The sequence below is a fragment of the Streptomyces sp. NPDC025833 genome, assembly GCF_055558055.1.
Map to the genome: position 1 here is coordinate 8,471 of NZ_JBVHNF010000022.1, position 55,021 is coordinate 63,491.

56 protein-coding genes (1 of these 56 only partly in view) are annotated in these 55,021 nt (G+C 71.3%); 27 read left to right on the forward strand and 29 right to left on the reverse strand.

The annotated features are described in order from the left end of the window. Positions 1-138: 138 nt before the first annotated feature. The 3 genes from ACZ4K2_RS31845 (at position 139) to ACZ4K2_RS31855 (ending at position 2,513) form a co-directional block, all read left to right on the forward strand. Entirely contained in the window at positions 139-459 is a 321-nt protein-coding gene (locus tag ACZ4K2_RS31845; protein ID WP_467478834.1) for a hypothetical protein, read from the forward strand. Between the two features lie 185 nt (positions 460-644). Next, positions 645-1,751 (forward strand): amidohydrolase family protein, encoded by a 1,107-nt coding sequence (locus ACZ4K2_RS31850; RefSeq protein WP_467478836.1) that lies wholly within the window; start codon positions 645-647, stop codon positions 1,749-1,751. A gap of 18 nt (positions 1,752-1,769) precedes the next feature. Further along, complete coding sequence (locus ACZ4K2_RS31855; RefSeq protein WP_467478838.1) at positions 1,770-2,513, forward strand: nucleotidyltransferase; 744 nt, start codon at positions 1,770-1,772, stop codon at positions 2,511-2,513. Positions 2,514-2,561: 48 nt separating this feature from the next. Here the strand turns inward: ACZ4K2_RS31855 and ACZ4K2_RS31860 are convergent, their stop codons facing one another. The 4 genes from ACZ4K2_RS31860 to ACZ4K2_RS31875 all read right to left on the reverse strand — a co-directional run bounded on the left by ACZ4K2_RS31860 (position 2,562) and on the right by ACZ4K2_RS31875 (position 6,195). Further along, entirely contained in the window at positions 2,562-3,578 is a 1,017-nt protein-coding gene (locus tag ACZ4K2_RS31860) for a COX15/CtaA family protein (RefSeq protein WP_467478840.1), read from the reverse strand. Positions 3,579-3,657: 79 nt separating this feature from the next. Continuing rightward, complete coding sequence (locus ACZ4K2_RS31865; RefSeq protein ID WP_467478842.1) at positions 3,658-4,428, reverse strand: ABC transporter permease; 771 nt, start codon at positions 4,426-4,428, stop codon at positions 3,658-3,660. Next, complete coding sequence (locus tag ACZ4K2_RS31870) at positions 4,425-5,348, reverse strand: ABC transporter ATP-binding protein (RefSeq protein WP_467478844.1); 924 nt, start codon at positions 5,346-5,348, stop codon at positions 4,425-4,427. The genes ACZ4K2_RS31865 and ACZ4K2_RS31870 overlap by 4 nt, the downstream gene beginning before the upstream one ends. 31 nt (positions 5,349-5,379) lie before the next feature. After that, positions 5,380-6,195 (reverse strand): AAC(3) family N-acetyltransferase, encoded by an 816-nt coding sequence (locus ACZ4K2_RS31875; protein ID WP_467478846.1) that lies wholly within the window; start codon positions 6,193-6,195, stop codon positions 5,380-5,382. Between the two features lie 183 nt (positions 6,196-6,378). Between ACZ4K2_RS31875 and ACZ4K2_RS31880 the strand changes: the two genes are divergently transcribed. The 11 genes from ACZ4K2_RS31880 (at position 6,379) to dapD (ending at position 15,034) form a co-directional block, all read left to right on the forward strand. Beyond that, positions 6,379-7,119, forward strand: a complete 741-nt coding sequence (locus ACZ4K2_RS31880; RefSeq protein ID WP_467478848.1) for a helix-turn-helix transcriptional regulator — start codon at positions 6,379-6,381, stop codon at positions 7,117-7,119. Then, on the forward strand, positions 7,116-8,537 hold the full coding sequence (gene sufB / locus ACZ4K2_RS31885) for a Fe-S cluster assembly protein SufB (RefSeq protein WP_467478850.1): 1,422 nt from the start codon (positions 7,116-7,118) through the stop codon (positions 8,535-8,537). Before ACZ4K2_RS31880 ends, sufB begins: the two co-directional genes overlap by 4 nt. Positions 8,538-8,592: 55 nt before the next feature. Next, a complete protein-coding gene (gene sufD, locus ACZ4K2_RS31890) occupies positions 8,593-9,813 on the forward strand; it encodes a Fe-S cluster assembly protein SufD (protein ID WP_467478852.1) in 1,221 nt (406 codons plus the stop codon). Next, entirely contained in the window at positions 9,810-10,133 is a 324-nt protein-coding gene (locus ACZ4K2_RS31895; protein ID WP_467478854.1) for a bifunctional 3-phenylpropionate/cinnamic acid dioxygenase ferredoxin subunit, read from the forward strand. The genes sufD and ACZ4K2_RS31895 overlap by 4 nt, the downstream gene beginning before the upstream one ends. A gap of 7 nt (positions 10,134-10,140) precedes the next feature. Next, positions 10,141-10,905 (forward strand): Fe-S cluster assembly ATPase SufC, encoded by a 765-nt coding sequence (sufC, locus tag ACZ4K2_RS31900; protein WP_467478856.1) that lies wholly within the window; start codon positions 10,141-10,143, stop codon positions 10,903-10,905. Next, on the forward strand, positions 10,902-12,158 hold the full coding sequence (locus ACZ4K2_RS31905; protein WP_467478858.1) for a cysteine desulfurase: 1,257 nt from the start codon (positions 10,902-10,904) through the stop codon (positions 12,156-12,158). Before sufC ends, ACZ4K2_RS31905 begins: the two co-directional genes overlap by 4 nt. An 18-nt stretch (positions 12,159-12,176) precedes the next feature. Continuing rightward, complete coding sequence (sufU, locus tag ACZ4K2_RS31910) at positions 12,177-12,644, forward strand: Fe-S cluster assembly sulfur transfer protein SufU (RefSeq protein ID WP_467478860.1); 468 nt, start codon at positions 12,177-12,179, stop codon at positions 12,642-12,644. Further along, positions 12,641-12,973 carry a metal-sulfur cluster assembly factor gene (locus ACZ4K2_RS31915; RefSeq protein ID WP_467478862.1) on the forward strand — a complete coding sequence of 111 codons (333 nt, stop codon included), beginning with the start codon at positions 12,641-12,643 and terminating at the stop codon, positions 12,971-12,973. Before sufU ends, ACZ4K2_RS31915 begins: the two co-directional genes overlap by 4 nt. Before the next feature lie 156 nt (positions 12,974-13,129). Further along, positions 13,130-13,453 (forward strand): DMT family transporter, encoded by a 324-nt coding sequence (locus ACZ4K2_RS31920; RefSeq protein ID WP_467478864.1) that lies wholly within the window; start codon positions 13,130-13,132, stop codon positions 13,451-13,453. Beyond that, positions 13,453-13,983 (forward strand): TetR/AcrR family transcriptional regulator, encoded by a 531-nt coding sequence (locus tag ACZ4K2_RS31925; RefSeq protein WP_467478866.1) that lies wholly within the window; start codon positions 13,453-13,455, stop codon positions 13,981-13,983. Before ACZ4K2_RS31920 ends, ACZ4K2_RS31925 begins: the two co-directional genes overlap by 1 nt. A 64-nt stretch (positions 13,984-14,047) precedes the next feature. Next, entirely contained in the window at positions 14,048-15,034 is a 987-nt protein-coding gene (dapD, locus tag ACZ4K2_RS31930) for a 2,3,4,5-tetrahydropyridine-2,6-dicarboxylate N-succinyltransferase (RefSeq protein WP_467478868.1), read from the forward strand. Positions 15,035-15,087: 53 nt separating this feature from the next. On the opposite strand, the gene dapA is transcribed toward dapD, so the two are convergent. Beyond that, positions 15,088-15,987, reverse strand: a complete 900-nt coding sequence (gene dapA / locus ACZ4K2_RS31935; RefSeq protein ID WP_467478870.1) for a 4-hydroxy-tetrahydrodipicolinate synthase — start codon at positions 15,985-15,987, stop codon at positions 15,088-15,090. Positions 15,988-16,191: 204 nt separating this feature from the next. On the opposite strand from dapA, the gene ACZ4K2_RS31940 reads away from it, so the two are divergent. The 3 genes from ACZ4K2_RS31940 to ACZ4K2_RS31950 all read left to right on the forward strand — a co-directional run bounded on the left by ACZ4K2_RS31940 (position 16,192) and on the right by ACZ4K2_RS31950 (position 17,979). Next, entirely contained in the window at positions 16,192-16,332 is a 141-nt protein-coding gene (locus ACZ4K2_RS31940; protein WP_467478872.1) for a hypothetical protein, read from the forward strand. Beyond that, on the forward strand, positions 16,329-17,021 hold the full coding sequence (locus tag ACZ4K2_RS31945) for a hypothetical protein (RefSeq protein WP_467478874.1): 693 nt from the start codon (positions 16,329-16,331) through the stop codon (positions 17,019-17,021). The genes ACZ4K2_RS31940 and ACZ4K2_RS31945 overlap by 4 nt, the downstream gene beginning before the upstream one ends. A gap of 379 nt (positions 17,022-17,400) precedes the next feature. After that, entirely contained in the window at positions 17,401-17,979 is a 579-nt protein-coding gene (locus tag ACZ4K2_RS31950) for a DUF3618 domain-containing protein (RefSeq protein WP_467478876.1), read from the forward strand. A 60-nt stretch (positions 17,980-18,039) separates the two neighbouring features. Here the strand turns inward: ACZ4K2_RS31950 and ACZ4K2_RS31955 are convergent, their stop codons facing one another. After that, positions 18,040-19,866 (reverse strand): endonuclease/exonuclease/phosphatase family protein, encoded by a 1,827-nt coding sequence (locus ACZ4K2_RS31955; RefSeq protein ID WP_467478878.1) that lies wholly within the window; start codon positions 19,864-19,866, stop codon positions 18,040-18,042. Positions 19,867-20,133: 267 nt separating this feature from the next. Here ACZ4K2_RS31955 and ACZ4K2_RS31960 point away from each other — a divergent pair, with 267 nt between their 5' ends. The 3 genes from ACZ4K2_RS31960 to ACZ4K2_RS31970 all read left to right on the forward strand — a co-directional run bounded on the left by ACZ4K2_RS31960 (position 20,134) and on the right by ACZ4K2_RS31970 (position 23,879). Continuing rightward, positions 20,134-21,561 carry a hypothetical protein gene (locus tag ACZ4K2_RS31960; protein ID WP_467478880.1) on the forward strand — a complete coding sequence of 476 codons (1,428 nt, stop codon included), beginning with the start codon at positions 20,134-20,136 and terminating at the stop codon, positions 21,559-21,561. 181 nt (positions 21,562-21,742) lie between these two features. Continuing rightward, positions 21,743-23,206, forward strand: coding sequence for an alkaline phosphatase PhoX (locus tag ACZ4K2_RS31965; protein ID WP_467478882.1), 1,464 nt, complete (start codon positions 21,743-21,745; stop codon positions 23,204-23,206). A 103-nt stretch (positions 23,207-23,309) separates the two neighbouring features. Next, on the forward strand, positions 23,310-23,879 hold the full coding sequence (locus ACZ4K2_RS31970) for a TetR/AcrR family transcriptional regulator (RefSeq protein ID WP_467478884.1): 570 nt from the start codon (positions 23,310-23,312) through the stop codon (positions 23,877-23,879). Positions 23,880-23,956: 77 nt separating this feature from the next. Here ACZ4K2_RS31970 and ACZ4K2_RS31975 read toward each other — a convergent pair whose 3' ends face one another. The 7 genes from ACZ4K2_RS31975 to ACZ4K2_RS32005 all read right to left on the reverse strand — a co-directional run bounded on the left by ACZ4K2_RS31975 (position 23,957) and on the right by ACZ4K2_RS32005 (position 31,253). Beyond that, positions 23,957-25,129 carry a TerD family protein gene (locus ACZ4K2_RS31975; RefSeq protein ID WP_467479048.1) on the reverse strand — a complete coding sequence of 391 codons (1,173 nt, stop codon included), beginning with the start codon at positions 25,127-25,129 and terminating at the stop codon, positions 23,957-23,959. Between the two features lie 60 nt (positions 25,130-25,189). Beyond that, entirely contained in the window at positions 25,190-26,179 is a 990-nt protein-coding gene (locus tag ACZ4K2_RS31980; protein ID WP_467478886.1) for a zinc-dependent alcohol dehydrogenase family protein, read from the reverse strand. Next, positions 26,176-27,021, reverse strand: coding sequence for a carbohydrate ABC transporter permease (locus ACZ4K2_RS31985; RefSeq protein ID WP_467478887.1), 846 nt, complete (start codon positions 27,019-27,021; stop codon positions 26,176-26,178). Before ACZ4K2_RS31985 ends, ACZ4K2_RS31980 begins: the two co-directional genes overlap by 4 nt. Beyond that, positions 27,018-27,953 carry a carbohydrate ABC transporter permease gene (locus ACZ4K2_RS31990; RefSeq protein ID WP_467478889.1) on the reverse strand — a complete coding sequence of 312 codons (936 nt, stop codon included), beginning with the start codon at positions 27,951-27,953 and terminating at the stop codon, positions 27,018-27,020. The genes ACZ4K2_RS31985 and ACZ4K2_RS31990 overlap by 4 nt, the downstream gene beginning before the upstream one ends. After that, positions 27,950-29,320 (reverse strand): ABC transporter substrate-binding protein, encoded by a 1,371-nt coding sequence (locus tag ACZ4K2_RS31995; RefSeq protein WP_467478891.1) that lies wholly within the window; start codon positions 29,318-29,320, stop codon positions 27,950-27,952. The genes ACZ4K2_RS31990 and ACZ4K2_RS31995 overlap by 4 nt, the downstream gene beginning before the upstream one ends. A 95-nt stretch (positions 29,321-29,415) precedes the next feature. Next, complete coding sequence (locus ACZ4K2_RS32000) at positions 29,416-30,186, reverse strand: DeoR/GlpR family DNA-binding transcription regulator (RefSeq protein ID WP_467478893.1); 771 nt, start codon at positions 30,184-30,186, stop codon at positions 29,416-29,418. Between the two features lie 257 nt (positions 30,187-30,443). Further along, a complete protein-coding gene (locus ACZ4K2_RS32005; protein ID WP_467478895.1) occupies positions 30,444-31,253 on the reverse strand; it encodes an NAD-dependent epimerase/dehydratase family protein in 810 nt (269 codons plus the stop codon). 282 nt (positions 31,254-31,535) lie between these two features. On the opposite strand from ACZ4K2_RS32005, the gene ACZ4K2_RS32010 reads away from it, so the two are divergent. From ACZ4K2_RS32010 to ACZ4K2_RS32020, 3 genes are all read left to right on the forward strand, one after another. Then, positions 31,536-32,117 (forward strand): TIGR03086 family metal-binding protein, encoded by a 582-nt coding sequence (locus ACZ4K2_RS32010; RefSeq protein WP_467478897.1) that lies wholly within the window; start codon positions 31,536-31,538, stop codon positions 32,115-32,117. Positions 32,118-33,289: 1,172 nt separating this feature from the next. Next, positions 33,290-33,544, forward strand: coding sequence for a hypothetical protein (locus ACZ4K2_RS32015; RefSeq protein ID WP_467478898.1), 255 nt, complete (start codon positions 33,290-33,292; stop codon positions 33,542-33,544). Between the two features lie 474 nt (positions 33,545-34,018). Beyond that, positions 34,019-34,162: a hypothetical protein gene (locus tag ACZ4K2_RS32020; protein ID WP_467478900.1), complete on the forward strand. Its 144-nt coding sequence runs from the start codon at positions 34,019-34,021 to the stop codon at positions 34,160-34,162. A gap of 79 nt (positions 34,163-34,241) precedes the next feature. On the opposite strand, the gene ACZ4K2_RS32025 is transcribed toward ACZ4K2_RS32020, so the two are convergent. The 3 genes from ACZ4K2_RS32025 to ACZ4K2_RS32035 form a co-directional block, all read right to left on the reverse strand. Further along, on the reverse strand, positions 34,242-35,699 hold the full coding sequence (locus ACZ4K2_RS32025; RefSeq protein ID WP_467478901.1) for a peptidoglycan D,D-transpeptidase FtsI family protein: 1,458 nt from the start codon (positions 35,697-35,699) through the stop codon (positions 34,242-34,244). Between the two features lie 64 nt (positions 35,700-35,763). Continuing rightward, a complete protein-coding gene (locus ACZ4K2_RS32030) occupies positions 35,764-36,267 on the reverse strand; it encodes a GNAT family N-acetyltransferase (RefSeq protein WP_467478903.1) in 504 nt (167 codons plus the stop codon). A gap of 26 nt (positions 36,268-36,293) precedes the next feature. Continuing rightward, entirely contained in the window at positions 36,294-37,067 is a 774-nt protein-coding gene (locus ACZ4K2_RS32035) for an IclR family transcriptional regulator (protein WP_467478905.1), read from the reverse strand. A gap of 254 nt (positions 37,068-37,321) precedes the next feature. On the opposite strand from ACZ4K2_RS32035, the gene ACZ4K2_RS32040 reads away from it, so the two are divergent. Beyond that, positions 37,322-37,831 carry a GNAT family N-acetyltransferase gene (locus tag ACZ4K2_RS32040; protein ID WP_467478907.1) on the forward strand — a complete coding sequence of 170 codons (510 nt, stop codon included), beginning with the start codon at positions 37,322-37,324 and terminating at the stop codon, positions 37,829-37,831. A 233-nt stretch (positions 37,832-38,064) separates the two neighbouring features. Here ACZ4K2_RS32040 and ACZ4K2_RS32045 read toward each other — a convergent pair whose 3' ends face one another. The 3 genes from ACZ4K2_RS32045 to ACZ4K2_RS32055 all read right to left on the reverse strand — a co-directional run bounded on the left by ACZ4K2_RS32045 (position 38,065) and on the right by ACZ4K2_RS32055 (position 39,944). Then, positions 38,065-39,246, reverse strand: a complete 1,182-nt coding sequence (locus ACZ4K2_RS32045; protein WP_467478909.1) for a methyltransferase domain-containing protein — start codon at positions 39,244-39,246, stop codon at positions 38,065-38,067. Between the two features lie 3 nt (positions 39,247-39,249). Continuing rightward, positions 39,250-39,387 (reverse strand): hypothetical protein, encoded by a 138-nt coding sequence (locus ACZ4K2_RS32050; protein WP_173869028.1) that lies wholly within the window; start codon positions 39,385-39,387, stop codon positions 39,250-39,252. Between the two features lie 350 nt (positions 39,388-39,737). Beyond that, on the reverse strand, positions 39,738-39,944 hold the full coding sequence (locus tag ACZ4K2_RS32055) for a hypothetical protein (RefSeq protein ID WP_358415906.1): 207 nt from the start codon (positions 39,942-39,944) through the stop codon (positions 39,738-39,740). Between the two features lie 104 nt (positions 39,945-40,048). Between ACZ4K2_RS32055 and ACZ4K2_RS32060 the strand changes: the two genes are divergently transcribed. Continuing rightward, positions 40,049-41,260, forward strand: a complete 1,212-nt coding sequence (locus ACZ4K2_RS32060) for a helix-turn-helix transcriptional regulator (RefSeq protein WP_467478912.1) — start codon at positions 40,049-40,051, stop codon at positions 41,258-41,260. 1,095 nt (positions 41,261-42,355) lie between these two features. On the opposite strand, the gene ACZ4K2_RS32065 is transcribed toward ACZ4K2_RS32060, so the two are convergent. The 5 genes from ACZ4K2_RS32065 to ACZ4K2_RS32085 all read right to left on the reverse strand — a co-directional run bounded on the left by ACZ4K2_RS32065 (position 42,356) and on the right by ACZ4K2_RS32085 (position 48,462). Next, on the reverse strand, positions 42,356-42,835 hold the full coding sequence (locus ACZ4K2_RS32065; protein ID WP_467478914.1) for a phage terminase small subunit P27 family: 480 nt from the start codon (positions 42,833-42,835) through the stop codon (positions 42,356-42,358). Positions 42,836-43,835: 1,000 nt separating this feature from the next. Beyond that, on the reverse strand, positions 43,836-44,318 hold the full coding sequence (locus ACZ4K2_RS32070) for a hypothetical protein (RefSeq protein ID WP_467478916.1): 483 nt from the start codon (positions 44,316-44,318) through the stop codon (positions 43,836-43,838). Then, on the reverse strand, positions 44,318-44,608 hold the full coding sequence (locus tag ACZ4K2_RS32075) for a hypothetical protein (protein WP_467478917.1): 291 nt from the start codon (positions 44,606-44,608) through the stop codon (positions 44,318-44,320). Before ACZ4K2_RS32075 ends, ACZ4K2_RS32070 begins: the two co-directional genes overlap by 1 nt. A 1,683-nt stretch (positions 44,609-46,291) precedes the next feature. Beyond that, on the reverse strand, positions 46,292-46,465 hold the full coding sequence (locus ACZ4K2_RS32080) for a hypothetical protein (protein WP_398720810.1): 174 nt from the start codon (positions 46,463-46,465) through the stop codon (positions 46,292-46,294). A 257-nt stretch (positions 46,466-46,722) separates the two neighbouring features. Next, positions 46,723-48,462: a recombinase family protein gene (locus ACZ4K2_RS32085; protein ID WP_467478918.1), complete on the reverse strand. Its 1,740-nt coding sequence runs from the start codon at positions 48,460-48,462 to the stop codon at positions 46,723-46,725. A 60-nt stretch (positions 48,463-48,522) separates the two neighbouring features. On the opposite strand from ACZ4K2_RS32085, the gene ACZ4K2_RS32090 reads away from it, so the two are divergent. Together ACZ4K2_RS32090 and ACZ4K2_RS32095 are read left to right on the forward strand one after the other, a co-directional pair. Then, the gene (locus ACZ4K2_RS32090) at positions 48,523-49,233 is read left to right on the forward strand and encodes a DsbA family oxidoreductase (protein ID WP_467478920.1); all 711 of its coding nucleotides are present in this window, start codon (positions 48,523-48,525) and stop codon (positions 49,231-49,233) included. A gap of 96 nt (positions 49,234-49,329) precedes the next feature. Then, entirely contained in the window at positions 49,330-50,391 is a 1,062-nt protein-coding gene (locus tag ACZ4K2_RS32095) for an aminotransferase class V-fold PLP-dependent enzyme (RefSeq protein WP_467479050.1), read from the forward strand. A gap of 90 nt (positions 50,392-50,481) precedes the next feature. Here the strand turns inward: ACZ4K2_RS32095 and thpD are convergent, their stop codons facing one another. The 5 genes from thpD to ACZ4K2_RS32120 form a co-directional block, all read right to left on the reverse strand. After that, a complete protein-coding gene (gene thpD / locus ACZ4K2_RS32100) occupies positions 50,482-51,375 on the reverse strand; it encodes an ectoine hydroxylase (RefSeq protein WP_467478921.1) in 894 nt (297 codons plus the stop codon). 7 nt (positions 51,376-51,382) lie between these two features. Further along, positions 51,383-51,787 carry an ectoine synthase gene (locus ACZ4K2_RS32105; protein ID WP_467478923.1) on the reverse strand — a complete coding sequence of 135 codons (405 nt, stop codon included), beginning with the start codon at positions 51,785-51,787 and terminating at the stop codon, positions 51,383-51,385. 38 nt (positions 51,788-51,825) lie between these two features. Beyond that, the gene (ectB, locus tag ACZ4K2_RS32110) at positions 51,826-53,097 is read right to left on the reverse strand and encodes a diaminobutyrate--2-oxoglutarate transaminase (protein WP_467478924.1); all 1,272 of its coding nucleotides are present in this window, start codon (positions 53,095-53,097) and stop codon (positions 51,826-51,828) included. Between the two features lie 13 nt (positions 53,098-53,110). Continuing rightward, positions 53,111-53,629, reverse strand: coding sequence for a diaminobutyrate acetyltransferase (ectA, locus tag ACZ4K2_RS32115; RefSeq protein WP_467478926.1), 519 nt, complete (start codon positions 53,627-53,629; stop codon positions 53,111-53,113). 321 nt (positions 53,630-53,950) lie between these two features. Continuing rightward, positions 53,951-55,021: the 3' portion of a pyridoxal-phosphate-dependent aminotransferase family protein gene (locus ACZ4K2_RS32120; protein ID WP_467478927.1), read on the reverse strand. The gene runs 30 nt beyond the window's last position; 1,071 of the gene's 1,101 nt are visible here — the last part of the coding sequence; its start codon lies off the right edge, out of view; it ends in the stop codon at positions 53,951-53,953.

A 55,021-nucleotide genomic window follows, 5' to 3' on the forward strand; every position in this document is an offset into this window, starting at 1 on the left:
GTCGACCCGCTGGGGGCGGGGGGGGGGGCCCCCCCCCCGGGGGGGGGGGGCGCCGCCCCGCGGGGGGGGGGGGGGGGGGCCCCCCCCCCCCCACCCCTCCCGTCGCCGTTTGATCTACCCGTCGGTAGCATCCTGCCCATGGCAGACACGCAGCAGGTTGACGCGCGGGCCGAGCGCAAGGCGGCCCGGCTCGCCCACCAGATCAGCACCTTCGCCAAGGCGCACGGCGGCGCCGAGGGCCAGGTGGCCCACCTCGGCGAACGCGGCGCCCGCATCGTCCTCGTCGGCGAGGACGGCGGCTGGGGTGACCTGGTGGCGCCCTCCTGCGCCATCGCCGAGCAGGCGGTGGCCAAGGCCGGCATCACGGTCCACGAGTCCTTCGACGGCGAGTTCGCGGCGAAGGTGACGACCGGGCCGTACGAGTGGAAGCGGATGGCCGGCATCCAGCTCGGCGGCTAGCACCTCCCGGCCGGGCCGGACCCGAGTCGTGCGGGGCGCCTCGTCCAGGGCTTCCGCTGGGCCCGCCCGCCCGCCCGCCGGCCCGCGGCCAGGGCCCGTGCGGGCCCCTTCGGCGCGCTGCCGCCACCTCGGCCCCGGTGCTCCCGTTAGGAGGTGCGACACCACTTCCCACGGGGAGCCCGGGAATGATCGACACGCCGTCCCTCGTGGACCAGTACTGCCACGGGGTACTCCGCACCGAGCTGGGCCTCGGCACCTTCGAGGCCCGGCTGGCCCGCACCGAGGGGCCGCCCGCGCCGGGCACCACCCTGTTCGACACCCAGACCGGCTTCGCCGTCCGGCGCTGGTGCCCGCCGCTGCTCGGCCTCGAACCGCACTGCCCGCCCGCCCGCTACCTGGCCCGGCGCCGGGAACTGGGCGTGCCGGAGGCGGGCCGCAGGCTGCTGCGCGGCAGCGGCATCACCACGTACCTGGTCGACACCGGGGTGCCCGGCGACCTCACCGGCCCCGCCGAGCTGGCCTCCGCCGGGGCGGCCCGGGCCCGTGAGATCGTCCGCCTCGAACAGCTCGCGGAGCAGGTCGCCGACACCTCCGGCACCGTCGGGTCCTTCCTGGCCAACCTCGCCGAGGCGGTGCACGGCGCGGCGGCCACGGCCGTCGCCTTCACCTCGGTCGCCGGCCTGCGGCACGGCCTCGCCCTCGCCCCGGAGCCGCCCGGTCCCGCGGAGGTGCGCGCCGCGGCGGGCCGCTGGCTGGCCGGGCGGCGGGCCGGCGACGCCCTCCGCGACGCCGTGCTGCTGCGGCACCTGCTGTGGACCGCGGTCGCCGCGGGCCTGCCCCTGCAACTGCACTCCGGCCTCGCCGAGCCCGGCTCCCGCGTCGACCGCACCGACCCCGTGCTGCTCACCGACTTCGTCCGCGCCACCGCCGGGCACGGCACCGACCTGGTCCTGCTGCACGGCTACCCGTACCACCGGCACGCCGCCCACCTGGCCGGCGTCTTCCCGCACGTGTACGCCGACTCGGGGGCCGCGCTCGCGCGCACCGGAGCCCGGGCGGCCGCGGTCCTCGCCGAGACCCTGGAACTGGCCCCCTTCGGCAAGGTCCTCTTCTCCACCGGCGCCCAGGGCCTGCCCGAGCTGCACGTCGTCGGCGCCCGTCTCTTCCGGGAGGCACTCGGCCGGGTCCTGGGCGCCTGGGTGGCCGAGGGCGCGTGGTCGCGGGAGGACGCCCGGCGGGTGGCCCGGCTCATCGCGGCGGGCAACGCGCGCCGGGTGTACGGACTCGGGTGAGGCGCCCAGACTGACCGGATGACGACCGAAGCCCTGCTCGACGGGTTCCTGACCGCGCTGCTGCCACTGCGGCCGCGGGCGGTCTGGGCGCACGGCTCGCTGGCCGGCGGCGACTACCAGGAGGGCCGCAGCGACCTCGACCTCATCGCCGTCCTGCCGGCCCCGCCCGGCCCGGGGACCGTGCCGCAACTGCTGGCGCTGCACCGGGCGCTGCGGCGCGCGCCCCTGGCCGAGAGGCTCCACTGCAGCTACCTGGCCCCGGCCACCCTGGAGGACCCGGACCGCCCGCACGTCACCTGGGCCCACGGCCGGCTGCTGCGCCGCCCGGTCACCCCCGTCACCCGGCGGGAGCTGCACGAGTTCGGGCGGGTGCTGCACGGCGAGGCACCGGCCGGGCTGCTCCCGCCGGTGTCCGGGGACCGGCTCGCCCGCTTCGTCGTGCGCGACCAGCGGGACTTCTGGCGCCCGGCGGTCGGCAAGGCCCATGTGTGGCGGCAGGACGTCTGGGTGGACCTGGGGCTGCTGACCTTCGCGAGGGCCACGGTGACCCTGCGGGACGGGCGGCTGGTCTCCAAGCGGGAGGCCCTGGCCGAACTCACGGCGGTGGGGGCTCCGGCCGAGGTGGTCGAGGACGTCGCCCGCCGGCGCTACGGCACCGCCGTCCCGGCCGGCGCCGCCGTGCTCGACCGCGAGCGCCGGGCCGGACTGACCCGGGCGTACCTCGGCCCGGCCATCGACGACCTGGTCACCACGTACGGGTGACCGGGCGCCGCGCGGCGCCCGGCCGGCCGGGGAGCGCGGCCGGAGGGCTCAGGCGCGCGAGCCGACCGCGACCTCGGCCGCGGGGCCCGGCAGGTCCGCGTCCGCCAGGGTCTGCGGGCGCTCGCGCAGGGATAGCAGGACGCGCAGGGTCGCGATCCAGATCAGGCACGAGCCGAGCATGTGCAGGCCGACCAGCACCTCGGGCAGGTGCGTGAAGTACTGCACGTAACCGATCACGCCCTGGGCGAGCAGCACCAGGAACAGCTCGCGGGTGCGGGCCAGCGGGCCCTTCGGCGCGTCGACCGCCTTGAGGACGAACCACAGCGCGAACGTCAGCGTCACCACGATCCAGGCGAGCACCGCGTGCAGCTTGGCGACGGTCTCCCAGTCGATCCGGATGCGCGCGACCTCGCTGGAGTCACCGGCGTGCGGGCCCGCCCCGGTCACCACGGTGCCGACCGCGATCAGCAGCACGCACGCGGCCACCAGGGACCACACGAGCTGCTGCACCGCCTTGCCGACCAGCGGGCGCGGTGGCGCGTCGCCCTCCCGGGTGCGCTGCCACATCACCGTGGCGACGGCGATCAGCGCGGTGGAGAGCAGGAAGTGGGCGGCCACCGTGTACGGGTTGAGGCCGACCAGCACCACGATGCCGCCGAGCACCGCGTTGCCCATGACGACCCAGAACTGCGCCCAGCCCAGCCGGGTCAGGTCGCGGCGCCACGGCGTGCGGGCACGCGCCGCGACGATCGCCCAGCCGACGGCGGCGCACAGCACGTACGTCAGCATGCGGTTGCCGAACTCGATGATCCCGTGGAAGCCCATGGCCCGGGTGGTGGTCAGCGAGTCGTCGGTGCACGTGGGCCAGGTCGGGCAGCCGAGGCCCGAGCCGGTCAGGCGGACGGCGCCGCCAGTCACGACGATGATCACCGACATGACGAGGGCGGCGAGCGCCGCCCGCCGGACGGTCCGGGGGTCCGGGGTCCAGCGGTCGGCGATGAAGGCGAGCGGGTTGCGCAGGGCCGCTTCGGCGTCGGCACGGGTCAGCTTTGGCACGCGCACCATGGTAGGCCGCTGCTTGTGCACGCGTTCACGAGGGTCACCCCGACGGGTGTGCCGGAACCACGCCCCGGGGTGACCGCGGTCACTCCCAGCGGAAGAACCTGCCCGCCGCGGCCAGCCCGGCCACCGCCCAGACGGCGAGGATCCCCAGGTCGGCCCAGGGCATGCCGGCGCCGTGCTGGAGCACGTCCCGCAGGCCGTCCGACAGCGCGGAGATCGGCAGCAGCCCCAGCACGTGCCGGCCCGTCACGCCGAACTTCTCCAGCGGCACGATCACCCCGCCGCCCACCAGGAGCAGCAGGAACACCAGGTTGGCGGCGGCCAGGGTGGCCTCCGCCTTCAGCGTGCCGGCCATCAGCAGGCCCAGCCCGGAGAAGGCGGCGGTGCCGACGACGAGGAGCAGCAGGACGGCGGCGGGGTTCCCGTGCGGGGACCAGCCCAGCGCGAACGCGACGGCGGTCAGCAAGGCCACCTGGAGGACCTCGGTGACCAGCACGGACGCCGTCTTGGCGGTCATCAGCCCCCAGCGGGGCAGCGGCGAGGAGGCGAGCCGCTTGAGCACGCCGTAGCGGCGCTCGAAGCCGGTGGCGATGGCCTGCCCGGTGAAGGCCGTCGACATGACGGCCAGGGCCAGGACGCCGGGAGCGAGGAAGTCGACGGCCTCGCCCTTGCCGGTGTCGACGATGTCGACCGAGCCGAACAGCACCAGCAGCAGGGTCGGGATGACGACCGTCAGCAGGAGCTGCTCGCCGTTGCGCAGCAGCATCCTCGTCTCCAGGGCCGCCTGCGCCGCGATCATGCGGGGGAGCGGGGCGGCCCCGGGGCGGGGGGTGTACGTACCCGTGGTGGTCACGCGCGCAGCTCCTTGCCGGTCAGCTCCAGGAAGACGTCCTCCAGGGTGTGCCGTTCCACCGAGATCCGGTCCGGCAGCACCCCGTGCTGGGCACACCACGAGGTGACCGTGGCGAGCAGCTGGGGATCGACCCTGCCGACGACCCGGTAGGCGCCGGGGGTCAGCTCGGCGGCCGTGCAGTCGGCCGGGAGGGCCTTGAGCAGGGAGCCGACGTCGAGTCCGGGACGGCCGGTGAAGCGCAGGGTGTTCTCGGCGCCGCCCTTGCACAGCGCCTCGGGGGTGCCCTGGGCGATGACCCGGCCGCCGTCGATGATCGCCACGTCGTCGGCGAGCTGCTCGGCCTCGTCCATGTGGTGGGTGGTGAGGATCACCGAGACGCCGTCGGCGCGCAGGTCCCGCACCAGGTCCCAGGTGGCCCGGCGGGCCTGCGGGTCGAGTCCGGCCGTCGGCTCGTCCAGGAACACCAGCTCCGGGCGGCCCACCACGGCCATGGCGAGCGCGAGGCGCTGCTGCTGGCCGCCGGACAGCCGGCGGTAGTGGGTCCGGCCGCAGGAGCCGAGGCCGAGCCGCTCGACGAGGGCGTCGACGTCCAGCGGGTGCGCGTGCAGCTTCGCCACGTGCCGGAGCATCTCGTCCGCGCGGGCGCCCGAGTAGACGCCGCCGGACTGGAGCATCACGCCGATGCGGGGCCGCAGCGCGGCGGACTGGCGCACCGGGTCGAGGCCCAGGACGCGCACCGTGCCGGAATCCGGCCGCCGGTACCCCTCGCAGGTCTCGACCGTGGTCGTCTTCCCCGCCCCGTTCGGGCCGAGCACGGCGGTCACGCCCGCCTCGGCCACCAGGTCGAGGCCGTCCACCGCGGTCTTCGTGCCGTACCGCTTCACCAGGGCCCGGACCTGGACCACAGGGTCACTTCGCATGGTTCAAGAGTCTAGGGAGACCGTCCGCCCCTCAGACGGCCGGGTGGGGGGAGCCCTCCCCGCGGGGCCGGTGCGGCGCCAGCCACCGCCGCGCGTAGGCCACGGCGTCCGCCAGCGGGAACAGCCGGGCCGCGGCCGCGCCCACCCGTCCGCGCACGACCGGCCGCTCCCGTTCGTAGTCCCGCCCCAGCTCCTCGAACCGGTCGGAGCTGACCGAGACCTCGGTCACCGTCTCCCAGCCGCCGCCCGGGGCGGGTCGGCCGACCGCCACGCGGGGCCCGGGGATCCGGTACTCGGCCAGGTGGAAGGCGGTGCAGGCGTCGTAGCCCGCGCCGAGCAGCAGCACCCGGGCGCCCAGCTCCTCCAGCCGGGCCAGCGGGCTGTGCTCGCCGAGCCGGCAGTCCGGCGCGTGGCCCCCGGTGATCCGCCGCGCCCGGGGGCCGAGCGCGGCGAAGGAGGTCTGCGGGTGCGCGCTGCGCAGGGCGCCCGGCCAGGTCCGCACGGTCTCCGGGACCACGCCGACCCCGAGCGAGGGGGTGATCAGCGGGTCGTACGGCGGCATGGTGGCGCGGATCCGGTCCCACCACTCCTCGGGCACCGGCGGATTCCGCCACGCGGCCGGATCGGACTGGTCGCCGGTATGCGTGGGGACGACCAGCGTGCCGGACGGGCCGAGGACATCGAGGAGTGCTCGGACGACGGTGACCGGGCCGCCGTTCACCCAGCCGAGGGAGCTGAGCGAGGAGTGCACGAGGAGGGTCTCGCCGGCCTCGGCACCCAGCCGGCGCAGCGCGGCCACGAGGGTGTCGTGGGTGACGAGAGGGCCGGTCGGAGGGGGTACGGACATGGTCCGGCAGTCTTCCGGACCGGGCCCCGGAGTGCCAGCGAATTGCCCGGTGCGGGCGTCCGGGGAGGCTCGACCGGAGATCGTTTCCGCAGGTCAGCTTAGGTTCACCTAAGTGACGTAGGGCACCGGTCGATGATCCGGACGCGCTTGTCAGGCTCCACGGAATTACGCAACAATGGCGTTGTGAAAAACGTCGGCGAGGCTCGGGAGACCCCGATGGGAACCCCTCAGGAGGAACTGGCGACCGGTGAGCGCTCCACGCGCAACCGCGTCGCGCGGTCGATCCTGGACCACGGCCCGTCGACCGTCGCCGAACTCGCCGGCCGGCTGGGACTCACCCAGGCGGCCGTACGGCGTCACCTGGACGCGCTGGTCGCCGACGACATCGTCGTGGCGCGCGAGCAGCGGGTGTACGGCACGCGCACGCGTGGCCGCCCCGCCAAGGCCTTCGCGCTCACCGACTGCGGCCGGGACGCCTTCGACCAGTCGTACGACAAGCTCGCGGCGGACGCGCTCCGCTGGATCGCCGAGCAGGGCGGCGGCGCCGAGGCGGTCGCCGTCTTCGCCCGCGCCCGGATCGCCGCCCAGGCGGGCGCGTACCGCGAGGCGATCGAGTCCGTGGCGCCCGACAAACGCGCCGAAGCGCTGGCCAAGGCCCTGAGCGCCGACGGGTACGCTGCTACGGCGCGCAGCGCACCGGTCGGCGAGCAGCTCTGCCAGCACCACTGCCCGGTCGCCCACGTCGCGGAACAGTTCCCGCAGCTGTGCGAGGCGGAGACGGAGATCTTCGCCGAGCTGCTGGGAACCCACGTCCAGCGGCTGGCGACCATCGCGCACGGCGACGGCGTCTGCACGACGTACATCCCCAAGACATCCACTGACACTGACGCACCTGCAAGCACGGCCGGGAGGAACCCCGCATGACTCTCCCCACGGAGACTGCCCACCCTGAGCTCGAGGGCCTGGGCAAGTACGAATACGGCTGGGCCGACTCCGACGTGGCCGGTGCGTCCGCGCGCCGCGGCCTGAACGAGGACGTCGTCCTTGACATCTCGGGCAAGAAGTCCGAGCCGGAATGGATGGCGAAGCTGCGCCTGAAGGGCCTGAAGCTCTTCGAGAAGAAGCCCATGCCGAACTGGGGCTCCGACCTCTCCGGCATCGACTTCGACAACATCAAGTACTTCGTGCGCTCCACGGAGAAGCAGGCGGAGTCCTGGGAGGACCTGCCCGAGGACATCAAGAACACCTACGACAAGCTGGGCATCCCGGAGGCCGAGAAGCAGCGCCTCGTCGCCGGTGTCGCCGCCCAGTACGAGTCGGAGGTCGTCTACCACCAGATCCGCGAGGACCTGGAGGAGCAGGGCGTCATCTTCCTCGACACCGACACCGCCCTGAAGGAGCACCCGGAGCTCTTCAAGGAGTACTTCGGCACGGTCATCCCGGCCGGCGACAACAAGTTCGCCGCGCTGAACACCGCCGTGTGGTCCGGCGGCTCCTTCATCTACGTCCCGAAGGGCGTCCACGTCGAGATCCCGCTCCAGGCCTACTTCCGCATCAACACGGAGAACATGGGCCAGTTCGAGCGGACCCTGATCATCGTCGACGAGGGGGCCTACGTGCACTACGTCGAGGGCTGCACCGCGCCGATCTACAAGAGCGACTCGCTGCACTCCGCGGTCGTCGAGATCATCGTCAAGAAGAACGCCCGCTGTCGCTACACGACCATCCAGAACTGGTCGAACAACGTCTACAACCTGGTCACCAAGCGCGCCGTCGCCTACGAGGGCGCGACCATGGAGTGGATCGACGGCAACATCGGCTCCAAGGTGACGATGAAGTACCCGGCCGTCTACCTGATGGGCGAGCACGCCAAGGGCGAGACCCTGTCCATCGCCTTCGCGGGCGAGGGCCAGCACCAGGACGCCGGCGCCAAGATGGTCCACATGGCGCCGAACACCTCGTCCAACATCGTCTCCAAGTCGGTGGCGCGCGGCGGCGGCCGTACCTCCTACCGCGGTCTGATCGAGATCGGCGAGGGTGCCCCGGGCTCCAAGTCGAACGTGCTGTGCGACGCGCTGCTGGTCGACACCATCTCCCGGTCCGACACCTACCCGTACGTGGACGTCCGCGAGGACGACGTGTCCATGGGCCACGAGGCCACCGTCTCCAAGGTCTCCGAGGACCAGCTCTTCTACCTGATGAGCCGCGGTCTCTCCGAGGACGAGGCCATGGCGATGATCGTGCGCGGCTTCGTCGAGCCGATCGCCAAGGAACTGCCCATGGAATACGCGCTGGAGCTCAACCGGCTGATCGAGCTGCAGATGGAGGGCGCGGTCGGCTGACCGCCCGCCGCCCCCGTCAAGCCACCGACCTGAGAAAGCGAGCAATACGACAGCCATGGCTGAGGCCCAGAACTCCCCCACCCCCGGTATCGCTCCGGCAGGGGGACCCCCACCGGTGGGTTCCACCACCGCCGGCTCGATCGCGGTCGCCGCGGAGTCGACCGTCGTCTCGCGCATGAGCGCCCCCCCGTCCTTCGACGTGGCGGACTTCCCGGTCCCGCACGGCCGCGAGGAGGAGTGGCGGTTCACCCCGCTGGAGCGGCTGCGCGGACTGCACGACGGCACCGCCGTCGCCACCGGCGACGGCGTGAAGGTCGACGTCCAGGCCCCCGAGGGCGTCACCGTCGAGACGGTCGGCCGCGACGACGCGCGGCTCGGCAGGGCGGGCACCCCGGTGGACCGCGTCGCCGCCCAGGCGTACTCCGCCTTCGAGCAGGCCTCGGTCGTGACCGTCCCGAAGGACACCGTCCTCACCGAGCCGATCCGCATCGCCGTGCACGGCCAGGGCGGCACCGCCTTCGGCCACCAGGTGATCGAACTGGGTGCCTTCGCCGAGGCCGTCGTGGTCATCGACCACACCGGTGACGCCGTCCTCGCGGCCAACGTCGACTACCTCCTGGGCGACGGCGCCAAGCTGACCGTCGTCTCCGTCCAGGACTGGGACGACAAGGCCGTCCACGTCGCCCAGCACAACGCGCTGGTCGGCCGGGACGCCTCCCTCAAGTCCGTGGTCGTCACCTTCGGCGGCGACGTGGTGCGCCTGCACCCGCGCGTGGAGTACGCCGGCCCCGGCGGCGAGGCCGAGCTGTTCGGCCTGTACTTCACCGACTCGGGCCAGCACCAGGAGCACCGCCTGCTGGTCACCCACAACACCCCGCACTGCAAGTCCAACGTCGTCTACAAGGGCGCGCTCCAGGGCGACGACGCGCACGCCGTCTGGATCGGCGACGTGCTCATCGAGGCCGCGGCCGAGGGCACGGACACCTACGAGATGAACCGCAACCTGGTCCTCACGGACGGCGCGCGCGTGGACTCGGTGCCCAACCTGGAGATCGAGACCGGTGAGATCGTGGGCGCCGGCCACGCCTCCGCCACCGGCCGCTTCGACGACGAGCAGCTCTTCTACCTGATGGCCCGCGGCATCCCGGAGCACGAGGCCCGCCGCCTGGTGGTCCGCGGCTTCTTCGCCGAGCTGGTCCAGCAGATCGGTGTCAAGGACATCGAGGACCGCCTGCTCGTCAAGATCGAGGAAGAGCTGGAGGCGTCGGTCGCATGACCAGCACCTTCGTACGCGTCTGCGGGCTGAGCGAACTGGCGGAGGACACCCCCAAGCGGGTGGAACTCGACGGCACGCCGGTCTCGGTCGTGAAGACCGGGGGCGAGGTGTTCGCGATCAACGACATCTGCTCGCACGCGAACGTCTCCCTCTCCGAGGGCGAGGTGGAGGACTGCCAGATCGAGTGCTGGCTGCACGGCTCCGCCTTCGACCTGCGCACCGGCAAGCCGTCCGGCCTCCCCGCGACGCGCCCCGTCCCCGTATACCCCGTAAAGATCGAAGGGGACGACGTGCTCGTCTCCCTCACCCAGGAGTCCTGAGGCATCCATGGCAACGCTTGAAATCCGAGACCTGCACGTCACCGTCGAGGCCGACAACGCCACGAAGGAGATCCTCAAGGGCGTCGACCTCACCGTGAAGCAGGGCGAGACGCACGCCATCATGGGCCCCAACGGCTCCGGCAAGTCGACCCTCGCCTACTCGCTCGCGGGTCACCCGAAGTACACGATCACCGGCGGCACCGTCACCCTCGACGGCGAGGACGTCCTGGAGATGTCCGTCGACGAGCGCGCCCGCGCGGGCCTGTTCCTCGCGATGCAGTACCCGGTCGAGGTCCCCGGCGTCTCGGTCTCCAACTTCCTGCGCACCTCCGCCACGGCCATCCGCGGCGAGGCCCCGAAGCTGCGCACCTGGGTGAAGGAGGTCAGGGAGGCCATGGAGCGCCTCAACATCGACCCGTCCTTCGCCGAGCGCAACGTCAACGAGGGCTTCTCCGGCGGTGAGAAGAAGCGCCACGAGATCCTCCAGCTGGAGCTGCTCCGGCCGAAGATGGCGATCCTGGACGAGACCGACTCGGGCCTGGACGTCGACGCGCTGCGCATCGTCTCCGAGGGTGTCAACCGCGTCCGCGAGACCGGTGAGGTCGGCACCCTGCTGATCACGCACTACACGCGCATCCTGCGCTACATCAAGCCCGACCACGTCCACGTGTTCGCCGGCGGCCGCATCGTCGAGTCCGGCGGCCCCGAGCTCGCGGACAAGCTGGAGAACGAGGGCTACGAGGCATACGTGAAGGGTGGCGCATCCGCGTGACACAGCTGCCGGGCCTCCTCGACGTCGAGGCGATCCGCAAGGACTTCCCCGTGCTGGACCGCCAGGTCCACGACGGCAAGAAGCTCGTGTACCTGGACAACGCGGCGACCAGCCAGAAGCCGCGCCAGGTGCTGGACGCCCTGAGTGAGTACTACGAGCGCTACAACGCCAACGTCCACCGCGGTGTGCATGTGCTCGCCGAGGAGGCCACGGCGCTGTACGAGGGCGCGCGCGACAAGGTCGCGGCGTTCGTCAACGCGCCCAGCCGCGACGAGGTGATCTTCACCAAGAACGCCTCCGAGTCGCTGAACCTCGTGGCGAACATGCTGGGCTGGGCCGACGAGCCCTACCGGGTGGACCACGAGACCGAGATCGTCATCACGGAGATGGAGCACCACTCCAACATCGTGCCGTGGCAGCTGCTGGCGCAGCGCACGGGCGCGAAGCTGAAGTGGTTCGGCCTCACCGACGACGGCCGCCTGGACCTCTCGAACATCGAGGAGGTCATCACGGAGAAGACGAAGATCGTCTCCTTCGTGCTGGTGTCGAACATCCTGGGCACGGTCAACCCGGTCGAGACGATCATCCGCCGCGCCCAGGAGGTCGGCGCGCTCGTCTGCATCGACGCCTCCCAGGCCGCGCCGCACATGCCGGTGGACGTCCAGGCGCTGCAGGCCGACTTCGTGGCCTTCACCGGCCACAAGATGTGCGGCCCGACCGGTATCGGCGTCCTGTGGGGCCGCCAGGAGCTGCTGGAGGACCTGCCCCCGTTCCTCGGCGGCGGCGAGATGATCGAGACCGTCTCGATGCACTCGTCCACCTACGCCCCGGCCCCGCACAAGTTCGAGGCGGGCACGCCCCCGATCGCGCAGGCGGTCGGCCTCGGCGCGGCGATCGACTACCTCCAGTCGATCGGCATGGACAAGATCCTGGCCCATGAGCACGCGCTGACGGAGTACGCCGTCCGCCGCCTCGCGGAGGTCCCCGACCTGCGGATCATCGGCCCGACCACGGCCGAGGACCGGGGCGCGGCGATCTCCTTCACGCTCGGTGACATCCACCCCCACGACGTCGGCCAGGTGCTCGACGAGCAGGGCATCGCGGTCCGGGTCGGCCACCACTGCGCCCGCCCGGTCTGCCTGCGCTACGGAATTCCTGCGACCACGCGAGCGTCGTTCTATCTGTACTCCACGCCGTCCGAGATCGACGCACTGGTCGAGGGGCTGGAGCACGTTCGGAACTTCTTCGGCTGAGGGACGTGAGCTGAGACCGTGAAGCTGGATTCGATGTACCAGGAAGTCATCCTGGACCACTACAAGAACCCGCACGGGCGTGGTCTGAGGGATGGCGACGCCGAGGTGCACCACGTGAACCCGACGTGCGGCGACGAGATCACCCTTCGCGTGAAGTACGACGGCACGACGATCGAGGACGTGTCGTACGAGGGCCAGGGCTGCTCCATCAGCCAGGCCTCCGCCTCCGTGCTGAACGAGCTGCTGGTCGGCAAGGAGCTGGCCCAGGCGCAGAAGATCCAGGAGACCTTCCTGGAGCTGATGCAGTCCAAGGGCCGGATCGAGCCGGACGACGCGATGGAGGACGTGCTGGAGGACGCGGTCGCGTTCGCCGGTGTCTCCAAGTACCCCGCGCGGGTCAAGTGCGCCCTCCTGAGCTGGATGGCGTGGAAGGACGCGACGGCCCAGGCGCTGGACGGCGCCGACGCCGAAAGGAAGACCGCATGAGCGACACCGTCGAGATGAAGCCGGCCTCGGAAGAGGAACTCCGTGAGGCCCTGATGGACGTGGTCGACCCCGAGCTGGGCATCGACGTCGTCAACCTCGGCCTGATCTACGGGATCCACGTCGACGACGCCAACATCGCGACCATCGACATGACCCTGACCTCCGCGGCCTGCCCGCTGACGGACGTCATCGAGGACCAGGCCAAGTCCGCCACGGACGGCATCGTCAACGAGCTGCGCATCAACTGGGTCTGGATGCCGCCGTGGGGCCCCGACAAGATCACCGACGACGGCCGCGAGCAGCTCCGGGCGCTCGGGTTCAACGTCTGATCACCGCACGCGCGTGAAGCGGCGGCACCCGCCGGGTGCCGCCGCTTCCGTGTGCCGGGCCGGGTCCGCCCGCCGCCGGTGGCCAGGTGTCCGTCCGCGTCCGGCGGACACGCGGATGTGTACGCCCGTACACATCCGCTGTGTACGCTCGTACACATGGGATACCTCTTGCTCGCCGGTGCCATCGCCGCCGAGGTCGCCGCGACGACTGCGATGAAGTACAGTGAGGGCTTCAGCCGGCTCTGGCCCTCGCTCGTGACCGCGCTCGGCTACCTCGTCTCCTTCGCGCTGCTCGCGCAGACGCTGAAGACCGTCCAGATCGGCACGGCGTACGCCATATGGTCCGGCGTGGGCACCGCGGCCGTCGCCGTCCTCGGCCTGCTGCTGTTCGGCGAGGGGCTGGGCGCGGCGAAACTCACCGGGATACTGCTGATCATCGGTGGCGTGGTGGTGCTGAACCTCGGCGGGGCGAGCCACTGATGCCCCGCCGCCACGACCCCGGACGCCGGCAGCGGATCATCGACGCCGCGATCCGGGTGGCCGGCCGGGACGGCATCGCCGGGCTGAGCCACCGCACGGTCGCCGCCGAGGCCGGCGTCCCGCTCGGCTCGACCACGTACCACTTCGCCACCTTGGAGGACCTGCTGGTGGCCGCGTTGCGGCAGGCCGACGAGGGGTTCGGCGCGGTGCTGGCCGCACACCTGCCGCAGACCGGCGGCGACCTCGCCGCGGACCTCGCCCGCGCGCTGGGGGAGTGGCTGGGCGGCGAGCGCGCCGGCGTGGAGCTGGCCTACGAGCTGTACCTGGCCGCGCTGCGCCGCCCCGCGCTGCGGCCCGTCGCCGCGGAGTGGACCGGGCAGGCGGCGGCGCTGCTGGCCCGGCGCACCGACCCGGCCACCGCGCGGGCCGTGCTCGCCCTGATGGACGGCATCTGCCTCCAGGTGCTGCTCACGGGCGGTTCCTACGACGAGGAGGACGCGCGCGTCCTGCTGGCTCGGCTGATCCCCTGAACCGGCGCCCGGCACGTGAGACGCGGTTCGCCCTCACCACCCCGCCCACGTTAGGTTTTGCTCCATGACCGACTCTGCAACCCGTACCACCGGCGCCGTCGCCGCCGGCCTCGCCACGATCGCCTCCGACGGCACCGTTCTCGACACCTGGTTCCCGGCCCCCGAGCTGGTCGAGGAGCCGGGCCCGGCCGGCACCGAGCGGCTGTCCGCCGAGCGGGCGGCGGAGCTGCTGGGCGGCGGCGCCACCGCGGCGACCGGCCCGGACGCCCGCCGGGGCGTCGAGGTGGTCGCGGTCCGCACGGTCATCGCCTCGCTGGACGAGAAGCCGCTCGACGCGCACGACGTGTACCTGCGCCTGCACCTGCTCTCGCACCGCCTGGTCAAGCCGCACGGGCAGAACCTGGACGGCGTCTTCGGTCACCTCGCCAACGTCGCCTGGACCTCGCTCGGCCCGGTCGCCGTGGACGACCTGGAGAAGGTGCGCCTGAACGCCCGCGCCGAGGGCCTGCACCTCCAGGTGACCTCGGTGGACAAGTTCCCCCGCATGACGGACTACGTCGCCCCGAAGGGTGTGCGCATCGCCGACGCCGACCGGGTCCGGCTGGGCGCCCACCTCGCGTCGGGCACCACCGTCATGCACGAGGGCTTCGTCAACTTCAACGCCGGCACGCTCGGCACCTCCATGGTCGAGGGCCGGATCTCCGCAGGCGTCGTCGTCGGCGACGGCTCGGACATCGGCGGCGGCGCCTCCACCATGGGCACCCTGTCCGGCGGCGGCAACGTCATCATCTCCATCGGCGAGCGCTGCCTGGTCGGCGCCGAGGCGGGCGTCGGCATCGCGCTCGGCGACGAGTGCGTGGTCGAGGCCGGCCTGTACATCACCGCCGGTACCCGGATCACCATGCCCGACGGCCAGATCGTCAAGGCTCGCGAGCTGAACGGCGCCTCCAACATCCTCTTCCGCCGCAACTCGGTCACCGGCACGGTCGAGGCCCGCCCGAACAACGCGGTCTGGGGCGGCCTGAACGACATCCTGCACAGCCACAACTGACACACCGTGGCCTCGGCATCGCCCTCCACCGGAAGGTGGGGGGCGGTGGTCCGTCAGGTCGTGTGCAGGGCGCGGTGCGTGGTCAGCAGTGCGTCCGCCGTCCGCCGGTCGGCGGGGAGCAGGGGTGGGCGGACCGGGCCCGCGGGCAGGCCGAGCCGGGTCAGGAGGGCCTTCGCGGTGACCGTGCCGGGCAGGCCCGCGCCCGTCATCGCCTCGATCAACGGAACGGCCGCCAGTTGGAGTTCGGCCGCCCGCGCGGTGTCGCCGGCGTCGAACGCGGCCGGGAGCGCGGCGATGTGGGCCGGTGCCGCGTTCGCGGCGGTGCTCACGCAGCCCGCCGCGCCGACCGCGTACAGCGCCAGCGTCTGCTCGTCGCAGCCCGCGTAGTACGCCAGGCCGGTCCGCGCCAGCACCTTCTGGACGCCGAGGAGATCGTGGGAGCAGTCCTTGACGGCCACGATCCGCGGGTGCCCGGCGAGGCGGATCATCGTGTCCGGCTCGATCCGGGTACCGGTGCGGTCCGGGATGTCGTAGAGCATCACCGGCAGTTCGCTCGCGTCGGCGACCCGGAGGAAGTGGGCGGCCACCGCCTCCTGCGGGGGCCGGCTGTAGTAGGGCGTCACCGCCAGGACGCCGTCGGCGCCCCCCTTCGCCGCCGCGCGCGCCAGTTCCACCGTGTGCCGGGTGTCCGCCGTGCCCACGCCCGCGACCAGCGCGACGCCGTTCCCGACCGCTTCCCTGACGGCCGCGACCAGCCGCGCCTTCTCCTCGTCGGTGGTGGTGGGCGACTCGCCCGTGGTGCCGTTGAGCACCAGGCCGTCGCAGCCCTCCGCGACCAGGTGCGCGGCCAGCCGCCGGGCGCCGTCCAGGTCGAGGGCTCCCGCCTGGGTGAAGGGCGTGATCATCGCGCACAGGGTGCGGCCGAAGGGCGGGGGCTTGCGTGAAGTCGTCATGCGGGTAGTCTCGGGGCCCCCGGACTGAAGCTCTACTTAATTCTCCTCCGGTTGTTCGTTAAGAGATGCTGAGGCGTGAAGGCGGATCCGCGGTCCTGTGTCCAACTCGGCCCCTATGGGTCACCATGGCCGGAGAGGGCCGACGAGGGCCGGTACGGGCCCGAGCGGCCGGAAGGTCACCGATGTCAGGTCATGGGAGGCGCCATGAAGCTCGGCAAGGCACTGGCCACGGGGGTCGCCGAGGAGCGGCCGCTCGTCCGTGAGGAGGAGGCCCCGGCCTCCGAGGAGACCGCCCGCACCGCACCGGCGGAGCCGGCCCGCGAAGAGGTCCCGGCCGCCCGATGAGGCTGCGGCTCCCGGCGGAACGCCCGGCGGAGCCACCGACCGGATACAAGATCGCCCACCCGGTGCTGTCCCAGGACGGCACCCGGGCCGGGTTCACCGGTGTGTCGCTCGGCGGTGCGCTGCCGTACACGGTTCTCGACGACGCGGCCTGCGTCTACGGCCTGCGGCACCGTCCGCCCGCCCGCCGCTGCGACTGCGGTTTCCACTGCGTGCACGACCGGGCGGCGGCCGAGGCGCTGCTGTGCACCGCCGAACACCGGGCGGCCGTCCTGCTGGAGGTCTCCGTCCTCGGCGCCTACATCCGCTTCGAGCGCGGCTTCCGCTACGCCCGGCAGCGGGTGCGCACCGCCACGGCCGGACCCTGCGACTGCGGCGCCCGCTCCGCCGGGCTCGCCGACGCCGGCTGGGGGCGGCCGGGCTGGCGGGTGCTGGCCCCCTGCTGCGCGGGCTGCGTGCGCGGGCGGGTGTCCGTCTCGCTCGCGGGGTTCGCGGGGCTGGCCGGGCAGGGACTCCGGGTGGCCGCCGGGGGCGGCGGCGGGTCCGAGTCCGGTGCGTCGGCCGTCGCCGGTGAGTTCGGGGTCCCCGAACTCGTCGCCGAGGCCGCGCTGTTGCAGGCGCGGCTCGACTGGTTCCAGTCCCGGCTCGCACGCCTCGGTGAACCCGGCGGCGGGGGCGGCGAGCGGGGCTGAGGGCCTTGAGGCCCCCGGGCCGGGTACCCGGAGGTTGTGCGGAGGAAGGAGGCGTACCGCCGTGACCGTGACCCGTGTACCCGAGGTCCACGGCCGCTGGGCCCCCTCCACGGGCCGGGCCCCCGCCCGGGCCGCCGTACGGCTCTCCCGGCCGCCGGGACTGCGGGCCGCACCGGCACCCGCCGCGCGCGCCGCTCGTCCCGGGCCCGGCCGGTTCCGCCGTGGCCCGGCGGGCCGGGGGCGGGCGCGGTGCCGCTCGCCGCGTCCCTGCCGCCGGGGCGCGACCGGACGTGCCGCCCCGCCCGCGCCCGGGAAGCGGCGCCGGGGCGGACGCCGACGTGATCGGCGTGATCGACGTGATCAGGGAAAGGGCACACCGATGAAGCACAGCGACGCGCACGGCTCGGGCGCCAAGGGCCCCGACGAGCTGCGACGGCAGATCGAACACACCCGGCACCAGCTCGGCGACACCGTCGCCCGGCTCGCGGACCGGGCCGACGTGAAGGGCCGGGCCCGGGTGCGGGCCGCCGACCTGCGGGACAAGGCGGGCGCCATGACCGTGCAGCTGCGCGCCGGCGCCGCGCACGCGGGACACGGCGTGCAGGACCGGGCGGTCAGGGCGGGGCACCTGGCGCAGGAGCGCGCCGCGCGGGCCGGCCACACCGCGCAGGAACGGATGACGAGAGCCGGCCACCTGGTGCAGGAGCGGGCCGGCCAGGGCGGGAACGTCCTCCAGGAGCGGGCCCTGCACGCCGGGCACGTCCTCCAGGACCGGGCCGCCCACGCCGGGCACACCGTGCGGTACGACGCACGGGTGCCGCGGCCGGTGCGGTCGGCCCTGGGCGCCGCGCGGCGCAATCCCTGGCCGGCGCTGATCGCGGCCGCGGTGGGCGCGGCCCTCGGCGCGGCCGTCGTCGGCGCGGCCGTGGTCCGGCGCAGGAGCGGCCGCGGCCGGTGAGCACGGGACGGCGGGGCCGGCCGGGCACGGTCGCCCGGCCGGCCCCGCCGGCGTGTCACGTCACGGACGGAACCGCAGCACCTGCGGGTCGTGGTCGCTGATCTGGTCGTGGAACTCCGAGTTGATGTGCACGCTGTCGTACTCGAAGTCGCAGCCGCGCCGGATCGCCGGGCTGATCAGGATCTGGTCCAGGACCTGCTGGTTGCCCTGGTAGTCGTAGGTGTACCGCTCGTTCCGGGGCAGCGACCTGATCGCCGACCACAAAGCGTCGTCGTCCTCCAGGATCCGCGCGGTCCCGGAGAACTCGAAGTCGTTCATGTCGCCGAGCGCGATGACGTCCGCGTTCTTCTGCACGTCCAGGATGTCCTTGACGAACGTGTTCAGCACGGTCGCCTGGGCGTGCCGCTGCACCTCCGAGCTGCGCGCCGGCGGCTGGAACTGCGAGGTGAGCCCCTGGTCGCCGCCCTTGGAGTTGAGGTGGTTGGCGATCACGAAGACGGTCTTGCCGCGGAAGACGAACTCGCCGGCCAGCGGCTTGCGGCTGTTGGCCCAGGCCGCGTTCGCCGGGTCGACACGGCCCGGGGAGACCGTCAGCTCGGCCTTGCCGCGCACCTTGGTGACGCCGACCGCGGTGGTGGAGTCGCCGCCCGCGCGGTCCGTGAAGGACACCCGCTCCGGGTTGAACAGGAACGCCTGGCGGATGTTGCCGCCCGGCTCGCCGCCGTCCTGGTCGTTGACCGGGTCGACCGAGCGCCACTCGTACCTCGGGCCGCCGGCCGCGACGATCGCGTCGATCAGCTTGCCCATGGTCACGTCCGCGGCGACCGTGCCGTCGTCCTTGGCACCGTTGTTGTCCTGGATCTCCTCCAGGGACACGATGTCGGGCGACCGGAGGTTGTTCACGATCGCGGAGGCGTGCGCGTCGAAGGTGGTGTCCGACGGGTCGAGGTTCTCGACGTTGTACGTCGCCACCGCCAGCTCGCGGCCGGACTGCCGGCGCGTCGTCTCGCGCTGGAGGCCGCCGCTCTCCAGCGTGCCGAGCCGGCTCGCGACGAGGGTGTAGCCGCCGTACTGGTTGAAGTCCAGCGGACCCGTCGTGGTGCCCACGAGGGCGTCGCCGACGTCCGCCTTCGGGAAGTCGGCGGTGGTCCCCAGCGACTGTATCTGGAGCCGGCCGGTGTTCTGGGAGTCGTAGGAGCCGTAGACCGTGCCGCCCCGCGCGCCGCGGTGCTCGTCCGGCTTCACCGTCACCCACAGCTCGGAGTACGGGTCGGTGGCGGTGACCACGCGGACGTCGGCGACCTGGACGTTCATGCCCTCCAGGGACTCGTAGTAGTCCAGGGCGTACGTCGACGGGGCCAGGGGCAGGCCGTTGACGGAGCCGCCCGCGGCCGCGTCGCCGGCCGGGGCGTAACGGTTCGGCACGGAGCCCGCGTCGATCACGGCCGGCGCCGGCACCGCGTTGCCGGTGGAGACGGTCGTGACGACCGGCTTGGTGATCTCGGTCAGCGACTGGTTGCCGGACGAGGCGCCGCCCGGGACGTACTCGGAGACCGTGCCGGTCACCGTCACCGAGTCGCCGACCGCGACCTTCGGCGTGGAGCTGGTGAAGACGAACACGCCCTCGCTGGTGGCGGGGTTGTCGTCGGGGGTCGGGTCCTGCAGCCAGAAGCCCCGGGTGGAGCCGTAGGTGCGGGTGGCCGTGACGATGCCCGGGACGTCCGCCACCTTCTGCCCGGCGAGGGGGCTCGTGCGGGTCGTGCCCTGGATGTCGTGGACGCGCACCGCGTCGGCGTGCGCGGGGGAGGTGAGGACGACGGCGGACGCCGCGCTGCAGACGGCGGCGACGGTGAGCGCGGCGAGACGCGCGGAAGACCTGCTCGGCAAGGGATTCCCTCCGGGGACGAACGTGAGCGCCGGGACGAGGGCGGAACGGGAGCGTGCCGGGTTCGTGGCCCTGTGTGACACGCGTAGAGCCGGGTGAACAGTCGTCCCCCCAACTTCTACGCGCGTCAATCTCCTGCTTGGCCGGGGGAGTTGTCAAGGTTTCGGCCATGTACGCACCCTGACGGGGAGATGAACCGGGCGGCATGGGTGGAAATCCGTCTAGGCTGAGCGGCTGAGCCCGTTTCACGGTCCGAGGAGAACCAGCCGATGTCAGACAGCTCCCCCCTGCCGCCCGCGCGGCTGCACCCCGAAGCGGAGCTGGCGCGCGCCGCGCTGTCCACGCCGTTGCTCTCCCGGGCCGCCCGCCTCGCCCGCTGGGCCGGCCCCGCCACCCGCGTGGACGCCGGTGGCGGGCTGATCGAGGAGCAGCTCCCGGCCGCCGCCGACCTGCTCGGACTCACCGGGGACGACGCCGCCGCGTACGCCAGTGAGGCCTGGCGCGTCGCCCTGGACGCGGGTCTGGTCGAGATCGTGGACGAGGAGGCCGGCACCGTCCGGGCGGGGGAGGACCTCGCCCTGCTCACCGGCGGCTCACCGCGGGACGTGCTGACGATCTGGCTCGCCGCGCTGGAGACCGTGGTCGCGGACGCGGCCGTCCCCGATCTGGAGGACCTGGTCGGCGCGCTGGACGAGGGCGGCGAGGTCGATTTCTCGTCACTCGGCTGGGACCCGGAGGGGGAGGCGGAATTCCTCGACGGCGTCCTCGGCAACCTCTACCTGCTGACCGTCGGTGAGGACGGCCCCGGCGAGGCCCCCGTCCCGCTGCCCGCCCTCGCCGCCTCCATGCTCGTGCCCGACGGCATGGGCGAGCCCACCAACGACGTGCTGGAGCAGGTCTCCGACGCGATGATGCGGCTGGACGACCAGTTCCGGGTGCTGGAGCCGATCGGGCTCGTGGCGTACCAGCCCGTGGACGAGGCACTGATGGCCGACGGCGACGAGGATCCCGCGGCGCCCGTGGACGAGACCGACGTCTCCCGCTACGGCATGGTCCGGCTCACCCCGCTCGGCGTGTACGGCCTGCGGGCCCGGCTGCTGGAGGCCGGGTTCGCCGCGCCGGCCGTCGGCGAACTGGCCGACAAGGGCGCCGACGCGCTCCTCGACGGCACCGCCCGCTTCGGCCGGACCGCCGCCCGCGCCGAGACCGAGCAGTGGCTCGGCCGCCGCGAGTCCCTCGCCGCCGCCCGCGAGCTGCTGGACGCGGCCCGCGGCGCGGACCCGGGCGCACCGCTGCGCAGGCTCCGCTGCCAGCAGGCGCTGTCCCTGGTCGGCGACCAGGCCGAGCCCGCGCTCCGCGAGGTGCTGGACGACCCGGAGCTGGGCGGGCTCGCCCGGGTGTGGCTGAGCGAGCGGGGGGCCGCCGGTGTCCCGGCGCCCTCCCAGGAGATGGTGTTCTGGCTGACCGTCGACACGCTGGCCGCCCAGCTCCAGGCCGAGGGCAACTCCGACGAACTCCAGGCCCTGGTGGAGGGGCTGGCCGCCCAGCACGGCGGGTTCTTCGCGGCGGCCTGGCGGGTGGAGCACCCCGACACCGCCGAGGTGCTGGACGCGATGGGGCGGCTGCACCCGGACAAGAAGGTCGCCAAGGAGGCCCGGAAGGCGGCGTTCAAGGCGCGGTCGCAGCACGGCGGGTGAGTGCCCGGCGTGACGGGTGACCGGGGTTCCGGGCCGGCCGTGGTCCGCGGCACGCGGGTTCACCGAACCGGCGGCCCGGTGGTGGCGCGGCGTTCAACTCCCGTTCACGGGTGGACGGGAGCGTGTGCGCCGGATCGATGCCCGCCACCCTCCACGGCACATCGTCGTCACAGGAGACACCATGTCGCTCAGCCGCAGGGACTTCGCCAGGACATCCGCGATCACGGGTGCCGGGGTCGCCCTGGCGGGCAGCGTCGGCGCACTCGCCACCGCGCCGAACGCACTCGCCACCACCGAGACCGAGACCGCCGGAACCGACACCGCCGAGGGCCGGTCCGCGCACGGGGACCACCACGGCGTCGGCTACGGGCCGCTGCTCCCCGACCCGGAGGGCATCCTCGCCCTGCCCGCCGGGTTCAGCTACGAGATCATCACCTACAGCGGCCGGACCAGGCTGGAGTCGGGCGAGTACACCCCCTCCAACCACGACGGCACCGCCACCTTCAGCGGCCCCCGCGGCGCCACCCTCCTCGTCAACAACCACGAGCTGGCCGGCGCCCGCGACCGGTGGCCGCACCCGGTGCCGCTCACCGAGGGCCTGGTCTACGACCCGGCGGCGGCCGGCGGCTGCACCGTCGTCGAGGTCCGGCGCGGCGGCCAGGTCGCCGAGTGGGTCGGCATCGCCGGCACCGCCACCAACTGCGCGGGCGGCAGCACCCCGTGGGGCACCTGGCTGACCTGCGAGGAAACCGAGGACCGGGCCGGAAAGAACGGCTTCACCAAGGACCACGGCTACGTCTTCGAGGTCGACCCGGAGGACCGCCGGGCCAACCGCGACCCCAAGCCCGTCAAGGCCCTCGGCCGGTACGCCCACGAGGCGGTCGTCGTCGACCCCAAGCGCGGCCACCTCTTCCTGACCGAGGACGCCTCCGGCCCCAACGGCCTGTTCTACCGCTGGACCCCGCCGCACGGCTTCCACCACGGCCGCGGCAGGCTGCGCACCCTCGCCGACGACGCGGGCGTGCTCCAGGCGTTCAAGTGCTTCGACTCCGGCGGCCGGTTCGTGGACGACCTGTCCCGCGCCACGCGGACCGGGACCGTCTACGGCGTCGACTGGGTGGACGTCCCCGACCGGGACGCCCGGACCGTCTCGGTGCGCAAGCAGTTCACCGAGGGCGAGGTCACCCGGGCCCGCAAGCTGGAGGGCATGTGGTGGGGCGACGGCGGTGTCTACGTCGTCTCCTCCTACGCCCGCGGGGAGAGCCCCGTCCAGCACGACGGCCAGGTCTGGTTCTACGACCCCAAGCGCCGCACGCTCACCCTGAAGGTGCTGCTCGGGGTGAACCCCGACCCGTCCGCGGACGGCGCCTTCGACGGCCCCGACAACATCACCGTCTCCCCCTACGGCGGCCTCGTGATCGCCGAGGACGGCGAGGGCGTCCAGCACCTGTTCGGCGCCACCGACAGCGGCCGGACCTACCCGATCGCCCGCAACGAGCTGAACATCGGCACCGCGCAGGAGCCGGAGTACAGCGAGTTCACCGGCGTCACCTTCTCCCCCGACGGCCGGACCCTGTTCGCCAACATCCAGACCCCGGGCATCATGCTCGCCGTCACCGGCCCCTGGAAGCGGCAGAAGCGCTGACCGGCGCGCCACTCCTCCACCGGCGCCCGGCGGCGGCCGGGGACCGTCCCCTTCCTGCTCGATAGGATGCGGAGAGGGTCCCCGGTCTGCGAGGAGTGAGTGGATGGCGCAGGGCAGGCCCATGCGCGCGGACGCCCGGCGCAACTACGAGCGGCTGCTGACGGCGGCGGCCGAGGCCTTCGCCGAGCACGGGGAGAACGCGTCGCTCGACGACATCGCCAAGCGGGCGGGTGTCGGCTCGGGCACGCTCTACCGGCACTTCCCGACCCGGCGGGCGCTGCTGGAGGCGGCGTACGTGGACCGGATCGAGGCACTGGGCGCGCGCGCCGGGGAACTGGCCGGGGAACTGCCGCCGGGCGAGGCGCTCGGTCAGTGGCTCCACGAGCTGGTGGTCGCCACCCTCCAGGTGCGCGGCATGAAGGCCCTGCTCGGCACGGCGGTGACGGACGGCGGCACGGTGGCGCCGACGGTGTGCGCGACCACGGTGCAGGGCGCGGCGGCCCGGCTGGTGGAGGCGGCGCAGGCGGCCGGCGCGCTGCGGCCGGACGTGCGGCCGATCGAGGTGCTGCGGCTGGCGCACGGGGCGGCCTCGGCCGCGGAGCCGGCCGGGACGGACGAGCGGGAGATCCGGCGCTACCTGGCGCTGCTGCACGAGGGGCTGCGCGGCGGCTGAGCCGCGGCGGCGCCGCGGCCGGGGGCGGCCGTCGGGGTGACGGCACCTCCCGGCGCGGCTTCGGCGCACGTCCGGGCCTACAGTGCCTTGGCCCCCGGACCGACCATGTTGCGGACCGTGCGGGCCTTCACGAACTCGCCGACCGCCGTCATGTCCCACTCGCCGGAGAACTGCCGGACGAGCTTGGCCATCATGACGCCCGTCTGCGGCTGCGCGCCGGTGAGGTCGAAACGGACCAGTTCCTCGCCGGTGGCGGTGTCGACCAGCCGGCAGTACGCCTTGGCGACCTCGGTGAACTTCTGGCCGGAGAAGGAGTTGACGGTGAAGACCAGACCGGTGACCTCCTGCGGGATGCGGCCGAGGTCGACCACGATCACCTCGTCGTCGCCGCCGCCCTCACCGGTGAGGTTGTCGCCGGAGTGCTTCACGGCGCCGTTCAGGATCGTCAGCTTGCCGAAGTAGCAGCTGTCGACGTGGTCGCGCTGCGGGCCGTAGGCGATGACCGAGGCGTCCAGGTCGATGTCCCGGCCGCGGAACGCCGGTTCCCAGCCGAGGCCCATCTGCACCCGGGAGAGCAGCGGGCGGCCGCCCTTGACCAGCGACACGGTCTGGTTCTTCTGGAGGCTGACCCGGCCCTTGTCCAGGTTGATCTTTCCGGCGCCCGGGGCCGGGGGCGGCGGGGCCGCCGGCCGCGGCGGGGCGGCGGCCGGCATCGGCGGCACCGCGGGGGCGGGCGGGGCGGCCGGGGCGGCGGCCGGTTCCTCCACCGTCACGCCGAAGTCGGTCGCGATCCCCGCGAGCCCGTCGGCGTACCCCTGGCCGACGGCCCGCGCCTTCCACTGGCCGCCCCTGCGGTAGATCTCCATGACGACCAGCGCGGTCTCGGAGCCCAGCCGCGGCGGGGTGAACGCCGCCAGCGCGGCCCCGCCGTCCGCGTCCCGGACCGTGGCCGTCGGCTCGATGCCCTGGAAGGTCTGGCCGGCCGCGTCCGGGCTGGCCGTGACGACGATCTTCTCGATCTCCGGCGGCACGGCGGCGGTGTCGACCGTGATCGCGTCCGGTGCCGTACCGCCGCCGGAGCGGTACGTCACACCCGGGCCCGCCGGCTGGTTGTAGAAGATGAAGTCGTCGTCGGAACGCACCTTGCCGTCGGCGGTGAGCAGCAGGCCCGACACGTCGAGCCGCACCGGTGCGGCGACGTCCACCGTCACGCGCGCGGCCGAGAGAGGGATGTTCGAGCCAGGGGTCATAGCTGTCATGCCGGGAGAACGAATGACACCGCTTTACCGTTCCCTTACCGGCCGAACGGCTTACGGCACCACCAGGATCTTCCGTCCCACGCCCGCCGCGAACTGCTCCAGTGCCTGCGGGTAGCGCTCCAGCGGGACCCGGTCGCTGATGAACACGTCCGGGTCAAGCACCCCGCCCGCGAAGAGCTCCGCCGCCCGCTCGAAGCTGTGCAGCACGGCCATGGAGCCCGTGATGGTGATCTCCTGGTTGTAGATCCGGTACGGGTCGATCGTCACCCGCGTCGCGTAGTCGGCCACGCCGAACTGGAGGAACGTGCCCGCCTTCGCCACCCGGCCCAGGCCGTCCTGGATCGCCGCCGTGTTGCCGGTCGCGTCGACCACCACGTCCCAGCCCCGCGGCCGGTCCAGCTCGTCCGCGTCCGAGGCCGACGCCGAGACGCCCAGGCGCCGGGCCGTCTCCAGCCGGGCCGGATTCACGTCGACGACGTCGACGCTCGCCGCGCCCGTCCGCTTGGCCAGCTCCAGCATCATCAGGCCCATCGTCCCGGAGCCGTAGATCAGGACGTGCGCGCCCAGGCGCGAGCGCAGCACGTCGTAGCCGCGCACCGCGCAGGACAGCGGCTCCACCAGGGCCGCGTCCTCGGTGCGCACGTGCTCGGGCAGCTTCACGCAGTTCGCCACGGGGGCCACCGCGTACCGGGCGGCGGCGCCGGACGTCGTCACGCCGATCGCGGCGTAGCGCTCGCAGAGGTTGTCGCGGCCCGCGCGGCAGTAGCGGCACGCGTGGCAGTACAGCGAGGGGTCGACGGCCACCCGGTCGCCGACGGCCAGCTCGGTGACCTGGCCGCCGGTCTCGACGACCGTGCCGGCGAACTCGTGCCCGGGGACGATCGGCAGCCTGGGCGCGAACTCGCCCCGGAGGATGTGCAGGTCGGTCCCGCACAGGCCGCAGGCGGCGACCTCGACGACGACCTCGCGGGGTCCCGGCGCCGGGTCGGGGACCTCGGTGACGACGGCCCGGCCCACGGACTCGATGACGGCGGCCCTCATTTGACGGCTCCCAACGACAGGCCCTGGACCAGCTTGTCCTGGGCGGCGAACCCCGCGGCGAGCACCGGCAGGGAGATGACGAGCGACGCGGCGCACACCTTCGCCAGGAACAGGCCCTGGCTGGTGATGAAGCCGGTCAGGAAGACGGGGGCGGTCTCGGCGACCACGCCCGTCAGCACCCGGGCGAAGAGCAGTTCGTTCCAGCTGAAGATGAAGCAGATCAGGGCGGTGGCGGCGATGCCGGGCAGGGCGATGGGGGCCACCACGCGCGTGAGGACCGTGGGCAACCGGGCGCCGTCGAGCTGCGCCGCCTCGATCACCGCGACCGGGACCTCGGCGAGGAACGACTGCATCATCCACACCGCGATCGGCAGGTTCATGGAGGTGTGGAGGACGACCAGGAGCCAGATGTCGTCCAGCAGCCCGGTGTTCCTCGCGAACAGGTAGACCGGCAGCAGACCGGCCACGGCCGGCAGCATCTTGGTGGACAGGAAGAAGAACAGCACGTCCGTCCACTTGCGCACCCGCCGGACCGACAGCGCGTACGCCGCCGGCAGCGCGAGGAGCAGCACGCACAGCGTCGAGACGAGCGAGGCGACCGTCGAGTTGATCAGCGCGGGCCAGGGGCTCGCCCCGCCGCCGCTGCCGAAGAACGCGCGGTAGCCGTCCAGGGTGAGGGCGGCGCCGGGGGAGGGCGGATTGGTCGCGGCGTCGGCCTCGGAGTGGAAGGACGTCAGCGCCATCCAGGCGATGGGCAGGAAGAAGACGACGCCGGCCAGCCAGGCCACCAGGCCGAGGCCCGGGCTCCGGCGCCGCCGGGTCGTCGCGGCGGTGTCGCTCATGGGCGGGACGCCTCCTCGCGGAACAGGGACGACACCACGCGCAGGGCGAGGGTCGCGATGACGAGGGAGCCGATGACCACCAGGACGCCGGCGGCCGAGGCGAGGCCGTTCTCGTGGGCCTGGTAGAAGCTCTGGTAGACGGTGTACGGCAGGTTGGCGGTGCCGAGGCCGCCGGAGGTGATCGTGAAGACCGCGTCGAAGTTCTGGACGATGTACACCGAGCCCAGCAGGGCGCCGAGTTCGAGGTAGCGGCGCAGGTGCGGGAGCGTCAGGTGGCGGAAGACCTGCCAGTCGCTCGCGCCGTCCACGCGCGCGGCCTCGATCTGCTGCGGGTCGCGGCTCTGCAGCCCGGCGAGCAGGATGAGCATCATGAACGGCGTCCACTGCCACACCAGGGACGCCTCGACGGCGAGCAGCGGCGTGTGCGAGATCCAGTCCGGCTGCGGCCCGCCGACGTAGTGCAGCAGTCCGTTGAGCAGCCCGTACTCGGGGTTGTAGAGGACGTGTTTCCAGAGCAGGGCGGCGGCCACCGGGACCACCAGGAAGGGGGCGATCAGCAGGGTGCGCACGACGCCCCGGCCGCGGAACCGGTGGTTCAGCAGCAGCGCGAGCGCCAGGCCGAGGACCAGGCTGACGAGGACCACGGTCGCCGTCAGCAGCACGGTCGTCCACACCGAGTGGCGCAGGCCGGCGTCGGTCAGGACCCGGCGGTAGTTGTCGAGACCGGTGAAGCGGCGGGCCCTGGGGTAGAGGGCGTTCCAGTCGAAGAAGGAGATCACCAGCGTGGCCACGAACGGGAGCTGGGTGACGACGATCATGAAGACGAGCGCGGGCAGGAGGGGGGCCCGGGTGGCCCAGGCGCGCAGCCGGGGGGAGGGCGGCCGGCCGGCGCGTGCCGGTGCCGCCGTGCGGGGGGCCGTCGTGGCGGTCATCGTCCCTCGTACTCCTCGGAGATCCGCTCGGCGAGCTGCTGGGACTTCGTCAGGGCCGCGTCCGTGGACTGCCGTCCGGCGATGGCCGCGCTGATCTCCTGGGAGACCTTGGTGCCGAGGTCGGTGAACTCGGGGATGCCGACGAACTGGATGCCGGGCGCCGGGCGCGGCTGCACCCCGGGGTCGTCCGGGCGGCTGTTCTCGATGGCCTCCCTGGTCATCTCCTGGAAGGCGGCGGCGGAGGCGCGGTAGTCGGCGACGGCGTACGTCGACGCCCGTTTGCCCGCGGGCACGTGGGCCCAGCCGCTGGTCCGGCCCACCAGTCGCTCGTAGCCCTTGCCGGACGCCCAGGAGACGAACCTCCAGGCCTTGTCCGGGTTGCGGGAGGCGTGCTGGATGCCCCAGGCCCAGGTGTAGAGCCAGCCGGAGGACTCGGTCAGCTCCACGGGGGCGGGGGCGTAGCCGAGCCTGCCCCTGACCGGCGAGCCGTCCGCCTCCAGCAGCCCCGCCGCGGAGGTCGCGTCGTACCACATGGCGACCTTGCCCTGGGTCATGTTGTTCAGGCACTCGGCGAAGCCCGACTGGGCGGCGCCCGACTCGCCGTGGGCGCGGACGAGGCCGACGTAGAACTTGGTCGCCTTCGCGAAGGCGGGGGAGTCGAGCCGGGCCTTCCAGTCCTTGTCGAACCAGGTGCCCCCGAAGGTGTTGACGACGGTGGTCAGCGGTGCCATCACCTCGCCCCAGCCGGGCAGTCCGCGCAGGCAGATGCCCCGCATGCCCGGCCGGGCGCCGTCCGCCCGGGCCGCGAGGTCCGCCACCTGGTGCCAGGTGGGGCGGGCGGGCATCGTCAGGCCCTTCGCGGCGAACACGTCCTTGCGGTACATGAGGAAGGACGACTCGCCGTAGAAGGGCTGGCCGTAGAGCTTGCCGTCGTCCCCGGTCAGGGAGGCGCGCATCGGTGCGAGGACGTCCCGCTCGTCGTATCCCGGGTCGCGCGCCACGTACGGGTCCATCGCGCGCAGCCAGCCGTTGCGGGCGTAGATCGGTATCTCGTAGTTGGACAGGGTGGCGACGTCGTACTGGCCCGCCTGGTTGGCGAAGTCCTGGCTGATCTTGTCGCGGACGTCGTTCTCGGGCAGGACCGTGAAGTTGACCCGGATGCCGGTCCGCCGGGTGAAGTGGGCCGCGGTCAGCTTCTGCAACTCGGTCATCTGCGGGTTGTTCACCATCAGCACGTTGATGGCGTCGCCGCCGGAACCGGACCCGCCCGCGCCGGTCCAGCAGCCGGCGAGCAGCGGGGCGAGCAGCGTCCCTGCGGCGGCCGCGGCGAGCGCGGCTCGCGGCCTTGGTCGGCTCGGGGTGCGCATGGATCGCTCCTGGGGGTGTGGGGTGGTGGGAGGCTCACAAGGGGGCATGGCGGGCGCCCGGGGGTGCGGCGGCCCGGGGGACGGGGAGCGGCGGATCAGACCCGTACGACCTGCGGGCCCAACAGGGAGTAGCGGTGGGCCTCGGAGGCCGGCAGGAGGGTGCTGGTCACGATCGCCTCCAGCGCGCCGGTCTCCGCGAACCGGCAGAAGCTGACGGCGCCGAACTTGGTGTGCACGCCCGCGAAGACGGTGCGGCGCGCGGCCCGGACGGCCTGCGCCTTCACCTCGCACACCGCCGGGTCGGGGGTGGTCAGGCCGTACTCGCGGGAGATGCCGTTGGCCCCGATGTAGGCGAGGTCGATCACGAAGCCGGCCAGCATCCTCGTCGCCCAGTGGTCGACGGCTGCCAGTGTGCCCGGACGGACCCGGCCGCCGAGCAGCAGCACCGAGATCCGGTCCGCCTGGGCGAGAGAGGCCGCGACCGGCAGGGACGCGGTGACCACGGTCAGCGGCCGGTCCCTGGGCAGCGCCTCGGCGATGAGCTGCGGGGTGTAGCCCTCGTCGACGAAGACCGTTTCGGCGTCCCCCAGCAGGCCGGCCGCCGCGGTGGCGATCCGCCGCTTCTCGGGCACGTGGCTGGTGGAGCGGAACGCGAGCGTCGTCTCGAAACCGGCGCTCTCCACCGGGTAGGCGCCGCCGTGGGTGCGGCGGACCAGGCCGTGGTCCTCCAGCGCGCGCAGATCGCGCCGGACGGTCTCCTTGGCCACGCCCAGCGCCGCGGCGAGCGTGGTGACGTCCACCGAGCCGGTGGCGCGGGCGGTGCGGACGATCTCGCGCCGCCGCTCCTCCGTGGTTCGCGCGCCCATGTCGTCACCCACCTCCGCCGGCACCGCCCGTTCGGGCCATGGGGGAAGTTCTACCGTCGGCGCGCACCGCTGACCAGGTCTGTCCGGCGCCCGATCCGGCCCGTTCGTGCCCGTCTCACCCGTGCGGTGCCCGTGCCGTGCCCGTGCCGGACCTGCGCGGGCGCCCGGGCCGGAGTGGGACCGGGCACCGCGGGCGCCCGGATCCGGCCGCAGGGGGCCCGTTCGGTGCCCGCACGGGCTCGGGGTGTCCGGTCCGCTCAGTACGGCCAGACCGGGGGGTCGTTGACGAAGTGGCCGCCCAGGTGGGTGTGGGCGGGGTCCGCCGGATCCGGTTCGCCCTGTTCGGCGATGAGCTTCGCGGCGTACGGCTCGGAGTCGTCGCGCGGTGCGTAGCCGAGCGCCCGCGCGCCGGAGAGGTCCCACCACAGGCGGGTGTTGGCGGAGGAGCCGTGGACGACCGTGTGACCGACCCGCTCGGCGGTCAGGGCCGCGTGGAAGAGCCGGGCGCCGTCGGCCGGGCTCAGCCACAGCGAGAGCATGCGGACGCTGGTGGGCTCCGGGAAGCAGGCGCCGATGCGCACGGAGACCGTCTCCAGGCCGTGCTTGTCCCAGTAGAGCTGGGCCAGGTCCTCGCCGAAGGACTTCGACAGGCCGTAGAAGGTGTCCGGGCGGCGCGGCGTGCCGACCGGGACCGGCGGCTCGCCCGCGCGCGGGACGGGGGTGAAGCCGACGGCGTGGTTGGAGGAGGCGAAGACGATCCGCGGCACGCCCTCCCGGCGGGCGGCCTCGTACAGGTGGTAGGTGCCCTCGATGTTCGACGCGAGGATCTTCTCGAAGGGGGCCTCCAGGGAGATGCCCGCCAGGTGCAGGACCGCGTCCACGCCCCGCACCGCCTCGCGCACCGCGTCCGCGTCGCACAGGTCCGCGGTGACGGCGTCCGGCTCGCCCTCGACCGGGCGGACGTCGAACAGGCGCAGCGTGTAGCCGTACCGCGGCAGCAGGGACCGCATCAGGGTGCCGAGGCCGCCGGCGGCGCCGGTGAGCAGGACGGTGCGGGGAGCGGGCATCCCCCGATTGTGCCCCGGCGGCGGGAATCCACCGCGGTGCCGTCCCTGCCCGATGGCGAGCGTCGGCGGACGGCGACTGGGGGAGGCGGTGCCGGTGATCGCCGGGGTGGGACGGGCGGTGCCGGTTCGTGCCGGGGTGGGACGGGCGGTGCCGGTGATCGCCGCGGCGGGGCAGGCGGCGCTGGTCGCCGGGGGCGGGGCGCGGCGATGAGTTTCCGGGGGCCGGCCGGTCTGCCCTTCGTACGCGCGCGTACGCGCGGCACGTCGTCGAAGGAGTGCGTCATGACCATCGTGGACCTCGGCCCGCAGGCGGACCTGGTGGCCCGGCTCGCCGCGGCCGTCACCGAGGAGCAGCTCACGGCCCCCACACCGTGCCCGGGCCGCGCGGTGCGCAACCTGCTCGGTCACCTGCTCACCCTGTCCCTGGCCTTCCAGGACGCGGCCAGCAAGGATCTCGGCCCGACGACGGACGGCACCCCGGACTCCCTCGCGTGGGACATCGGCCCCGGCTGGCGCGAGGAGCTGCCCGCGGCGCTGGAAGGGATGGCCGCCGCCTGGCGCGACCCGGCCGCCTGGACCGGCGCCACCCGCGCCGGCGGCGTCGACCTGCCGGGCGCGGTCGCCGGTGCGGTCGCCGCCGACGAACTGGTGATCCACGGCTGGGACCTGGCGCGCGCCATCGGCCGGGACTACGACCCCGACCCGGCCGCCCTCGCCTCGGCCCACGGCTTCCTGCTGGCCGCGGCCGGGTCCCCGCCCCGCGGCGCCGGCCTGTTCGGCCCGGTCGTGGCGGTGCCGGAGGACGCCCCGCTGCTGGTCCGGGCCGTGGGGCTGAGCGGCCGCGACCCGGAATGGCGGCCGTAGGGCCGTCTTGGGCGGTGGGGTGCCTTGGGTGGTGGGGCGCGTTGGGCGGTGGGGCTGCCCCGGACGCCGGGCTGCGTTGGGTGGCGGGGTGTCTGGGGTGCCTGGGGTGGCGGGCTGCGTTGGGTGGCGGGGCGCTTCGGGCGGTGGGGCTGCCCCGGACGCCGGGCTGCGTCGGGTGGCGGGGTGTCTGGGGTGCCTGGGGTGGCAGGGTGCGTTGGGTGCCGGGCGCCCCGGACGGTGCGGGCTGCCTCGGCCGGAGGGCTGTGCCGGATGTCGAGCCGCGCCGGACGTCGGGGTGCCTCGGGGGGCGGGCTGTGTCGGGTGGCGGGGCGCCTGGGGTGAGGGGTTGCGCTGGATGGCGGGCTGCCGTGGACGGCAGAGCGCGCCGGATGCCGGGCTGCCCCGGATGGTGCGGGCTGCCTCGGGCGGCGGGGCGCCGGAGGGCGGCGGGGCACCCGAGGGCGGTGGGCTGCCCCGGGCGGAGGGCCGTGCCGGGCGGAGGGCCGCGCCGGATGTCGAGCCGCGCCGGACGTCCGGCTGCCCCGAGCGGCAGGCTGCGTCGGACGGCGGGGCGCCTTGGGTGGCGGATGGCGTCGGACGGCGGGCCGCGGGGACGATGGGCTGCGTCGGGCGGCGGGGCGCCTTGGGTGGCGGGTGGCGTCGGACGGCGGGCCGCGGGGACGATGGGCTGCGTCGGGCGGCGGGGCGTCTCCGGTGGCGGGCGGCGCCGGGCGGCGGGCCGCGGGGACGACGGGCCGCCCCGGACGGCGGGGCGTCTCGGGTGGCGGGCGGCGCCGGACGGCGGGCCGTGGGGAGATCGGGCTGTCCCGGACGGCGAGCCGGGCCGGGTGTCCAGCCGCGCGGGACGCCGGGTCGGCGCCGGGACCCGCTGGACGAGCGCCGTCGCGGGTGGGCGGGCATGATCGGAGCACCGGGTGTCCGCCGCCCTGCCGGCGGGCCGCGACGGGTGCCGGCCGGCACCGGAGCCACGGAGGAACCGCCATGGACGAGCCCCACGGGTACTCGACGACGCGCCGCCCGCGGCCGGGCACACCGCAGGCACCCGCGCGGTCCCGCGCCGCGGCCCGGGCAGCCGGGGGACGCGAGGCTCCCCGCCGCGGCCGGGCAGGCGCCCTCCCGGCCGCGGCCCCGGGCGGACACCGGACGCCGGCATGAGCGGGATCGTCGTCCTCTACGAGACGGACCCGCCGGAGGCCGGCGCCGAGCGGCGGGTCCGCCGTGTGCACGCGGCCCCCACCGCTCCCGGCCGGTCCGGCGAGGCGGGGCCGCGGACCCTGTGCGGCCGGGACACCTTCGCCATGGAGAGGGCGGGGGTGCTGCCCGCCGAGCCCGCCGGGACACCGTGGTACCCGGCCGGGCACGCGTCCGAGGTCTGCCCCGACTGCGACGCGGTGATGGAGGTCTGACCGCACCCGGCCCGCGTCCCCCGCGGCGGAAGGGGCCGCGCCGGGGCGTCCGGCACCGTACGCGCCCCGGCGCGCCGCGCACCCTCCCCGTCCTCGGCACCGCCTCACCGCACCCGGGACCCGGCCGGCCCCGCGCGGGACCCACCGGCGGTGGCGCCGGGGCGTAGCCGGACGCGCCCCGCGACGGCACACGCACCCCGCGCGGCCCACCACGATCCGGATCCCGTACCCGCACGCCGGCCACCGCGCCGATCCGCTCGCCGCCGCCCGCGCGTTCGCGTTCGCCTTCCGCGGCACGGCCCCGCCCGCCCCGGCCCCGCCCGCCCCGGCCCCGTCGGACCCGCCCCGGGACCGCGCCCGCCGCCCGGCTTCCCGAGCCGCGCCGACCTGATCCCCGGCGGGGGCCCGGACTTCAGCGACCCGTACGACGGCCGCCCCGCCCGGCACGGCGGACTCCGGCGCACCGCCCGCGCCGTGGCGCACGACCCGGACGCGTACGACCCGCGCGCCAGGTGCCGGAGCAGCGGCCCCTGCTCCACGCTCACCGAACTCGCCGCCCACACCGCCCTGTTCGTGCGCGAGACCACCCGGGTGACCACCCCCGGCAGGTCCACCTGACGCCCATGGACACCGGCCGTACCGCCCGAGCCGCCCGCCCCGGCCCGGCACCGGTGCGTGACGGGAGCCGGGCGCGCGCTCAGCCCTTGACCGCGGCCTCCATCATGGCCTTGGCCACGGGTGCCGCCAGTCCGTTGCCGCTCACCTCGGAGCGGGCCGCGTCCGACTGCTCGACCATCACGGCGACGGCCACCTCCTTGCCGCTGCTGTCGGACTTTCCGTAGGAGGTGAACCAGGCGTACGGCGTCTTGCTGTTGTTCTCGCCGTGCTGCGCGGTACCGGTCTTGCCGCCGACGGTCACCCCGTCGATCAGCGCGTTCGTCCCGGTGCCGTCCTTCACCACCGTCTCCATCGCCGACCTGAGCTGCTCGGCGGTGCCGGAGCTCATGATCTCCTTGGAGTCGGTGCCGTCGTCGTAGTCCTCCAGCACGTCGCCGCCGCTGTCGGTGATCTTCGAGACCATATGCGGGGAGACCAGCTTGCCCCCGTTGGCTATGGCCGCGGACACCATGGCCATCTGGAGCGGGGTCGCGGTGACGTCGAACTGGCCGATGCCGGACAGCGCCGTCTGGGCCTTGTCCATGCCGGAGGGGTAGACGCTCGGGTACGCCCGCACCGGCACGTCCTGCTCCTGGTCGTTGAAGCCGAACTTCTCGGCCATCGCCCGGACCTTGTCCTGGCCGAGCTGGACGGCCATGTGACCGAAGACGTTGTTGCAGGAGTACCGCAGGGCGACCCGGATCGAGGCGTTCCTGCACGGCGCCGACTTGCTCTCGTTCGGCAGCTCGCGCACGGTGCCCGGCATGATGTACGGGTCCGGGCTGTCGGTCGGGTCGTCGACGTTCTCGTACAGCCCGTCCTCCAGCGCGGCCGTCGCCACGACCAGCTTGAACGTGGAGCCCGGCGGCAGCGGCTGCCGCAGCGCGCGGTTGGTCAGCGGCTTCTCCTTGTCCGCGAGGAGCGCCTTCCAGGACGGCCCGGCCAGGTTCGCGTCGGTGAGCGAGGAGGGGTCGTACGACGGCGTCGACACCACCGCGAGGATCCTGCCGGTCTTGGGGTCGAGCGCCACGGCCGCGCCCTTGTTGCCGCCGAGCGCCCGGTACCCCGCCTTCTGCACGGCCGGGTCGATCGTCGTGAGCACGTTGCCCGGGTCGGCGCGCCGGTCCGTGACCGTGTCCATGATCGTCTTCAGCCGGGGGTCGGTGCCGTTGAGAAGGTCGGCGTAGATGCCCTCCAGCTGCGTGGGCGCGTAGGCCTGCGAGGCGAAGCCGGTCACCGCCGCGTACAGCCTGCCGTCCTTGTACGTGCGCTTGTACGCGAGGTCACCGCCCTTCGTCCGGGCCGAGCCGGTGACGGCGTTCCCGCCCACGATGATGTTCCCGAGCGGCGCCGAGTACGTCTCGATGACGTTCCGCCGGTTGTGGTTGTCCTCTGCAAGGGCCTGTCCGCCGTAGAACTGCACCCATGTCGCCCTGACCAGCAGGGTGAGCACGAGCAGCAGTGAGAAGACGGAGGCCCGCCTGATCGTCTTGTTCATCCCGCCCAGAAGACGAGCGGAGCCGGCCGGACGTTCCCGGGCGGCCGGCTTTCTCATCCGGCGTTCAGGAAACCGGCCCCGCGCCCCGCGGCCCGCGCCGCCCCTCCAGGACCAGGACGACCTCCTCGATCTCCCGTCCCCGCGCGTTGGCGAACCCCCGCGCCCGGGCCGTCTCACGGAAGCCGCACTTCTCCAGCACGCGCAGCGATCCCGCGTTGTCGGCCGCGGCACGCGCGTACAGCGGCCGCTCGGGGACCTCGGCGAGCAGGGCCCGCAACGCGGCCGTCGCCACGCCCCGGCCCCAGTAGGACCGGTCGATCCAGTACGTCACCTCGCGCTCGCCGGCCACGCCGTACACCGCCGCCGTCCCGGCCACCACCCCGTCGGCCAGGACCGTGCGCAGCACCTCGGAGGTGTCCCGCAGGCACTGCCAGTAGGCCGCGAACGCCGCCGGGTCGGAGGCGTCCTCCAGGCCGAACGCGGCCATCCGGACGGCCTCCGGATCGCTCATCTGCCGGTGGAGCACCGGCACGTCGCTGTCCCGTACGGCCCGCAGCGCGATCTTCATGGTGCCGAGCCTACGGTCCGGCGGGCTCAGAGCCGCCGCGTCGCCAGCGTCAGCCGGTCCCGCGCGTCGAACAGCGCGTCCTTGATCGTCTGTTCGTGGGCGGGGGTCAGCCGGGCCACCGGCACCGAGCAGCTGACGGCGTCCCGGGCGGGCGTGCGGTACGGGATGGCCACGCCGAAGCAGCGCAGGCCCAGCGTGTTCTCCTCGCGGTCGACCGCGAAGCCCCGCTCCCGGACCTGGCGCAGCTCCTCGATGAGCTCCTCCCGGTCGGTGACGGTGTGCTCGGTCAGCGCGGGCAGCTTCTCCGGCAGCAGCTTGCGCACCTGCTCGTCGGTGCAGGTGGCGAGGAGCGCCTTGCCGAGGGAGGTGGAGTGGGCGGGCAGCCGGCGGCCGACCCGGGTGAACGGGCGCAGGTAATGCTGGGACTGGCGGGTGGCCAGATAGACCACGGTGGTGCCGTCGAGCCGGGCGAGGTGGATGGTCTCCGCGGTGTCGTCGGAGAGCCGGTCCAGGGCCGGCCGGGCGGCGGCCACCACCTCGTCGCCGTCGATGTACGACGTGCCCACGAGCAGCGCCCGCACCCCGATGCCGTACCGCGTGCCCGTGGCGTCCGTCTCCACCCAGCCCAGCTCCACCAGCGTGCGCAGCAGCATGTACAGGCTGGACTTGGGATAGCCGACGGCCTCCTGCACGGCCGCCAGGGAGTGCATGCCGGGCCGGCCGGCGAAGTACTCGAGCAGCTCCACGGTCCGCACCGCGGACTTGACCTGCGCCCCGCCCGCTGCGTCGCCTGCCGTCATCGCCCTTGGCCCCTTCGTTCGACGAGGACTGAGTCGCGTGCTCCCGCGCACGTTCACTATCCGAGACGGCGTTCAGTATATCGAACACGGCCCGGGAAGCGGCCGAGCGGTCCCGGGACGAACGCGGCCGGCCGGGAAGGAACCGGCGGCGACACCGGCCCCAGTCTGAGGCGCCGCCCCACGCCCCGGGAAGCCGTACGTGCCCAGGACCCCGGCCGCGGAACCGCGGCCGCCGTCGGCTCGTCCTGTTCCGCATGATCAGTGAACGCGTGAACGGTGAGGCCCTCCTGGTCCGCGACGCCGTGGCGGCCGAGACCGATGCCATCGCCGAGCTGCACCTCCGGGCCCGCTCTACGTACTACCCGGACGGCGTCCCGCAGGACGGCACCGACTGGGCGGCCGCCTGGCGCGGCGCCGTCGAGCGCCCCGACGGCCGGGTGCTGTGCGCCGTCGAGCGCGGCCGGATCGTCGGCATCGCCTCCTTCCGCACCCCGGAGGGCGGGCCCGCGGAGACGGTCAAGCTGTTCCAGTTCCACGTCGACCCCGGCCGCTGGCGCGCCGGCATCGGCACGGCCCTGCACGAGGCCTGCGTGGCGCGGTGGCGGGCGGACGCCCGGCGCGCGGCCGTCCTCGACGTGCACGTGGACAACCGCCGCGCCCAGTCCTTCTACGCCCGGCAGGGCTGGGTGCCCGACCCGGAGAACCCGCCCGCCGACGGCGACCACCACCTCTTTCTGCGCTTCTCCGTGCCGCCGCGGGAATGAAACGCCCTGCTTGAACGTTCATGCACCGGCCGGGGAGAGCCCCCGCACCCGTACGACCCGGAGAAAGCCGAAGACATGCGCGTCGAGATCTGGAGCGACATCGCCTGCCCCTGGACGAACAGAACCATAGGTTAGCGCACAGCGTCTGACCAGCGCAGATGAACGCAGGAGGCCCCGCCCGTGTGCTACGGCGGATGAGCACACAGACGGGGCCGACGGTCACACGGACCGCGCTACAGGCTCCCACGGATGGGCACGGGGTTGCCTGGCGAGTCCAGCCACACCCGCTCGCCGTCGCCGTCCACGGTGAGGCCGAACCGCTCGAATCCCGGACGGCCCTGCTTCTCCCACCAGAGATAGGCGGTCTCCACCTCGTCCCACAGTCGGCGCGGGCCGGATTGGTAGACCTCGAATTCCTCGCGGTGTTTCTCGTAGTCCGCTGTCGCCCACGACGTGACGGCCGTGTCCCGCAGCCACAGCGTGTAAGAGCCGTCCTCGTACGTCTCCGCCCACGGGAAAGCCTCTGGAACCTGCACCCCGATGGCGAACATGACGGGCCAGTCCCCCACAGCGTCCGGGGAAATCGTCGTCACGCTCCGAGTGCCGTACGCAGGCCACTTCCGGCCCCCGAGGTATTCACGGACGTGCGTCCGCTTCACCCGCTGATCCCGCAGCCGCATGAACGCCGACGAGCCGACGAACGGGCCGGACGCCGAGCCGTCCTCGGCAACGGTCAGCCTGACCACGCCTTCCCCACCGTAGGTAGGTCCCCACGGGGTAACGATGATCCCGCCCGGTTTTGTCTGCTCGATCCAGCGCCGGGGGACACGGCCGATTGATGCCGTGGCGATGACGCGGTCATAAGGGGCGCCCTCGGCGTATCCCTCGGCTCCGTCCCCGATGATCGAGACGGGATCGAATCCGGCGTCATTCAGCCGTTTACGCGCCTCCCTCGCGCTGTCTCCGTCTACCTCGACCGTGAACACATTCTCAGCGCCGACCCGATGAGACAGCAGCGCGGCATTCCAGCCGGTACCGGTTCCGATCTCCAACACCCGCTGACCCGTTTCGATGCTCAGCGCGTCCAGCATCGAAAAGACCATGGTCGGCATGGAGTTGGAGCTAGACGGGATCTTCCCTTTCCCTGGTCCGGTGTAAGCGCCGTCGTCCCATTGGGTCGTGATCGGCGCGTCACGGTAAACCGCCGACCACCAAACTTCGGGTTCCTCGCTGCGAATTACGCGGTCATCCTGGCGATTCATGCCGGCTCGGCCCGGCCAGATCATTTCCGGAATGAACAGATGACGGGGCACTGCCTGATAGGCAGGAAGCCAATCGCTTGTCAGTGCACCCTTTTCCATGAGAGCGGAGGCGAGCCCGTCAGGACCCGCCCCCTTCACGTCGTCAGTGCTCACCGATCAGCGGCCGTCCGCCGGGCCCTGACCGTCGTTCGTGTTGCCGCCCTCGTCCGAGCCGCCCCCGCCGTGCTTGTTCCCGCTGTCGCTGTCGTCCTGCGGGTTGCCGGGGTCGTTCATGGTCAGCCACCAGTTACGCATTGCGTTACCTCCTGGGTTCCGATGGTGCCGGTTGAACCGTCCCGCTGTCTGCGAAACGGTGACTTGCCCGCCCCTGCCGGGGATGCCAGACGTGGGGGAAATCGAGTCGGGCCACATCCGGCAGGGGCGGAGATCAGCGAGAAAGCCTCATCACGTGAGCGGCATCAATCGCCCGCCAGCGCATATGGGGCACGGGACTTTGTAGCGGCGATTGCAAGTCCGGCACCCCTCGAATCCGAAGCAGATTGGGCACCAGATTTCCCGGTGTCCAGCGCACATCCCGCAGTGTTCGCCCCATGACCACAGTGCTTGCATCGTGGAAATTGGCCGTCGCGGGTCAGTGCGCGCCATTACAAGACTTCGCCCCGGCTCCGTGCGTTGGCTTTGGCCACCCGTTCCCGCAGCGTTGGCCGACCGATGCCGGAATGTGGTGCAAGGTCTGCACCCTCGGCCGTCGTGCCGAACGGATCGTCGGTGTCCTTGAAAATCAACACCTGTCCGTCGTGGCCGTGCCGGTCGATCACCTCGGACAGCCGGGCTCTTGCGTCGCTCGCCATGATCGCTCGCCCCTCGTAGTCGGCTTTCGCTCGCTCACCCTCCAACCCGGATTGATCTACGCCTAGCGGCCCCGTGTAGGCCAACTGTCGGCCAGACTTGACCCATGGGGAACAGCGTCGGGGCCAACATCAAACAGGAACGCGAACGGCTCGGCTGGAGCCAGGCACGGCTAGCGCGGGAGGTATGCCGGGCCGCTGGCGTCCAGGGCGAGCCGGTCGGCCGTCAGGAGATCAGTCGATGGGAGACAGGGAAGCGCACGCCCCGTGAATGGCTGCCGTTTCTCGCTGCCGCCCTCGGGGTCCCCGTGGAAGCCCTCAAAGCCCCTCAGTCGCCCGCTGAGCCGCCTTTGCCGACCCTGGCCGACTTCCTGCCCGCCGATGATCCGCTAGGGCCTCTGACGGCCCGTACAGGCGGCCGTATCGGACTCGGCCAGGTGGACGATCTGCAACAGCGGGTGCATAGCCTGCGGCTCGCAGATGACTTCCTGGCCGGTGGGGACCTCATGCGGCCCGCACTACGGGAACTTCGCAAGGCTGTTCGGATGTTCAGAGAACACTCGTACACCGAAGCAACCGGCCGACAACTCCTCGTGCAGATTGGAGAATTGGCGCAGATCGCCGGATGGATCGCGTCGGACGCTGGCCAACACGCAGAGGCGGAACGGATCTACCGACTTGGACTCAGCGCAGCCACGCAAGCCGAGGACCGGACGCTAGCCGGAAACCTTGCCGGGTCGCTCGCCTACCAACTCAGCAATATCGGACGGGAGGTTGAGGGCCTAGACCTTGCCCGCGCTGCACTGGACGGGGCCGGGCCGGACGCTCCCCCAAAGGCTCGCGCGCTGTACCTCGATCGGGTGGCATGGTCGGCCACCAAAGCGGGCGGTTCCGAGAATGCACAAACGGCTATGCGGGCCCTCGGGGAGGCAAGCCAAGCACTCAGCGCGGACAGCGAGGGAATCGAGTCACCGGCGTATCTCTATTGGGTGAGCGCCGGGGAATTGCGCGTCATGGAATCCCGCGTCTACACAGAACTACGCCGACCGCTCCGCGCTGTGCCATTGCTGCGGGAAGTGCTCAGCGAATACGACGCAACGCACACGCGAGAGCTAGCGCTCTATCTGTCGTGGCTTGCCATTGCCTACGCCGACGCGAACGAACCCGAGGAAGCGGCGGCCACGGCGGAACGAATGCTCACGCTGTCGGCCGACATTGCCAGCGAAAGGACAGCGGAACGGGGCCGGGTCGTCCTCGCTCGGCTCGCTGATTACGCCGACGTTCCCGAGGTGCGGGCGGTACTCGACAGCGCGGCCTGATCACCTCGGAACGTTCCTAGGTGCCTGCGATCCGAAGGCAGCGAAATCCCTCGGGAATGCTGGGCCGTAGCCACCTTGGACCCCCGAGCCGGCGAAAACCTGGCCTTTCTTTCAAAGGTCGGCCCCGGAAACATGAAAACCCCCTACGCCTTCCCTCGCTGTGAGGGTGTGGCATAGGGGGTTCTGTGTGGCCACCTCGGAACGTTCCTAGGTGGTCACGCGTCCGTATCCGATCCGGTCTAGATAACGGCGTCCGGTGCGAGCGGACACACCGAAATGGTCGGCCACAGCCTGGCCGGTCAATGGCCGCCCGTGGCGGGATTCGAGGACGGTCACAGCGGCGCGGATATCGTCATCACTCGGCGGGCCGTCCGGTGCATTGTCCGCAGCGTCCGGCTCGCTGTCCGCATTGAAGTCCTGCCATAGGGAAGCGTCCGGCCATCTATCGGCCTGTGCGCCATTCTCCGGGCCTCTCGCTGCCTCGCCGGTCTCAGACTGCGTCGGTCGTCTGTGCATCCGCCAAACGGTCATGGGGAACACCGCGTGCAGCCCTGCGGAAACCCACGTGTCGACAGCGGACAGGGATTCAGTCGTGAGGACACCGGCCACGTTTGCGGCCACGGCGACGGCCACAGCGAGGGCTACGTCACGACCCGTCCGGACAGCCCAAATCATGAATAGGTCAACGGCCACGGGAACGGCCGGTGCAACGGTCTCGGGCACACCGTGGGACAGCGCTAGGTCACGCTCCACAGCGAAGCTGATAACCATGGCCGCAGCGAGGGCGAGACAGCGGACAGCACCGGTAATCGATATGCGCTTAGCCATTCTGCGCCGCCTCCCTCTTGCGCCGTGCTTCCTGGTATCCGCGCACAATGTCCGCAGGCAGTCCGGCGTATCGAATGCTGTCCGCCACTCGGGCTATTCCCTCTCGCGCAGAGTTGCGGCGGTAGTCGGCGGCCTTTCGCTCGCGGATTCGGTCCAGGGTCCTTGCGTGCTGTGCTACGTGCTCGGCTATCCAAGCGCGAGTCTCGTCGTCAATCATCTGCCGTTCTCCATATCAGCGGTAGCGCACCTAGGAACGTTCCTAGGTGGTCAGTCCCAAATTCCGTCGGGGTCGTCGTCCTCGTCCGATGCGGTCACGGTGATTCGCGCGGCAGCGGACGGCGAAAGCCCAAGCTCGATTCGCGCATTGCGGTTCATGGTCGAATAGGTGTTGAGAACCGTTGTAGCCGGATTCTTGACAAGCACGCCATTCGCGCCGAGGACGAGCAAACCGTCACGGCTAATGAATCGCTCGGCCTCCCACATGCGAGCCTGCGAGGTGCAGAACGTCACGACTACTTCCCGCTGTGCATCGGTAATCCGAGTAGCGGCAGACAGCGCGGGTACGATGCGCCGCCAAATGCTCGCGGCATCGGCCTTCACCTTGTCAGCGTCAGGGCCGTCACCAATTACCGTCGACCAATCCGGCTCAGTGAGGTCAGTGGGTGCCAGCGATAGCCGGTCGGCGTGGCGGTCGGGCCGGTACGTGCCCTCCCGCTTGTGCTGATCTACTGGCTTAGCGAGTGTCATACGAGTTCCTCCAGGGGGAATGAAAGGCGCTGGTCACGCCACAGAAAAGGGTCTGCACTGCCATCACGTTTCTCGACCTCCCTGCCGGTCAGTTTTGAAACCGGGTTGGAGGCACCCCCCACCCTGGGGGTTAAGAACCCTGGCTTCATACGCTCAGCGGAACAATCGGGATTGTATGTGGCCAGGGGGTATCACTTGCAAAGGTAGTAGCGAAGTCACTGTGAGAGATCAGCGCAGGCCAGACGGGGGGCCAGTTTTTGCCGGCTTCCGGCCCCCTATCACGGCAGCGAACGGCTATGCGCACTCAACCTGCCAGCGGGTCAGGCAGTCTCTACAGAGCGGCTTACGCCATCCATCGGCGTCCGGTTCGCTGATTCCTCGCGCGACAAGAGCACGCTTGCTGATCGGGTAATGGGCGAGCCGTAGCGCAGGTTCCCCGCAGCGAAAACAGAAATGCCGCAACGAAGAGGAGTAGAAACGGCGCATCGTTTACCGCAGTCCGATTTCCGCGCGGAGTACGGCAATCGGCACAGTGGGAATCTCTAGCCCCTCGTAATGTGGAGGCTGAGTGTGGATAGCGTCGATAACTCCCTGCCACCAACGTAGCCTCGGAACTGTTCGGTACCTCGACCCGCGCAGCATTGGAGGCCCACCGGCAGTCGGGTGAACCACATCAGCGGGGGAATGCGTATCCGACCAAGCGGGGGCCCCGGACGCGTCACGGGGAAACCATGGGCGGGTCCCGTTCGGTCCGGGGTTGAAAGCATCAGCGGGCATGGCTACACCTTCGGTGGATTGATACTGGCGTAGCCACGAGACTCCAGCGGCATGGCATAGCTGGGGAAAATCGCGTACAGGCATCCCCAACAGCGCGCATAGCTAATGGACTCACCGGTCACGGAATCAACCGGCTGAATGGGAGCGCCGTTCTCGTCGCGCGGCCAATTGGGATACGAACCATCCGGGCCAGGTTCTAGCAGGTTGTCAGCAGTCGTAGCCATTACGCCTCATCTCCGTTAATGAAAGCCTCGCGCTTAGCCTGTAGCTCATCAGCGAACTCGGCGGCACGGCGGCCAGCCTCTCGCTGGATGATGCCCGTGATGTGCCCGAGTACGTCCAGCGTGTAATAACGACTTTCGGGAACGGTGCTCTGATTCGACGGAACACCCATGGTCGTTTCGGCACGCTGTGCGGCCTCTAGCACATAGCGTCGCTTCTCACGAGCTTCAGCAAGCCGGATAACACCCTCTAGGAAACCCATAGTGGCCGGGTCGTAGGTGTCGGCGTCACGGTCGTGCGCCACTACCTCATCCGCGAGGGAACGCCAATTCTTGAAGAACTCACGGTCATACTCAAGAGCCCGTTCCCGGCGCTCAGCAGCAATCTGCGCCGCCTTCTCAGCCTCCGCCGACTCTAGGGCCTCTAGCTCTCGCTGAGCCTTTAGGGCGGTCTCTCGTGCCTTCTGTAGCTTTGCGTCAGTCATCAGGCATTCCCTCCGAGGTTCTTGTAAGCGTCGGCGAGCCGGTCACCACTCTGGGCCGGTGCCGGATCGGACACGTCACGTCCAGCGGCAGAAGCGGCCTTCTTGGCGTCCTGGTAGTAGCCGAGGGACATGCGCATGGAGGGACTTAGCGGCTCGCCCTTTGCCTCCAACTCGGCGGCCTTTTCCATCTCCGGGTCATATCGAAAAGTGGCAGCGCGAGCACGTAGCACGCGGTTTAGCGTTTCCGGGGTGTAGCTACCGGCATCAATGTTGTCGGTGTATCCGTTCACGCGTCGTTCTCCTTGAGTGATAGTCCGACGAAATAGCCTCGCCGGTCGGTTCGGAAGTGTCGGTATCCCGCGCCCTCAACAAGCCGCACAAGTGAGTCCATAGGCACCGGTCCGACACCGTTTCTCCCTGCCCACCGATTCACAGCAGCGGAAAGGGTGTGCTGATCCACATACGCACGCGGGCCGTCCCAAGTGGTCGCGCGCAGGGCACCGAATACGACAGCGCGATATGTGGCGTCGTCGCGCATGCGAGGAACCTCCAGATACGAAAAAAAGCCCTCTTGCGCGGTCTCGGCATAGACCAGGCAAGAGGGCTGTACCGGCGAGGTCTACGCGAACGTAGGTCTACTCACCGAAGTATTGGGGGACCGATTGCGGATGCCGCCGCATGGACAGCAAGCACCTACAAACGTTTGTAGGTGGTCAGCAGCACCGGCCGAATAACGACCGGGCTACTCGTTCGCTGTCGGAGACGGATACCGCCTCCACCCTTCACACGGTGTGTGGGTTAAGGACAGGACGGGCAAAGGAGCCAAACGGCGAAGACCGTAACCGGATCGATACCGAGCCGGCTCGGGCTATCAGCGCCCCTCTAAGCCCCTATCGGCGCGCCCCAAGTGGTTGGCTCCAGCCGACTCCTGAAACGGCCTCACACGGCCGCGCAGCGGCTTACAGCGAGGTGACGCGCTTCCGCTGTCGGTAAGCCTTTTGCTTGTGAGCGGCCGAGCAGTATCGGCGGGCACGGCCGGACCCATCCCAACCGGCGTTGCCCTCGCACCCGTCGAGCTGACACACAGCGTCCTCGCGCGCCTCGTATCCCGCATCCCGCGCATGCGCTGCACAGTTCTCGGAGCAATAACGCTGACGGCCATTTTTGGGATCGAAGACGTCACCGCAGTGCTTGCAGTCCTTACCCGCAAGGCGTACCCGTTCCTCAGCGGCGGTCAGCGTCCTGGTGCGCCTGTGTGTCTGTCGGCACCTATCGGAGCAATAGCGCTTTTGGCGGCCGGTCAGTACGGTGTCGCAAATGTCGCAGGTTGGGTCACCAATAAGCACGGTCTCTTAGCCCTCCAAGGCAGTGTGACGAATCTCGGTGTAGACGACCGGGTTCGGCGTTTGCTAGTAGAGACTCTTATAGACATACCTAGAATGTAGTTCACTTCTACACTAACTACATTTATAGAGTTTCTGACTAGCTCTCGCTCCCTCGCTGCTCTCGCTGTTTCCTCGCCTGATAGGCCGCACGGTCCCGGCAGCGCTTCCCGCAGTAGAGGGCTGTACGGCCCGGCTGCCCCGGTTCCCTGTAAGGAATTGGGTTCTTGCATGCGGGAAGTGCGCATTCCTGACCGGTCAGCACAGACTCAACGATGCCTAGGGCCTTCTCTATGGAGACGTACGCGGAAAGGAGAGCGCGGTAGGGAGTGCGGGGAGACTGGTCGCTGAGTCCGTCGGATGCCTCTCGATGCGCGTCCCGTAGGGCTGTAAGCAATTCGGTGTAGTTTGGAATTTCCATGCTTTCGATCTCCGTTCATTCGGCGGAACCACTCTTTATGTGTCCGCGCTTTCGGCGTAACTCTCAGCGCTTTCGGCGTAACCGTCAGCTTGGACGCAGCGCTTTCGGCGAAATCAGCGCAAATGAAAACCCCCGCCATCGCTGACGGGGGCATTCCGTACGCCGGTCGCCTAGGCCGCTTCCGCGATCAGGAGCGCGAGCCGGGCCGCCTGTAGGTCTGGGGAGTTGCCCAGGTTCTTACGAAACGCGCGCACTAGACGGCCGCGCTTGCTGTTCCTCTCGTTCGCCCACGCGTTCATTCGCGCGCTGAGCGTTTCAAGGTCAAGGGTGTTCGTGATGGGCACCGCGCAACCTCCTTGGTGTCTCTCCTGCTGCGTGGTCTCGCTGTCCTCGCGGTGAGCCGGTTAAGTGACGTACCTAACGGATCGTCAGGTTTCCGCCTAGACAAGTGGAGAAAGGTGTTCCGCTTCTACCGGCGATGGCCAGACAGGGCGGTTCCTTGGCGCTGGCGGCAGAGTCGCTGTACGGCTGTCTGCCGCACGCGAAAGCCCCGGCGGGGAGTTGTTCCCGCCGGGGCCGTACGAACGGCTTGCGCGGCCGTCTAGCGCGTCCTCTCCACGAGCCTCACGCCCGCTTCAAAGGCCGTGTCCCATGCCGGGTCGCTTGCTTCCCGCCAATGGAACTCCAGCCGGTCAATCGCGGGCACTCGGTACCCCCGACCCTGGGACGGCAGGAGAGTGATTCCCTTGTCTGTCAGCGCGGCCCGGAGCAATGCCCGCTGTCCGGCGATACCGGCCCCGTTCCACAGCGCTGCAAGCGCCTCGGGGTCCAGCAGCGGGGACAGGTCGGCTTCCCGCGTCAGTTCGGCCAACTCCGCTTTGAGGCTGTCGATCTGTGCGTTCAACTCCCGCCACAGATACTCGTAATCCGCCTCACTCATTCGGCCGAGAATGAACCGCTCTTTTTTGAGCTGCATCTCTCGGCTGACCGCTGATTCCAGCGCGGCCGTTGCCTCCGCCTTGCGCGCCTCCTTTTCCGGGTCCTTGTAGGCGAGCCATTCACGGGCGATCTCGTGCAGCGTGGCGGACTCGGGAGACAGGCTGAGGATATGCCCGAACCATGCTTGGGTAACGGCTTCCTCAACGCGCTCACGTCCGATGGAAACGCCCTCGCAGACGTGCGCCCCCTCGTTGGTTCGGGCATAGCACCTATACGCCGGTCCGCTGCTGACTTCCTTCACGCCACAGCGACCACACTTCATGGTTTCCGAAAGGAGATTGGAAGTCTCCCGCTTCCCGCGCGCACGGCTGCCCACTGGACCATTCTTTTGCGCCCGACTCGCAAGTATTTCCTTGATCTTGATGTGTTCCGCGAACGTGATGACGCCCTGGCCGCAGGAAATGGGGTGCCCCTTCTTGTCCAGCAGGGGAGTACCGCCACGGTGGTACTTGCCGGTCCAACGGCCCTTCTTGTCCAGAATCCTTTCCCGCTGCGCGACGAGACCCGCCCAAGTCACAGCGTGGGCAAGCGCGATGATTCCCGTTGCTTGCCAGTTTTTGCCGTGACGGGTCTTGAGCCCTTCCGAGTTAAGCGTATCGGCGATCCAACCCGGCGTCTTTCTGTCCAACAGGTATTCGGCTATTCGCCGGGCCAGCGGGTATTCCTCGGGGTTCCGCTCTAGCCGTCCTTCGCCCTTCACAGCGCGCAGGCCGTAGGGCGTAACGCCACCGGTCCACTTACCGTCTGCCTTGTGCGCGTCCATTCCGAGCTTGACGAACTCGCCAAGTTCGGCCACCTGTTCGCGCGCTTGCTCCGAAAACAGCGCCATGAAGGTGCGACCCCTGATGGAGTCGAGATTTTCGACTACCGAATAGAGGCGCGCTGCCTGTTCGTCGAACTCATCGAGAAGTGAACCGACCTTTCCGGAACCTTGGCGGGAGAGACGGGACATTTTGTAGACGTACAGCGTCTTGGACAGTCCGCTGTCAGTGATTGCCGCTGTAGCCTTCTCGAACTCTTCGCGAGTGACGTAGCTCTTACTTGCGCTTTTCTGCTCGAACCAAACATGCCGAATGCGCTTATCTTCCCTGGCGGCGTGAGCGCACATACGGCGAACCTGTTCCCGCAGGCTCGATAGGGTGTCCTTCTTCTTGGAGCGGCGAACGTACATCTCCGCGAGATCAGCGGGAGTGCCTACGGCGGGCACCCAAAGGCCAAGCTCTTTGAGTTCGTCGTCCTCGAAACCGAGGGCGTGAAGCGCCGGGTAGTCGTCGCGGTGCATCTTGGTCCAATCACCGAAGTCGGACCGCTCCACGTCGGGGCCGGTCGTGTCGGCATCCACACGGGGTGGCCGTTAAGCGATAACCCGCGAGATTCGACAAAGCCCCAGGTCAGAGCGGTTATGGCTTCGTTCGTCCAAGCCTGCCCCTGGTGCTACGTGGGCAAGGCCCGCTTCGAGAAGGCGCTGGCCGCCTTCCCGCACCGCGACCAGGTCGAGGTGGTGCACCGCTCCTTCGAGCTGGACCCGGGCCGCGCCAAGGGCGATGTCCAGCCGGTGCTGACCATGCTGACCGCCAAGTACGGCATGAGCGAGGCGCAGGCCCAGGCCGGCGAGGACAACCTGGGCGCCCAGGCGGCCGCCGAGGGCCTGGACTACCGCACCCGGGACCGCGACCACGGCAGCACCTTCGACATGCACCGCCTGCTGCACCTCGCCAAGGAGCACGGCGCCCAGGACCGGCTGATCCAGGTCCTCTACCGGGCCAACTTCGCCGAGGAGCGGTCCGTCTTCGCCGAGGGCGACGAACGCCTGGTGGAACTGGCCGTCGAGGCAGGGCTGGACGCCGGCGCCGTCCGCGCGGTGCTCGCCGACCCGGACGCCTACGCCGACGCGGTCCGCGCCGACGAGCGGGAGGCCGCCCGGCTCGGCGCCAACGGCGTGCCCTTCTTCGTCCTGGACCGCGCCTACGGCGTGTCCGGCGCCCAGCCCGCCGAGGTCTTCTCCCAGGCGCTGACCCGGGCCTGGGGCGAGCGCATCCCGCCGGCGACGCTCGACCGGGGGGACGCCGGGTCCTGCGGACCGGACGGGTGCGCGGTCCCGCAGCACGGCTGAGAACCGCGGCTCAGAGCGGTGTCATGAGCGGCACCAGGGTAGACTGCGCAGAATATCGCCATGGACGGGTCGATCACCGAGGCGCACAGTGGTCCCATGGAGACCACGGAGACGTTCGACCAACTCGTCCGGGACGAGTTCCGCCCGAAGAGCATCTACCTCAACACCGCGAGCAACGGCCTGCTGCCCGCCCGCACCGTCACCGCCCTCCGGGAGGCGGCGCTGCTGCGGGCCGAGGGCCGGCCGCTCACCTCGCTGTACGAGGACGTGGAGACGGCCCGGGCGGTGTTCGCCCGGCTCGCCGGGGTCCCGGTCACCCGGGTCGCCATCGGCGCCTCGGTCGCCGCGCACACCGGGGTGATCGCCGCGGCGCTGCCCGCCGGCGCCGAAGTCCTGACCGCCGAGGACGACTTCACCTCGGTGCTCAACCCGTTCCACGTCCGCGGCGACCTGAAGGTCCGCGCGGTCCCGCTGGAGCGGATCGCCGAGTCGGTCCGGCCCGGCACCGCGCTCGTCGCGGTCAGCGCCGCGCAGTCGGCCGACGGCCGCGTCGCCGACCTGCCCGCCCTGCGCGAGGCCGCCCGCGCCCACGGCGCCCGCACCTACGTCGACTTCTCGCAGTCCGCCGGCTGGCTGCCGATGACCGCGGACGCCCACGACTTCACCGCGAGCGTCTCCTACAAGTGGCTGCTGGGCCCGCACGGCGCGGCCTTCCTCACGGTCCCCGAGGACTTCGGCGGGCTGTCCCCGATCCTCGCGGGCTGGGTCGCGGCCGAGCGGCCGTGGGACAGCTGCTACGGGCCGGTGGAGGAACTCGCCCACTCCGCGCGGCGGTTCGACATCCCGCCCGCCCTGTTCACCTGGGCGGGCCTGCGCCACTCCCTGGAACTCGTCGAGGAACTGGGCGTGCCGGCGATCCACGCGCACGACCTCGCCCTCGCCGACCGCTTCCGCGCGGGACTCGCGGACCTCGGCCACGAGCCGGTGTCCGCCCCCGGCTCGGCGATCGTCTCCGTCCCCGGACTCGGCTCCCGCCAGAGCGCGCTGAGCGAGGCGGGCATCGAGGTCTCCGACCGCGCGGGCAACCTGCGCGCCGGCTTCCACCTCTACAACACGGCCGTCGACGTGGACAGCCTGCTGGAGGCCCTGTCCCGCTGATCCGGCCCGGCACACGAGCGGGCCGGGGCCTCCCGTCCCACACGAGGAGGCCCCGGCCCGGTGCTCGGGGGTCACTTCACCGAGGGGGCTCTAGCCGACCGGGGTGAAGTCGCGCGCGCCGATGAAGTCGGGCCTGCGCACGGGAGCCGCGAACGGCTCCACGGCCGTGTTCTCCACACTGTTGAACACGATGAAGACGTTGCTGCGCGGGAACGGCGTGATGTTGTCGCCGGAGCCGTGCATGCAGTTGCAGTCGAACCAGGTCGCCGAGCCGGCCTTGCCGGTGAAGAGCCGGATGCCGTGCTCGCCCGCCAGCGCGGTCAGCGCCTCGTCCGACGGCGTGCCCGCGTCCTGCATCTGCAGGGACTTCTTGTAGTTGTCCTTCGGCGTGGCGCCGGCGCAGCCGAGGAACGTGCGGTGCGAGCCCGGCATGATCATCAGGCCGCCGTTGGTGTCGTGGTTCTCGGTCAGCGCGATCGAGACGGACACCGTGCGCATGTTGGGCAGGCCGTCCTCGGCGTGCCAGGTCTCGAAGTCCGAGTGCCAGTAGAACCCGCTGGCGCCGAAGCCCGGCTTGACGTTGATCCGGGACTGGTGGACGTACACGTCCGAGCCGAGGATCTGCCGGGCGCGGCCGACCACGCGCGGGTCGCGCACCAGCTTCGCGAACACCTCGCTGATCCGGTGCACCTCGAAGACCGAGCGGATCTCCTTCGACTGCGGCTCCACGATGGAGCGCTCGTCGGCGCGGATCGCCGGGTCGCCGACCAGGCGGTCCAGCTCACGCCGGTACACCTCGACCTCGTCGGGGGTGATGAGCTGGTCGACGGTGAGGAAGCCGTCCCGCTCGAACGCCTGGAGTTCGGCGGTCTCGATGGGGCCCGGGGTGTCCGGGGCGCCCCAGACGACCGGGTCCTGGCGGGGGACGGCCACCTCGGAGGTGCCGCGGGTCGGGTAGAGATCCTTGACGGGGGCCGTGGTCATGGGGTCCTCACACCTCCTCGGGCTCGGTGAGCAGCGGGTAGACGCCGTTCTCGTCGTGGTCCTCCCGTCCGGTGACGGGCGGGTTGAAGACGCAGATGCAGTGGAAGTCCTCCTTGACGCGCAGCGTGTGCCGCTCGTGCCCGTCGAGGAGGTACATGGTGCCGGGCGTGATGGTGTACGTCTTCCCGGTCTCCTTGTCGGTGAGCTCGGCCTCGCCCTTGGTGCAGACGACGGCCTCGATGTGGTTGGCGTACCACATCGACGTCTCGGTCCCGGCGTACAGGATGGTCTCGTGGACCGAGAAGCCGACCCGCTCCTTGGCCAGGACGATCCGCTTGCTCTCCCAGGTGCCGGACTTCGACTTGACGTGCCGGTCGGTGCCTTCGATGTCCTTGAACGATCGGACGATCACGGTGCTGTGTCTCCTCCTCGGGATACGGGGCGGGTGGTTCAGGCGGTTTCGCGGACGGCGCGGGCGAGGACGCTGAGTCCCTCGTCCAGTTCCTCGGGCGTCACGGTGAGGGCGGGCAGCAGCTTGACGACCTCGCTCTCCGGCCCGGACGTCTCGATGAGCAGGCCCAGTTCGAAGGCGCGCCGGGCGACCTTGGCGGCCCGGTCCTTGTCGTGGAACTCCAGGCCCCACACCAGTCCGCGGCCGCGGTACTCCTTCACGTCGGCGAGGTTCTCCTCGGTGAGGGAGACGAGTGCCCGCTCGACCTGCTCCCCGCGGGTGCGGGTCTGCTTCTCCATGGCCGAGCCGTCGGTCCAGTAGGTCTCCAGGGCGGCGGTGGCGGTGACGAACGCCGCGTTGTTGCCGCGGAAGGTGCCGTTGTGCTCGCCCGGCTCCCACACGTCCAGCTCGGGCTTGAACAGGCACAGCGACATGGGCAGTCCGTAGCCGCTGATCGACTTGGAGACGGTGACGATGTCGGGGGTGATGCCCGCCTCCTCGAAGGAGAAGAAGGCACCGGTGCGGCCGCAGCCCATCTGGATGTCGTCGACGATCAGCAGCATGTCCTGCCGCTCGCACAGTTCCTTGAGCGCGCGCAGCCACTCGGGCCGGGCGACGTTGATGCCGCCCTCGCCCTGCACGGTCTCCACGATCACCGCGGCGGGCTTGTTCAGGCCGGAGCCCTGGTCCTCCAGGAGCCGCTCGAACCACAGGAAGTCGGGCACCTGGCCGTCGAAGTAGTTGTCGAACGGCATCGGGGTGCCGTGCACCAGCGGGATGCCCGCGCCGGCCCGCTTGAATGCGTTGCCGGTCACGGCGAGCGAGCCCAGCGACATGCCGTGGAACGCGTTGGTGAACGACACGATCGCCTCGCGCCCCTTCACCTTCCGCGCCAGCTTCAGCGCGGACTCCACCGCGTTGGTGCCCGTCGGGCCCGGGAACATGACCTTGTACGGCAGGTCGCGCGGGCGCAGCACCAGGTCCTGGAAGCTCCGCAGGAAGGTGCGCTTGGCCGCGGTCGACATGTCCAGTCCGTGCACGACACCGTCGCGCTCCAGGTAGTCGATCAGCGCCCGTTTCAGCACCGGGTTGTTGTGGCCGTAGTTGAGTGAGCCGGCGCCGGCGAAGAAGTCGAGGTACGTGTGGCCGTCTTCGTCGTACATGCGGCTGCCCTGCGCGCGGTCGAAGACCGTGGGCCAGCTGCGGCAGTAGCTGCGGACCTCGGACTCGACGGTCTCGAACACACTGAGGTCGGGCTGGGTGATGGTCACGTGGGATCGCTCCTCAGAGGGTGGGGGACGCGGTCAGCGGGCCTATGCGGTACAGGACTTCGGGGTCGTGCGGATCGCCCGGGAACAGGTCGGCGGGGAACAGCACCTCGCGGCCGACCCGTGCGCCGTGCCGCTCGGCGAACGAGGTGAACAGCCGCTCGGAGGCGGTGTTCCCGGGCGTGATCGTGGTCTCCAGCTCGGTGATGCCGCGTTCGGCGACGAGCCGTGCGGTCAGGCCGTCCAGCAGCGCGGCGGCGATGCCGCGGCCGCGCTGGGAGGCGTCGACGGCCACCTGCCAGACGAGCAGGGTGCCGGGGCGCTCCGGCCGCAGGTACCCGGTGACGAAACCGACCGGCTCACCGTCCGCACCGCGCGCCACCACCGAGGTGTCCGAGAAGTCCCGGCACCACAGCAGATAGCTGTAGGAGGAGTTCAGGTCGAGGGTTTTGGAGTCTTTGGCGAGACGCCAGAGCGCGGCTCCGTCGGTCGTCGCCGGACGTTCGATGAGAAGGTCTGCGGGTGCGGCAGTCATGCGGCATGAATTTAGCGAGGCGAATTCAAAAATGCACGGGAGCTGTCAGAGCGTCTCTCCGGTGCCTCGGTGAAATGTCGGGATTGACCCACGGCAAACCATGACAAATTGCCTTTGTTGTGGAATGTGTCACAGCTTGAAAAGTCCAGCAAACGCGTCCGCAAACTCCCCTGTTTAGCTCTGCAAAAAGCGGGCAGAAGAAGACGGGAAGCTATCGTCCGGAGAATTGGCGGGAATGGTGAAGGCGGTTTTAATTCGGGGTTCGGTAATCCTGAATGCCATGAGGATCCCGGGGGCGGGGCCCCCGGGAATCACCCACTGCTAACCCCAGGCGCTCTCCACGGCCCGGCGGCCGGCGACCGGATCCACCGCGATCCCCCGCTCGGCCAGGGCCGCGCCCAGGGCGGCCAGGCAGCCCTGCACCGCACCCGGGGTCGCGTCGGGCCCGTAGTGGTTGACCCGGATCATCTCCCGGGCCAGGGCGCCGCCACCGGCCGCCAGCGGCAGCGCCGGGTCGCTCTCCAGCGCGCGCGCCACCAGCTCCGAGGCGACCACGCCGGACGGCACCCGCAGCGTCGTGGCGACCGGGGCCGCGTCGCGCTCGTCGTGCACGTACGGCTCCAGGCCCCCGCCGAGTGCCACCGCACCGGCCCGCGTGGCCAGCGCCGCGCTGCGGTGCCGGGCCATCACCGTCCGGAGGCCGGCCGACCCGATCCGCTCCAGGCACGCCTCCAGGGCCAGCATCTCCAACTGGGCCGGGGCGTGCGGCAGCGTCGTGCGGCCGGCGTCGATCCAGCGCTCCTTCCAGTCCAGCAGGGACAGGTAGGAGCGGCGCGGGGCGTTCGGGTTGGCCGCCATCCGGGCCCACGCCCGCTCGCTGACCGAGATCGCCGAGACGCCCGCCGGGCCGCCCATCGCCTTCTGCGCGCCGATCACGCACAGGTCCACGCCCCACGCGTCCGGCAGCACCGGCTCCGCGCCCACGGAGGCCACCGCGTCCAGGTAGAACAGGGCGCCCTGCTCCCGCACCGCCTCGCCGATCTCCGCGACCGGGTTGGTGTTGCCCGTCGCCGCCTCGGCGTGCACCAGCGACACGAAGTCGATCTCCGGGTGCTCGGCGAACGCCGCCCGGACCTGCTCGGCCGTCACCGCCGTGTGGAAGGGGACGGAGAGGTCGTGCACGGTGGCGCCGGCGTCCCGGAGCCAGTTCCCGAAGGTCTGGCCGTACGGGCCCGTGATCACGTTCAGGGCGACCGTGCCCGGACCGGCCGCCGCGCGGATCGCGCCCTCCAGCGGCAGCAGGGCCTCGCCCTGCGTGATCAGGACGTCCTGCCGGGTGTCCAGCAGCCGCGCCACCGCGTCCTCGATGGCGGCGAACCGCCCGGCGGTCAG

Coding starts and splice junctions, on each gene's coding strand:
- ACZ4K2_RS31845 (WP_467478834.1), top strand. CDS start 139: ATGGCAGACACGCAGCAGGTTGACGCGCGGGCCGAGCGCAAGGCGGCC.
- ACZ4K2_RS31850 (WP_467478836.1), top strand. CDS start 645: ATGATCGACACGCCGTCCCTCGTGGACCAGTACTGCCACGGGGTACTC.
- ACZ4K2_RS31855 (WP_467478838.1), top strand. CDS start 1,770: ATGACGACCGAAGCCCTGCTCGACGGGTTCCTGACCGCGCTGCTGCCA.
- ACZ4K2_RS31860 (WP_467478840.1), bottom strand. CDS start 3,578: ATGGTGCGCGTGCCAAAGCTGACCCGTGCCGACGCCGAAGCGGCCCTG.
- ACZ4K2_RS31870 (WP_467478844.1), bottom strand. CDS start 5,348: ATGCGAAGTGACCCTGTGGTCCAGGTCCGGGCCCTGGTGAAGCGGTAC.
- ACZ4K2_RS31875 (WP_467478846.1), bottom strand. CDS start 6,195: ATGTCCGTACCCCCTCCGACCGGCCCTCTCGTCACCCACGACACCCTC.
- sufB (WP_467478850.1), top strand. CDS start 7,116: ATGACTCTCCCCACGGAGACTGCCCACCCTGAGCTCGAGGGCCTGGGC.
- sufD (WP_467478852.1), top strand. CDS start 8,593: ATGGCTGAGGCCCAGAACTCCCCCACCCCCGGTATCGCTCCGGCAGGG.
- ACZ4K2_RS31895 (WP_467478854.1), top strand. CDS start 9,810: ATGACCAGCACCTTCGTACGCGTCTGCGGGCTGAGCGAACTGGCGGAG.
- sufC (WP_467478856.1), top strand. CDS start 10,141: ATGGCAACGCTTGAAATCCGAGACCTGCACGTCACCGTCGAGGCCGAC.
- ACZ4K2_RS31915 (WP_467478862.1), top strand. CDS start 12,641: ATGAGCGACACCGTCGAGATGAAGCCGGCCTCGGAAGAGGAACTCCGT.
- ACZ4K2_RS31920 (WP_467478864.1), top strand. CDS start 13,130: ATGGGATACCTCTTGCTCGCCGGTGCCATCGCCGCCGAGGTCGCCGCG.
- ACZ4K2_RS31925 (WP_467478866.1), top strand. CDS start 13,453: ATGCCCCGCCGCCACGACCCCGGACGCCGGCAGCGGATCATCGACGCC.
- dapD (WP_467478868.1), top strand. CDS start 14,048: ATGACCGACTCTGCAACCCGTACCACCGGCGCCGTCGCCGCCGGCCTC.
- dapA (WP_467478870.1), bottom strand. CDS start 15,987: ATGACGACTTCACGCAAGCCCCCGCCCTTCGGCCGCACCCTGTGCGCG.
- ACZ4K2_RS31940 (WP_467478872.1), top strand. CDS start 16,192: ATGAAGCTCGGCAAGGCACTGGCCACGGGGGTCGCCGAGGAGCGGCCG.
- ACZ4K2_RS31945 (WP_467478874.1), top strand. CDS start 16,329: ATGAGGCTGCGGCTCCCGGCGGAACGCCCGGCGGAGCCACCGACCGGA.
- ACZ4K2_RS31950 (WP_467478876.1), top strand. CDS start 17,401: ATGAAGCACAGCGACGCGCACGGCTCGGGCGCCAAGGGCCCCGACGAG.
- ACZ4K2_RS31960 (WP_467478880.1), top strand. CDS start 20,134: ATGTCAGACAGCTCCCCCCTGCCGCCCGCGCGGCTGCACCCCGAAGCG.
- ACZ4K2_RS31965 (WP_467478882.1), top strand. CDS start 21,743: ATGTCGCTCAGCCGCAGGGACTTCGCCAGGACATCCGCGATCACGGGT.
- ACZ4K2_RS31970 (WP_467478884.1), top strand. CDS start 23,310: ATGGCGCAGGGCAGGCCCATGCGCGCGGACGCCCGGCGCAACTACGAG.
- ACZ4K2_RS31975 (WP_467479048.1), bottom strand. CDS start 25,129: ATGACCCCTGGCTCGAACATCCCTCTCTCGGCCGCGCGCGTGACGGTG.
- ACZ4K2_RS31980 (WP_467478886.1), bottom strand. CDS start 26,179: ATGAGGGCCGCCGTCATCGAGTCCGTGGGCCGGGCCGTCGTCACCGAG.
- ACZ4K2_RS31985 (WP_467478887.1), bottom strand. CDS start 27,021: ATGAGCGACACCGCCGCGACGACCCGGCGGCGCCGGAGCCCGGGCCTC.
- ACZ4K2_RS31990 (WP_467478889.1), bottom strand. CDS start 27,953: ATGACCGCCACGACGGCCCCCCGCACGGCGGCACCGGCACGCGCCGGC.
- ACZ4K2_RS31995 (WP_467478891.1), bottom strand. CDS start 29,320: ATGCGCACCCCGAGCCGACCAAGGCCGCGAGCCGCGCTCGCCGCGGCC.
- ACZ4K2_RS32000 (WP_467478893.1), bottom strand. CDS start 30,186: ATGGGCGCGCGAACCACGGAGGAGCGGCGGCGCGAGATCGTCCGCACC.
- ACZ4K2_RS32005 (WP_467478895.1), bottom strand. CDS start 31,253: ATGCCCGCTCCCCGCACCGTCCTGCTCACCGGCGCCGCCGGCGGCCTC.
- ACZ4K2_RS32010 (WP_467478897.1), top strand. CDS start 31,536: ATGACCATCGTGGACCTCGGCCCGCAGGCGGACCTGGTGGCCCGGCTC.
- ACZ4K2_RS32015 (WP_467478898.1), top strand. CDS start 33,290: ATGAGCGGGATCGTCGTCCTCTACGAGACGGACCCGCCGGAGGCCGGC.
- ACZ4K2_RS32025 (WP_467478901.1), bottom strand. CDS start 35,699: ATGAACAAGACGATCAGGCGGGCCTCCGTCTTCTCACTGCTGCTCGTG.
- ACZ4K2_RS32030 (WP_467478903.1), bottom strand. CDS start 36,267: ATGAAGATCGCGCTGCGGGCCGTACGGGACAGCGACGTGCCGGTGCTC.
- ACZ4K2_RS32035 (WP_467478905.1), bottom strand. CDS start 37,067: ATGACGGCAGGCGACGCAGCGGGCGGGGCGCAGGTCAAGTCCGCGGTG.
- ACZ4K2_RS32040 (WP_467478907.1), top strand. CDS start 37,322: ATGATCAGTGAACGCGTGAACGGTGAGGCCCTCCTGGTCCGCGACGCC.
- ACZ4K2_RS32050 (WP_173869028.1), bottom strand. CDS start 39,387: ATGCGTAACTGGTGGCTGACCATGAACGACCCCGGCAACCCGCAGGAC.
- ACZ4K2_RS32055 (WP_358415906.1), bottom strand. CDS start 39,944: ATGGCGAGCGACGCAAGAGCCCGGCTGTCCGAGGTGATCGACCGGCAC.
- ACZ4K2_RS32060 (WP_467478912.1), top strand. CDS start 40,049: ATGGGGAACAGCGTCGGGGCCAACATCAAACAGGAACGCGAACGGCTC.
- ACZ4K2_RS32065 (WP_467478914.1), bottom strand. CDS start 42,835: ATGACACTCGCTAAGCCAGTAGATCAGCACAAGCGGGAGGGCACGTAC.
- ACZ4K2_RS32070 (WP_467478916.1), bottom strand. CDS start 44,318: ATGACTGACGCAAAGCTACAGAAGGCACGAGAGACCGCCCTAAAGGCT.
- ACZ4K2_RS32090 (WP_467478920.1), top strand. CDS start 48,523: ATGGCTTCGTTCGTCCAAGCCTGCCCCTGGTGCTACGTGGGCAAGGCC.
- ACZ4K2_RS32095 (WP_467479050.1), top strand. CDS start 49,330: ATGGAGACCACGGAGACGTTCGACCAACTCGTCCGGGACGAGTTCCGC.
- thpD (WP_467478921.1), bottom strand. CDS start 51,375: ATGACCACGGCCCCCGTCAAGGATCTCTACCCGACCCGCGGCACCTCC.
- ectA (WP_467478926.1), bottom strand. CDS start 53,629: ATGACTGCCGCACCCGCAGACCTTCTCATCGAACGTCCGGCGACGACC.